The sequence below is a fragment of the Paenibacillus sp. BSR1-1 genome (assembly GCF_030403775.1).
In the GTDB taxonomy this organism is placed as follows: Bacteria; Bacillota; Bacilli; order Bacillales; family Cytobacillaceae; genus Neobacillus.
Map to the genome: position 1 here is coordinate 1 of NZ_JAQMWQ010000003.1, position 57671 is coordinate 57671.

The 57671-nt window shown below is 36.2% G+C and carries 57 protein-coding genes and 4 pseudogenes; 39 read left to right on the top strand and 22 right to left on the bottom strand.

All coding sequences use genetic code 11. The features are described from left to right. Positions 1-185: 185 nt before the first annotated feature. Positions 186-734, bottom strand: coding sequence for a DUF3231 family protein (locus tag PH210_RS05745; protein WP_289983806.1), 549 nt, complete (start codon positions 732-734; stop codon positions 186-188). 855 nt (positions 735-1589) lie between these two features. On the opposite strand from PH210_RS05745, the gene PH210_RS05750 reads away from it, so the two are divergent. The 11 genes from PH210_RS05750 (at position 1590) to PH210_RS05795 (ending at position 10874) form a co-directional block, all read left to right on the top strand. Further along, complete coding sequence (locus PH210_RS05750; protein WP_289983808.1) at positions 1590-2000, top strand: hypothetical protein; 411 nt, start codon at positions 1590-1592, stop codon at positions 1998-2000. 472 nt (positions 2001-2472) lie between these two features. Continuing rightward, positions 2473-2802, top strand: a complete 330-nt coding sequence (locus tag PH210_RS05755) for a hypothetical protein (RefSeq protein WP_289983811.1) — start codon at positions 2473-2475, stop codon at positions 2800-2802. A 550-nt stretch (positions 2803-3352) separates the two neighbouring features. Beyond that, positions 3353-3904, top strand: a complete 552-nt coding sequence (locus PH210_RS05760) for a carboxymuconolactone decarboxylase family protein (protein ID WP_289983813.1) — start codon at positions 3353-3355, stop codon at positions 3902-3904. 733 nt (positions 3905-4637) lie between these two features. Next, the gene (locus PH210_RS05765; protein ID WP_289983815.1) at positions 4638-5105 is read left to right on the top strand and encodes a CBO0543 family protein; all 468 of its coding nucleotides are present in this window, start codon (positions 4638-4640) and stop codon (positions 5103-5105) included. Between the two features lie 710 nt (positions 5106-5815). After that, entirely contained in the window at positions 5816-6106 is a 291-nt protein-coding gene (locus PH210_RS05770; RefSeq protein WP_289983818.1) for a hypothetical protein, read from the top strand. A gap of 106 nt (positions 6107-6212) precedes the next feature. Next, positions 6213-6383: a DUF6980 family protein gene (locus PH210_RS29910; RefSeq protein WP_483312089.1), complete on the top strand. Its 171-nt coding sequence runs from the start codon at positions 6213-6215 to the stop codon at positions 6381-6383. Next, positions 6322-6507 (top strand): hypothetical protein, encoded by a 186-nt coding sequence (locus PH210_RS05775; protein ID WP_289983819.1) that lies wholly within the window; start codon positions 6322-6324, stop codon positions 6505-6507. The genes PH210_RS29910 and PH210_RS05775 overlap by 62 nt, the downstream gene beginning before the upstream one ends. A 40-nt stretch (positions 6508-6547) precedes the next feature. After that, a complete protein-coding gene (locus PH210_RS05780; protein ID WP_289983820.1) occupies positions 6548-6733 on the top strand; it encodes a DUF4926 domain-containing protein in 186 nt (61 codons plus the stop codon). Positions 6734-7051: 318 nt separating this feature from the next. Next, positions 7052-8308: an Nramp family divalent metal transporter gene (locus PH210_RS05785; protein ID WP_289983821.1), complete on the top strand. Its 1257-nt coding sequence runs from the start codon at positions 7052-7054 to the stop codon at positions 8306-8308. A gap of 894 nt (positions 8309-9202) precedes the next feature. Beyond that, the gene (locus PH210_RS05790) at positions 9203-9541 is read left to right on the top strand and encodes a DUF5655 domain-containing protein (protein ID WP_289983822.1); all 339 of its coding nucleotides are present in this window, start codon (positions 9203-9205) and stop codon (positions 9539-9541) included. 235 nt (positions 9542-9776) lie between these two features. Then, positions 9777-10874 (top strand): L-dopachrome tautomerase-related protein, encoded by a 1098-nt coding sequence (locus tag PH210_RS05795; protein WP_289983824.1) that lies wholly within the window; start codon positions 9777-9779, stop codon positions 10872-10874. Positions 10875-11024: 150 nt separating this feature from the next. Here PH210_RS05795 and PH210_RS05800 read toward each other — a convergent pair whose 3' ends face one another. From PH210_RS05800 to PH210_RS05825, 6 genes are all read right to left on the bottom strand, one after another. Next, positions 11025-11324: a spore coat protein gene (locus PH210_RS05800; RefSeq protein ID WP_289984423.1), complete on the bottom strand. Its 300-nt coding sequence runs from the start codon at positions 11322-11324 to the stop codon at positions 11025-11027. 18 nt (positions 11325-11342) lie between these two features. Further along, positions 11343-11537, bottom strand: coding sequence for a hypothetical protein (locus PH210_RS05805; protein WP_289983826.1), 195 nt, complete (start codon positions 11535-11537; stop codon positions 11343-11345). 17 nt (positions 11538-11554) lie between these two features. Continuing rightward, positions 11555-12691 carry a zinc-dependent alcohol dehydrogenase gene (locus tag PH210_RS05810; RefSeq protein WP_289983827.1) on the bottom strand — a complete coding sequence of 379 codons (1137 nt, stop codon included), beginning with the start codon at positions 12689-12691 and terminating at the stop codon, positions 11555-11557. Between the two features lie 18 nt (positions 12692-12709). Next, entirely contained in the window at positions 12710-13078 is a 369-nt protein-coding gene (locus PH210_RS05815) for a spore coat protein (protein ID WP_289983828.1), read from the bottom strand. Positions 13079-13094: 16 nt separating this feature from the next. Continuing rightward, positions 13095-13340, bottom strand: coding sequence for a spore gernimation protein GerQ (locus PH210_RS05820; protein WP_213118511.1), 246 nt, complete (start codon positions 13338-13340; stop codon positions 13095-13097). 284 nt (positions 13341-13624) lie between these two features. Further along, positions 13625-14113, bottom strand: coding sequence for a CBO0543 family protein (locus PH210_RS05825; protein WP_289983830.1), 489 nt, complete (start codon positions 14111-14113; stop codon positions 13625-13627). A 76-nt stretch (positions 14114-14189) separates the two neighbouring features. On the opposite strand from PH210_RS05825, the pseudogene PH210_RS05830 reads away from it, so the two are divergent. After that, positions 14190-14492, top strand: a pseudogene (locus PH210_RS05830) (IS3 family transposase); the annotation flags it as partial. Between the two features lie 61 nt (positions 14493-14553). Here PH210_RS05830 and PH210_RS05835 read toward each other — a convergent pair. Further along, complete coding sequence (locus PH210_RS05835) at positions 14554-15561, bottom strand: DUF3231 family protein (RefSeq protein ID WP_289983832.1); 1008 nt, start codon at positions 15559-15561, stop codon at positions 14554-14556. A 321-nt stretch (positions 15562-15882) separates the two neighbouring features. Between PH210_RS05835 and PH210_RS05840 the strand changes: the two genes are divergently transcribed. After that, on the top strand, positions 15883-16341 hold the full coding sequence (locus tag PH210_RS05840; protein ID WP_289983834.1) for a DinB family protein: 459 nt from the start codon (positions 15883-15885) through the stop codon (positions 16339-16341). A gap of 286 nt (positions 16342-16627) precedes the next feature. On the opposite strand, the gene PH210_RS05845 is transcribed toward PH210_RS05840, so the two are convergent. From PH210_RS05845 to PH210_RS05855, 3 genes are all read right to left on the bottom strand, one after another. After that, complete coding sequence (locus tag PH210_RS05845) at positions 16628-17428, bottom strand: COG4705 family protein (protein WP_289983835.1); 801 nt, start codon at positions 17426-17428, stop codon at positions 16628-16630. A gap of 149 nt (positions 17429-17577) precedes the next feature. Beyond that, positions 17578-19116, bottom strand: a complete 1539-nt coding sequence (locus PH210_RS05850; RefSeq protein ID WP_289983837.1) for a COG4705 family protein — start codon at positions 19114-19116, stop codon at positions 17578-17580. Between the two features lie 225 nt (positions 19117-19341). Next, positions 19342-19671, bottom strand: a complete 330-nt coding sequence (locus PH210_RS05855) for a hypothetical protein (protein ID WP_289983838.1) — start codon at positions 19669-19671, stop codon at positions 19342-19344. Between the two features lie 279 nt (positions 19672-19950). Between PH210_RS05855 and PH210_RS05860 the strand changes: the two genes are divergently transcribed. Together PH210_RS05860 and PH210_RS05865 are read left to right on the top strand one after the other, a co-directional pair. Then, positions 19951-20532, top strand: coding sequence for an undecaprenyl-diphosphatase (locus tag PH210_RS05860; protein WP_289983840.1), 582 nt, complete (start codon positions 19951-19953; stop codon positions 20530-20532). A gap of 323 nt (positions 20533-20855) precedes the next feature. Continuing rightward, positions 20856-21716: an EamA family transporter gene (locus tag PH210_RS05865; protein ID WP_289983842.1), complete on the top strand. Its 861-nt coding sequence runs from the start codon at positions 20856-20858 to the stop codon at positions 21714-21716. Positions 21717-22046: 330 nt separating this feature from the next. Here the strand turns inward: PH210_RS05865 and PH210_RS05870 are convergent, their stop codons facing one another. From PH210_RS05870 to PH210_RS05880, 3 genes are read right to left on the bottom strand one after another with little or no spacing between them, the layout of a single operon-like run. Continuing rightward, complete coding sequence (locus PH210_RS05870; protein ID WP_289983843.1) at positions 22047-22574, bottom strand: permease; 528 nt, start codon at positions 22572-22574, stop codon at positions 22047-22049. After that, positions 22571-23053: a hypothetical protein gene (locus PH210_RS05875; RefSeq protein ID WP_289983844.1), complete on the bottom strand. Its 483-nt coding sequence runs from the start codon at positions 23051-23053 to the stop codon at positions 22571-22573. The genes PH210_RS05870 and PH210_RS05875 overlap by 4 nt, the downstream gene beginning before the upstream one ends. Beyond that, entirely contained in the window at positions 23046-23387 is a 342-nt protein-coding gene (locus PH210_RS05880; RefSeq protein ID WP_289983846.1) for a PadR family transcriptional regulator, read from the bottom strand. Before PH210_RS05880 ends, PH210_RS05875 begins: the two co-directional genes overlap by 8 nt. A gap of 342 nt (positions 23388-23729) precedes the next feature. On the opposite strand from PH210_RS05880, the gene PH210_RS05885 reads away from it, so the two are divergent. Together PH210_RS05885 and PH210_RS05890 are read left to right on the top strand one after the other, a co-directional pair. Further along, positions 23730-25097 carry a dipeptidase gene (locus PH210_RS05885; RefSeq protein WP_289983848.1) on the top strand — a complete coding sequence of 456 codons (1368 nt, stop codon included), beginning with the start codon at positions 23730-23732 and terminating at the stop codon, positions 25095-25097. Between the two features lie 140 nt (positions 25098-25237). Then, complete coding sequence (locus tag PH210_RS05890; protein ID WP_289983850.1) at positions 25238-26347, top strand: phosphotransferase family protein; 1110 nt, start codon at positions 25238-25240, stop codon at positions 26345-26347. 97 nt (positions 26348-26444) lie between these two features. Here the strand turns inward: PH210_RS05890 and PH210_RS05895 are convergent, their stop codons facing one another. Further along, complete coding sequence (locus PH210_RS05895; protein ID WP_289983851.1) at positions 26445-27206, bottom strand: SDR family NAD(P)-dependent oxidoreductase; 762 nt, start codon at positions 27204-27206, stop codon at positions 26445-26447. 463 nt (positions 27207-27669) lie between these two features. Between PH210_RS05895 and tnpA the strand changes: the two are divergent. From tnpA to PH210_RS05965, 14 genes and pseudogenes are all read left to right on the top strand, one after another. Further along, positions 27670-28068, top strand: a pseudogene (gene tnpA, locus PH210_RS05900) (IS200/IS605 family transposase). A gap of 16 nt (positions 28069-28084) precedes the next feature. Next, positions 28085-29569 (top strand): transposase, encoded by a 1485-nt coding sequence (locus tag PH210_RS05905; RefSeq protein WP_289983854.1) that lies wholly within the window; start codon positions 28085-28087, stop codon positions 29567-29569. Between the two features lie 417 nt (positions 29570-29986). Continuing rightward, positions 29987-30196: a uracil-DNA glycosylase family protein gene (locus PH210_RS05910; protein WP_289983855.1), complete on the top strand. Its 210-nt coding sequence runs from the start codon at positions 29987-29989 to the stop codon at positions 30194-30196. Between the two features lie 93 nt (positions 30197-30289). Continuing rightward, positions 30290-30424, top strand: coding sequence for a hypothetical protein (locus PH210_RS05915; RefSeq protein WP_289983857.1), 135 nt, complete (start codon positions 30290-30292; stop codon positions 30422-30424). A gap of 555 nt (positions 30425-30979) precedes the next feature. Continuing rightward, positions 30980-31489 carry a CBO0543 family protein gene (locus PH210_RS05920; protein WP_289983858.1) on the top strand — a complete coding sequence of 170 codons (510 nt, stop codon included), beginning with the start codon at positions 30980-30982 and terminating at the stop codon, positions 31487-31489. A 987-nt stretch (positions 31490-32476) separates the two neighbouring features. Further along, positions 32477-33064: a helix-turn-helix domain-containing protein gene (locus tag PH210_RS05925; protein ID WP_289983860.1), complete on the top strand. Its 588-nt coding sequence runs from the start codon at positions 32477-32479 to the stop codon at positions 33062-33064. Positions 33065-33104: 40 nt separating this feature from the next. After that, positions 33105-34226 (top strand): ethanolamine utilization protein EutH, encoded by a 1122-nt coding sequence (gene eutH / locus PH210_RS05930; protein WP_289983861.1) that lies wholly within the window; start codon positions 33105-33107, stop codon positions 34224-34226. Next, complete coding sequence (locus PH210_RS05935; RefSeq protein ID WP_289983863.1) at positions 34210-35985, top strand: aminopeptidase P family protein; 1776 nt, start codon at positions 34210-34212, stop codon at positions 35983-35985. Before eutH ends, PH210_RS05935 begins: the two co-directional genes overlap by 17 nt. Positions 35986-36403: 418 nt before the next feature. Continuing rightward, positions 36404-38455, top strand: a complete 2052-nt coding sequence (locus tag PH210_RS05940) for a glycoside hydrolase family 3 protein (RefSeq protein WP_289983865.1) — start codon at positions 36404-36406, stop codon at positions 38453-38455. A 370-nt stretch (positions 38456-38825) separates the two neighbouring features. Beyond that, on the top strand, positions 38826-39323 hold the full coding sequence (locus PH210_RS05945; protein WP_289983866.1) for a TRAP transporter small permease: 498 nt from the start codon (positions 38826-38828) through the stop codon (positions 39321-39323). Then, positions 39324-40619, top strand: a complete 1296-nt coding sequence (locus tag PH210_RS05950; RefSeq protein WP_289983868.1) for a TRAP transporter large permease — start codon at positions 39324-39326, stop codon at positions 40617-40619. It begins immediately after the preceding gene. A 47-nt stretch (positions 40620-40666) separates the two neighbouring features. Further along, positions 40667-41692, top strand: a complete 1026-nt coding sequence (locus PH210_RS05955; protein WP_289983870.1) for a TRAP transporter substrate-binding protein — start codon at positions 40667-40669, stop codon at positions 41690-41692. Positions 41693-41754: 62 nt separating this feature from the next. Then, the gene (locus PH210_RS05960; RefSeq protein ID WP_289983871.1) at positions 41755-43623 is read left to right on the top strand and encodes a sensor histidine kinase; all 1869 of its coding nucleotides are present in this window, start codon (positions 41755-41757) and stop codon (positions 43621-43623) included. Continuing rightward, positions 43620-44372, top strand: coding sequence for a response regulator transcription factor (locus tag PH210_RS05965; RefSeq protein WP_289983873.1), 753 nt, complete (start codon positions 43620-43622; stop codon positions 44370-44372). The genes PH210_RS05960 and PH210_RS05965 overlap by 4 nt, the downstream gene beginning before the upstream one ends. Before the next feature lie 298 nt (positions 44373-44670). On the opposite strand, the gene PH210_RS05970 is transcribed toward PH210_RS05965, so the two are convergent. Further along, positions 44671-45966: a purine-cytosine permease family protein gene (locus tag PH210_RS05970; protein ID WP_289983875.1), complete on the bottom strand. Its 1296-nt coding sequence runs from the start codon at positions 45964-45966 to the stop codon at positions 44671-44673. A gap of 663 nt (positions 45967-46629) precedes the next feature. On the opposite strand from PH210_RS05970, the gene PH210_RS05975 reads away from it, so the two are divergent. After that, the gene (locus PH210_RS05975) at positions 46630-46842 is read left to right on the top strand and encodes a MarR family winged helix-turn-helix transcriptional regulator (protein WP_289983877.1); all 213 of its coding nucleotides are present in this window, start codon (positions 46630-46632) and stop codon (positions 46840-46842) included. 31 nt (positions 46843-46873) lie between these two features. Next, positions 46874-47417: pseudogene (locus PH210_RS05980) on the top strand (NADPH-dependent FMN reductase). Between the two features lie 252 nt (positions 47418-47669). On the opposite strand, the gene PH210_RS05985 reads toward PH210_RS05980, so the two are convergent. From PH210_RS05985 to PH210_RS05995, 3 genes are all read right to left on the bottom strand, one after another. Beyond that, positions 47670-48503 (bottom strand): carbohydrate ABC transporter permease, encoded by an 834-nt coding sequence (locus PH210_RS05985; protein WP_289983881.1) that lies wholly within the window; start codon positions 48501-48503, stop codon positions 47670-47672. Then, on the bottom strand, positions 48503-49447 hold the full coding sequence (locus PH210_RS05990) for a carbohydrate ABC transporter permease (RefSeq protein WP_289984425.1): 945 nt from the start codon (positions 49445-49447) through the stop codon (positions 48503-48505). The genes PH210_RS05985 and PH210_RS05990 overlap by 1 nt, the downstream gene beginning before the upstream one ends. Positions 49448-49521: 74 nt before the next feature. Then, positions 49522-50850 (bottom strand): ABC transporter substrate-binding protein, encoded by a 1329-nt coding sequence (locus PH210_RS05995; RefSeq protein ID WP_289983882.1) that lies wholly within the window; start codon positions 50848-50850, stop codon positions 49522-49524. Between the two features lie 895 nt (positions 50851-51745). Here PH210_RS05995 and PH210_RS06000 point away from each other — a divergent pair. From PH210_RS06000 to PH210_RS06015, 4 genes are all read left to right on the top strand, one after another. Further along, a complete protein-coding gene (locus PH210_RS06000; protein WP_289983886.1) occupies positions 51746-52084 on the top strand; it encodes a YolD-like family protein in 339 nt (112 codons plus the stop codon). A gap of 121 nt (positions 52085-52205) precedes the next feature. Next, positions 52206-52397, top strand: coding sequence for a hypothetical protein (locus PH210_RS06005; RefSeq protein ID WP_289983887.1), 192 nt, complete (start codon positions 52206-52208; stop codon positions 52395-52397). Between the two features lie 200 nt (positions 52398-52597). Further along, positions 52598-52909, top strand: coding sequence for a hypothetical protein (locus PH210_RS06010; protein WP_289983890.1), 312 nt, complete (start codon positions 52598-52600; stop codon positions 52907-52909). Between the two features lie 32 nt (positions 52910-52941). Further along, complete coding sequence (locus PH210_RS06015) at positions 52942-53064, top strand: hypothetical protein (protein ID WP_289983892.1); 123 nt, start codon at positions 52942-52944, stop codon at positions 53062-53064. Between the two features lie 267 nt (positions 53065-53331). Here the strand turns inward: PH210_RS06015 and PH210_RS06020 are convergent. After that, positions 53332-53475: pseudogene (locus PH210_RS06020) on the bottom strand (DNA replication protein DnaD); the annotation flags it as partial. A 524-nt stretch (positions 53476-53999) separates the two neighbouring features. On the opposite strand from PH210_RS06020, the gene PH210_RS06025 reads away from it, so the two are divergent. Together PH210_RS06025 and PH210_RS06030 are read left to right on the top strand one after the other, a co-directional pair. Beyond that, the gene (locus PH210_RS06025; RefSeq protein ID WP_289983893.1) at positions 54000-54464 is read left to right on the top strand and encodes a hypothetical protein; all 465 of its coding nucleotides are present in this window, start codon (positions 54000-54002) and stop codon (positions 54462-54464) included. Between the two features lie 819 nt (positions 54465-55283). Further along, on the top strand, positions 55284-55688 hold the full coding sequence (locus PH210_RS06030) for a hypothetical protein (protein ID WP_289983895.1): 405 nt from the start codon (positions 55284-55286) through the stop codon (positions 55686-55688). 262 nt (positions 55689-55950) lie between these two features. Here the strand turns inward: PH210_RS06030 and PH210_RS06035 are convergent, their stop codons facing one another. Together PH210_RS06035 and PH210_RS06040 are read right to left on the bottom strand one after the other, a co-directional pair. Continuing rightward, positions 55951-56346, bottom strand: coding sequence for a hypothetical protein (locus PH210_RS06035; RefSeq protein WP_289983897.1), 396 nt, complete (start codon positions 56344-56346; stop codon positions 55951-55953). Positions 56347-56469: 123 nt separating this feature from the next. Then, complete coding sequence (locus tag PH210_RS06040) at positions 56470-56961, bottom strand: hypothetical protein (protein WP_289983898.1); 492 nt, start codon at positions 56959-56961, stop codon at positions 56470-56472. Positions 56962-57671 lie beyond the last annotated feature (710 nt).

Consider the following 57671-nt stretch of genomic DNA (forward strand, 5'->3'; position numbering starts at 1 on the left):
TGTTCAATTGGACTTTAAAACAAACTACTACGAAATTTGGAGAAAACAAGAGAAATCGTGAGATTTTCCTTTCTATATAGAGGGAGGTTAGTTAAATAAGAAAAAAACACTTAATGCATATTTGAACCATATTGCGTACCAGTAAGATAGTTCTTTTTTAGATTAATACAGATATACCAGAAAAATTAGTTATCTGGTGAACCTGGTGGATAATATTTTGGAGGTATTCTTAACCATCCTTTTTCTTTCATTAAGTTTTTTAATGGAGCACCAAATTTCATAAGGTTAACTTGAATTAGAAAAAACATTAATCCAACGTCCGTTCGAATAGTTTTTGACATCGCTTGTGCGCAAAAAGTAATGGAAGTCGCTACTTTCACAGAAATTAAATTTGCAATCTCGTCATCATTTAATTTAACACCTTCAGGAACAGCATCTGGTTTTGAAATTGGTTTTTTAGGATTTATAAGAGGTAATGGAACACCTTCTTTAAGGAGAAAATTTCCAATCCTTAGTGTATCCTCCTTACTGCCAGCAAGTGCTTTTTTTAAGACATGTTTTAAATCTGGATCAGTAGTTGTATTTAAACCCACTTGATAAAGAGCATGAGCTTCATGGAAAGCTGTAAATGCTATCCATAAGTCCATAACTTCTCCAACATGTAAATGTGGTTTAGGTTCTTCATCAACAAAATTTTTAATTATTGCAGCTATTGATTCAAGAATATTAGTCATAATTCACCTTTGTCAGTTTTTAAAATATATTTTTCTCCAACTCATTTGTTTTTATTAGTAGGGTTTGTGTGGAGTTAAAAACGTAGTATTAGCAATTCGATAATATTGTGCAGAAATGTACTTAAGCTAACGAGTGCTTTTGTTAAGGATGAGGATCGCTGCGGCGGTCTTTTTTCTTGTTGTGCTAACGGGGCAGGTTTGTGGTAAAAGGTTTTTATTCAAATTAACTGATGAAAGATCACCGTACCCATAGGGTAAGTTATAAACGTATTCACTTCGTAATAACGGTGAATGAACAGATGTCCGAGAAAGTAAACAACTTGTCGAAGTCTTACGGAATGAAGAAAAACATATTAATTGGATATATTATCTCTAAACATTTTGAAGATTACACTTACTATATAGTGGAACGTGACACAGATCCAAAGAAAATCTGGTTCAAGTAATTAAATCGATAAAAAAAAAGATGGATGAATACAGCGAAAATCATTACATTCCACTGAGTACAATTGCTATATGAGGGCTTTCCCAGGTTCGACCAAGAGGAAACAGAGCAGTTTTTTACAAATATGCCAGCTTATGAAGGTGAAATTATAAAAGAAAAGGCTGAAGAACTGAATTTGAGGGAGCACTTTTTATACTTCATTATGTCTTTTATAAGCAGCTACTTTAGATGTAAGATTCTATGAATAGAATAAGGACCGGTAGAGGTCTTTTTTTGTTTAAGAAAGGTAACTAAAATAGAGCATTCTTTCTAAAGATGGTGGGATTTTAATAAATGTATATTAACTGCTGATACAACACGAGTTATTCCCGAATAAGTTGTATTGATTTTAAAATAAGGAGGAAATTAAAATGGCAAAGCATGCTTTTAGAGCATTTAATCTTGATAATCAAGTTATTTCTAGGTTTGACGACCCAACCAAAATCTTATTTCCAATGGTGGAATTTGATCTAGGACATGAATATGACCCAACAACATCTACGTTTGTTCCTTCTGCTAATGGTATATATTCAATTTGTGCCGGTTTATATATTGATCCACTTTCTGTAAGTCAACCTGTTGATATGGCTATTCGGGTTAATGGCACATTAAAAACGTTTCTTTTCGGAGAACCTTCTGTAGCGGGAGGAACTATAGTAATGGGGTGTAACATATTACAACTTTCCATTGGAGATAAAGTTGATATAATTATGGGTCACGGCTCTGACATCACCTTATTCGGCGGTAATGATAGATTCTATTTCACAGCTTCTTTGCTTTAAAATCCTTTAAGGGGGGATCGGGGATAATCCACTACCGATAATTTCTTAAATTGACGCGTTATACAATATAGAAATAGCAAGGCTTTGGAGAGCCTTGCCCGTTTTATTTCCCGTCTTTTTTTGTATAAAATCTTGTATAATATTAGAAGATTTCAACGTTAATATCGAGAAGTTATTACTATTTAGTTGTAAAATCGATGTTCATTCAGAAATTAGTTCGTTTTTAAAATCGGTTTGAATTTATAACCAACCAAATTCATTAGTACACATTTCGAAGAAAATGTGCAATAAAATAGAAGGTGTTTATTGAACTAACTGGGTGCAAGAGTTAAAGATGGAGATCGCTACCGCGATCATTTTGCTTGTTGGACTAACGAAGAGGTTTAGTTGAGTAACAAATTTTAAAGTAACATAGTTTCAGATGTGGTAAAATATGTTATTAGTACAAGCTCAAACCATTAGGAGTTTTTAAATGAAAGGGAAATTAGTTTTGACCATAGGGTTTGTTGGTGCTTTAGCATTATCAATCGGTTTTACGAAGAACCTACAAAGTACAAAGGTATTTGCACAAACTGGACAGTCAAAAGTAAAAGTTGAACAAACAGCCACTAATGACGGAGATCAATACAGAGTTATATCAGTAGAAGAGCAAAATCGTAGAGAAGGTAATGGAGCTGAAGGAAAAAATGTTACCACAATTATTTCAGTAGAAGAGCAAAATATGGTGGAAAATAGTTCAGCTCAACAAGGGTTTGTTCCACAAGAAAATGGGACAGGTTTCTTTTTTACTAAAGTAAAATGAAAATAAGAATATAACTCGCTACTTTTCACTAATGGGTGCTTGAGTTTAAAGATGGAGCTGTGATTGGCAGCTCCTTATTATTGTTGAACTAACGAAGAAGCAGGTTAATGAAAGTATGTGTAAATTTATGGTAAAGTAAAAGAGGGGTGGAGTGATGAAAATAAATTCTTATCTTTTACAGTTAGCTATTACTGTAATTGTGATTTTCGGAGGAACTTTTATTATTCGTTATATCAGAACTAGTGAACTTCTATTAGACCAGATAATTGGTGCTTCGGTTGGTGTATTACTTTTAATTACTTCATTAATTTGGAGGAGAATAAACAAATTGGTGTAGTTTTTAAATCAAGAATTGTTTAGATTGTGAAATTTTGTACTTAAACTAATGGGTAGCTATAGTGAAAAATCGTTTTCTAGCAATGATCGCTGCGGCGGTCATTTTTTCTTGTTAAGCTAACGTGCAGGCTAGTTCAAGAAGGAATTCTGTAAATAAGTGGAGAATATTCAATGATATAGCAACACAAATAATAAATATTATGGAGGTTACATTATGTCTACACCCCGTATCAAGCCTGTTAATCCACCTTACACGACTGAAGTGCAGGCGGAATTTGATAAGATTATGCGAGGACAGTCCCCGCTTCTCTTATTTCGTACCGTAGCCAAAAATCCGAGAGTGTTACAGCGGATGATGGCTGGCGGTCTTTTAGACCGAGGCAGTATCTCCATCCGTAACCGTGAACTAATGATTCTCCGAACATGTGCAAATTGCCGTGCAGAATATGAATGGGGTGTTCATGTGTCTGCATATGGGGACAAAGCGCAATGGACTAAAGAACAACTTCACTCTAGTGTCTATGGTGGCGCTGAAGACGAATGTTGGGATACGGAGGACAAGTTGATAATTCGCTTATCCGACCAGCTTCATAAAACCGCAACAGTAGATGATACGCTTTGGGCAGAGTTATCTGCGGATTTCACTGAGGAGCAATTGGTGGAGCTTATCATGCTGGCTGGACTTTATCATGGTGTGTCATTCATATTAAACGCACTAAGCATTCAACATGAGGAATTCGCCCCGAATTTTCCGAGCAATACCTAATCCGACGTAACAGGAAAGAAAACTGCTGAAACCAAGAAATCACATTTGTCCACAATAGTTTGTGAACTAATGTACTTAAACTATCGTGTGCAAGAGTTGAAGAACAGGGCTGTCATTGCGGCAACTTTTTCTTATTGTGCTAATGGGGCAGGTTAATGCAAGAAGGATAATTAATTTTGGCTTAGAGAATATTATGGGTGCTAACCCAAACTAAAATAAATCATTAGAATATATTATATTGGGCATTTGGGAAAAACAATTCACTCCTTTGGAAGGCACAATTATTTGTGCCTTTTATGTGTACTTTTTATTATACCGAAGGTGATAACCCTTTTTTTGTTCCGCTAATGGGGAAATAAAAGAAACCATCCCAAAAGGATGGTTCAGGAAAATGGACAAAGAATTTTTATGTAATAGCTTATTCAGATATAGAGGAAATGTAGTTAGGCTATATTAACATTATTATACTGAGGGAGATATTTTTACCGAGAAAGTTAATGTCACTTTGTTAAACAAAATGAAACAGGTACCCAAAAGGGCACCTAAGTCAAGGTGGAAAACTTTTATTAATAAACTATATTCATTTGTGACTTATTTTGTACGGGCTTTTGTGGGTAACGGGGCAGTATAGTTGAACATGGTCTAACACCTTTTTTCCATTTTTTATAAAATTTTTCTAAATGTATATCCTAGAAAAGAATTTAATTTTGTTCTTAAGATAGGGATGTACACTATGTGGTTTCTTTATGTATCCATTATTGTTTTTAACCTGACTTCCATACTGATGAAAAAAAAATTACGCCCTATTGAGTATTATGCAAGTATTTTTTGGGGATTATTTTTTGCCGAACTTGCTGATCGATTTACTGATAAATATAATATGTATGGATTTTTCGAGCCATATTTTATAGAAGCGAAGACTTTACTTATTTTATTCGGAATCTATCCAGCAGCGACTATGATTATAATTAACTTTTATCCCTACAATCGTTCATTAACGAATAAGGCAATGTACTTAATAGGTTTGTCTGTTTTTTCTACCTTTTACGAATGGTTATGTCTAAAAAGTGGATTCTTGTATCATAAGAATTGGAATATCTGGTTATCTGCTATTTCTTATCCATTTTTATATGGGGTGTTAATGGTCAATCTCAAATTTATTCGTTGGTTAGAACAAAAAATGTCCTATAAGGTAAATTAAAAATGATATTTTTTTATTGCTGTTTTCAACTTATGGAGTGATCTAGTTTCTCAACAAAAGGACTGTTTCTACAGTCCTTTCTTCATTATTGTTCAACTAACTGGCAGATTACTTCAATAAGAATTATCTCAAAATCTCGCAATACCCGTTATAATAAAAATAAAAAGCGGAGTGTACCCAATGTTGTTTTTACGTAGAATTACTCTTTTACGAGAGGAAGTTCCAGATTTTAATACGTATCCATTCACTGTTCCTGCTATAAAGGGAATGGATGCATTGGACTTAGATAATGATTTATAGTTTCATTTTCTTATTGAACAAACGAAAGCAGTTTAGTTCAATAAAGGGATTAATAACATAGGGTTAAATTCCCATTATAAATATCCTGAAAATCAATTATTATTCAGTGGTTATAAACTTAAATTTAAATGTGCGGTTGAAGCATCTAGGAGAAACAAATGAAAACATATTTTTTGGGAAGATTAAAAAAAATTTTACGGCGATTTTCAGGATTAATAGGCGTTATGATAATAATTACTTTGGTCAATTTTTTTAGAAATAGCAAGCTAGATACCAATTCATTTAGTATTATTTTCTTAAAGGACTTAATCGTTATAATCATATTCATTGAAATAATATTCTTAATCATTTTGTTATTTAAACGAACAAAACAACCAGAATAAATTTCCCCCTATTGGAGAGACAGAAATATGAAATTAAGTGACCGTTTTTTTAAGAACAGAGTAAAGCCTATTGTAATTACTCAGTTAATATTGACAATCCCAATGATAATTATCGTATTTTTAATCTTTACATCAAACACTGTGAATTTTTTCTATAATGAAGTTACAGGAATTATTCTAGCAATATCTATGTTTTTAAATGGAATAGAGCAATATATTTTAAAAAAGAATAGAGTTTCAATTGCTTTCTTTGTCCTAACATTATTCATCATTTTAGTTGTCATCCAAACTTTTTATGTTGCAAGTTTAAAGAGATAGTCCGTTTCTTTTTTCAATAAGGATTGTGAAACATTATACTTAAAGTAACGGGTGCTTGAATGAAATAAGGAGAAATGAAATTATGAAAAAACATTGTTGTGAGGATATGGCTTATCACGCTGATTTCGAGTGTGATATACATAAGAACCCCTTTAAATGTCCCGACAAGATAATCATTTTTGATGAAAAGAATAATGACTATGGTTTAATAATTCATGATGGTGGCACATCAAGTATCGGCATTTCTTTTTGTCCTTGGTGTGGTTCGAAAATTTGAAATAATAATCTTCCTTGTTGAAGTAACGGGTGCAAGAGTTGAAGATTGGGATGGCTGCGGCGATCCCTTTTTTATTGCATTAACGGGGAAGTGTAGTAAAAAGGAAATTCTGAAATTCTGGTAATATCGAGTTAAACGAATGGATGGTTGGGGTGTGTTTATAGATGAAACAGTTTGATAAAGTCAGGATTGTGCAAGACATACCTGAAAAGGGGATTACGAAAGGGCACCTTGGTTATATATTAGAAGTTTACGATGATAATCATTTTGAAGTGGAAATATCCGACAGAAATGGTATAACTCTATTTTTAGGTGCATTATCTAGAGATTTCCTAGAGGTTGTTATTTAACTAACGGTTGCTAGAGTTTAAGACCGGGATGGCTGCGGCGATCCTTTTTCTTGTTCGACTGAAAGGGGCAGGTTTATTGACGATGAATCTCAAATAGCATAGCATGTTAAAAAGAATGCAAACTAAAATAGTGGTGCCGATAACGAAAAAAAATTGAGAAAAATACTACTCCGATATCTTTAAATACTGTATTTATTATTATTGGTATCTAATCAATTAGAAAGTCCAATAACTTCATTATTTCGGGTTTGCAACCTGAGAAAGGTTACCGAAAATTAACTATAAGATCGGATAAAAGAAGGAGGTTGGACCCAAAAATTGTCTAACTCTTTGGATAGAACTTCTAATTCTCCTATAAAAGGAGATTCTAATGGAATTAAAAGATTGCTGCCTTTTTTAGGTCCTGCCTTTATTGCTGCTGTGGCATATATCGATCCAGGTAATTATGCAACAAACATTTCGGCAGGGTCTAAGTATGGATACACCTTATTATGGGTCATTTTAGTTTCTAATTTAATGGCTGTTTTGATTCAAACGATGTCTGCCAAGTTAGGGATTGCAACAGGTAAAAACCTCCCTGAAGTTTGCCGAGAAAAATTTTCAAAGAAGACTTCCATACTTTTATGGATACAAGCTGAACTTGTCGTTATGGCAACAGATCTGGCAGAATTTATTGGTGCATCGCTTGGAATCTATTTGCTCTTTGGTATCCCACTTGTTTTCGCTGCTATTATTGCAGCCATTGGTTCTTTCGTCATTTTGGAGATTCAAAGGCGAGGAATGCGTCCGTTAGAAGCTGTTATTACAGCTATGATTTTTATTGTTGTAATTGTTTTTGGGGTTCAAGTTTTCTATTCAGCACCAGATGCAGCGGCAATTCTCTCTGGTCTTTTCACGCTCAAATTTCAGGATGTTGATAGCGTTTTATTAGGGGCTGGGATGCTGGGTGCAACAGTGATGCCACATGCCATTTATCTGCATTCTGCCTTAACACAAAATAGAATTGTCGGAGAAACTGAAGAAGAACGGAAAAAGATTTTTAAATATGAGTTTGTAGATGTCATTATTGCGATGATTATTGCAGGTGGTATAAACGCAAGTATGTTAATCGTCTCAGCGGCATTATTTAATAAAAACGGACTTAATGTAAGTGATTTAGAAGTTGCTTTTAATGAATTTGGAAAAATACTTGGACCCTTTGCGGCAATATGTTTTGGAATTGGATTGTTATCCGCAGGATTATCAAGTTCTTCAGTTGGTACTATGTCAGGTGACATCATTATGCAAGGCTTTATTAAACGACACATACCTATTTATTTGAGACGATTTATAACAATGATACCGCCGTTAGGAATAATTCTAATGGGAATTAATCCTTCTAAAGCTCTTGTTATAAGCCAAGTCGTTCTCTCTTTTGGAATTGCTTTTGCTTTAATACCTTTAATAATGTTTACAAGTAACAAAAAACTAATGGGAAACCTTGTTAACCATTTAGTAACTTCGATCTGTGCGTGGATAATTGCCGTACTTATTATAAGCCTTAATTTATTTTTGTTATATCATACTTTTTATTAACTAATGAACGTTTTTAACGCCTATATATTCTTTTTAAGCTTACGGGTCAAGAGTTGACGATTCAGCTGCCAAAAATTCTTGGTGGCTGTTTCTTATTCAGCTAACGTAGCAGGTTAGCTCAAGAAGAAACAGCAGTTTTTGAAGCCTTAATGGGTTGGAGTAAAAAAATATAGAGAAACTAATTGGATAAATTAACATGTGTTACAAATAATATTTTGAGGAAAGGGGCATAAAAATGATTCCTTCATTAATTCAAATAGGATTGGTTTTAATATCAGGGGCTTCACTATTTTTTTTTACCTAATAAGTCAGTTTATAAATATTTATCTGTTACAACCTTTACATCCGTACTGTATTAAGTGTATGTGCTTTATCAATCCCATATAAATTTTGGGTAGTTAAGGGGAACAAGACAACAACAATACTTACTGATTTATGTTATGTATTCGGTTCCTTCTTGCAGGAACACTGTGGATTTTTCATTTAACCTTTGGAAAATTTCAGCGATATGTTGCAATAAATCTTTTAATGGATATGCTTTTTGCATTTCCTCTTAACTATCTATTTCAAAAATTAAAGGTATATAAGTTAGTTAATTGGAAAAATAAACATATTTTATAAAACATATTTCAGTTTTTCTTTCATAATTTTTGGATTCCAATTACTTTTAGAAAAGTGTGTTCCGTAATTATAAAAGATGATTTTTATTTTTAGGACGCAGGGCTAGGTTCTCTTCTTCTTCTGGTACGGGGCGATTGTTCAATAAGAACCGTCGCTTTTCTTGTTCCGCTAATGTGGTAGGTTAGTGAATAAAGAAATGGTAAAAGGATGTAAAAAGAGGCGGAATAAGGTAATAAAGTTTAATATGTTAAAGTGAAAGTAGGAGATGGTGATATGTCAGAAGATGAATTATTTTCAAATAAGGCATCTGATGTTTATGAAATATATTCAAAAATACTCGATTTATTGAAAACAATTGGACCTTTTGAAATTGAGTTTAAAAAGACTTCTATACATCTTTTAAGTAAATCTTCCTTTGGAGGAGTTCATCCAAAAAAGAAATGGTTAGATTTTAATTTAGTAACAAACCATCAAATTGAACACGAGAATATTACTAAAATTGAACAAGTTTCAAAAAACAGATTTCACAATAACTTTAGATTTCATAGTGAAGACGAACTAAATCAAGAGTTTTTAGTTCTTTTAAAAGAATCATATCAATTAATGAGTTAGTTAGAGAAAGGATATTTATTACCAATGAACAGCATTTTCTTAGGAATTATATCTGTATGGTTGGACAAGAGACCTTTAAATTAAAATGTTTCCTTTCTTCTGACAAACAATTAAATATCGAAAACAATCCGTTCAATCATCTTTTTGTATAGAAAAACTTATTAAGAAACATGCACTAGAAAAAATATAAATCATATATAGGTGATATCCCGTTTGAATGCTTGAGGAGGATATTATGAAACCTATGTTACCTAGTGAAAAATATTTCGGTAATTTAGAACTAGTTTATGCATTTTATGGGGCTATGCCTACAGGTGTTACTGTTTCAGAAACCGGTCGTATTTTCACTTGCTTTCCGAAATGGGGAGACGATGTTAAATTTACGGTGGCGGAAATTGTTGAGGATAAATTGCAGCCTTATCCTAATTTACAAACCAATTTGGTTAATCCCGAGAATATCAGAATGACTTTCATCAGTGTCCAAAGTGTAGTAGCTGATGGAAGGGGAACGCTTTGGATATTAGATACAGCCGCACCTAATTTTTCTAAACCTATTAAAGGAGGGGCAAAATTAGTCGCTGTTGATTTAGAAACCAATACAATAAGAAAAGTATATACCTTTACAGAAAATGTTGTCCTGCCTACAACTTATCTGAATGATGTCCGTTTTGATTTTCGTGTTGGAAAAGCAGGTTATGCCTATATAACAGATTCTTCTTCAAGAGGACCAGGAGCTATTATCGTCGTAGATTTATCAAATGGAAACGCGTTTAGACGGTTAAATGGGGCAAATTCTACTTCACCCGATCCCTATTTTTTACCGAAAGTAGAAGGTCAAATTTTAATGAATCGAAACAAAGATGGTTCAACTTCTCCATTTAGATTGGCGTCTGATAGTCTTGCAATTTCTCCCGATGGAAAGAAATTATATTTTGCTCCACTAACAAGTCGTCATTTGTTTTCGATCTCAACAGAAGCCCTTAGAGACAGAACGATACCAGACATGGATTTAGCTTATCATGTGGAGTATTGGGGAGAAAAAGGTGCGTCTGATGGAATGATCACCGATGCAAAGGGAACTGTTTATGCTGGAGATTATGAAAACAACAGTATCCGTAAGATATTGCCTAATGGCATAATGGAAACTATCGCACATGATTCGAGAATTTTGTGGCCGGATACTTTTTCAATTGGTCCGGATCAATATTTGTATGTCATAGTGAACCAATTACATCGACAGCCTAGATTTCATTATGGAAAAGACTTACGACAGAAACCTTATAGTTTGCTTCGTATCAAAATTGATGAATTTCCTGCTCCGACCTTTTCATAATAAAAATAGTAAATTAATTGTTTTCAATTATATAGTGTAAAACAAACTCGAGTAAGAAAGAAGTATTAACTTTATTTACTTCAGCCAAATAAACTCAAAATGGTTTAAAAGGAACAGTTTATTTGGTGTTAAACTGTTCCTAGAAATTTTCTATAATGTCGGTAAGTTTAATGCTGTATTGATATTATCTAAATCCAAACTGATCTGTTCGTTTGTATCCCAAGCATGGTACCATCCATTTTCTACCATATATGCGGATATTTGTTCATGCATATCAATAGCTTCCACTAAATGGCGAGTGAGCATTTCTTTAATTTCCGGTGTTCCTGCCTCCGTAGCTGCCATGGCATAATTTCTAACTCCACTTTTAGCTGAAATGAGTAGATCCATTGCAACGACTTGATCAGATAGTCCATCCATGCCCGTTAAAGTTTCAATGATTGGATTCATGTTCATTCATCTCCTAATTTACTGCTTAGCGTTGGAAAGGATAGAAGCATATTCTTGTAATTGTCTCGTAGATACATCAATGTCTTGCTGCATAATATCTCTTAATAGCTGATCTGTAACTAACGCTTTCATCGTTTTGGATTTAGTTAAACAAGTGGTCTTAAATGCAGCCATCTCATGGACCTCAAGAACTTCATGTAAGGCGTAGTTCATTTTTTATACCTCCTTCCTCAAGGTTTCAACACGACTTTTATACAATCATCCATTTTTGTGTCAAAAATTTCATAGCCACGCTTTGCTTCACTAAGTGGAAGTACATGACTTACGACATCTCCTGGATCAATTTTTCCGGTCGAAACCAATTCAAACATATATGGCATATAGTGGATGACAGGTGCTTGACCGGAGCGGATATTGACATTTCGCTGCATAATATCTCCAAGAGGGAAACCATTATATCTGCCGCCGTAAACGCCAGTAATTTGAATTGTCCCACTTTTACGCACTGCTTGTGAAGCTATAATAACCGCACTTAATGCTCCGCCATGAAGCTTCATTCCGCTTGCAAGGAACTCCATATCAGTCATTTTACCGTCCATACCAACTGCATCAATGACAACATCAGCGCCGCCTTTGGTGATTTCCTTCAGGTAACTTCCTACATTCTCATGGTCCTCAAAGTTAACAATTTCTACTTTGTTGGTGCGCTTTGCGTGCTGCAGGCGATAATTGACATAATCAACGGCAATGACTCGCTTTGCCCCTTTTAACCAACAGAATTTTTGAGCAAAAAGACCAACCGGACCACAGCCAAGAACAATAACGGTATCTCCATCTTTAACGCCTGCATTGTCAACACTCCAAAAACCAGTAGTCATCGCATCGGCAATAACTGCTAACTTTTCATCTGGTTCTTCACAAGTCTCTGGAATTTTGAAATGAGTAAAGTTGGCAAATGGGACTCTTAAATATTCAGCTTGCCCACCTGGATAGCCACCCGTCGTACCAGAATATCCGAAATAGGCACCCATATCACCATTATCATTAGAATTATCACATTGGCTTTCCAAATGGTTTTTACAGTATTGGCATTCACCGCATGCTATATTAAAGGGGATAATTACTCGATCTCCCTTTTTTAGCTTAGTCACACCTGGACCAACTTCTTCGACGATTCCCATTGGTTCATGGCCAATAACATAGTTTTCTTGCAGGTTAGGAATCATGCCATGAATTAAATGTAAATCAGAACCACATATAGCGGTACTGGTTATTTTAACAATCATGTCATCCGGTTTTTCAATCTTGGGATCTGGAACTTCTTTGACTACAACATTTTTAATACCTTGATACGTTACCGCCTTCATTGGTTACAGCCTCCAGTGTTAGTGTTCATCAGGTGTCCGGTCGAACATACCTTTTCTATTGGTCTCAACAGGAAATAGATTCATTTTGCCAATCATCAAAGTATTGTTGGCAGAGAGTTGGTCTAATTGATATTGTTCATTTAATTCGTATGGATGGAACCATTTTTTACTAATCATTAATTCTGTAATTTCTTGGTGCATGGCAATCCCTTGCATTAGCTGGTTTCGTAAGAGGGTTCTAACATCAGGTGATGCGGACTCCGTTAATGCAACCGCAATATTGCGCACACCTTCTTTGGCACGAAGAAGTAAATCCATCGCAAATGTGGTATCTGCTAGCTCTGGTACGTGTAGCGAGTTTATAGGGTCTAAATAGTCATTGTTCAATGAATTTGCCTTCCTTTCAATTTATTATTGGTGTTGGCCGGTTTTGAGGAACAGGCGCTTCAAAAGGTGCACGTTGATAAACTGCCTGTAATTCCCCAAGTGCTTGCATGGATTGTTCGACATCTTTTTGCATTAATGCTCTCAAATCATGGTCAAATACCAGTCCTTGCATTAGTTTTGATTTCGCTAAGCAAAGGGTTTTAAAATTAATAACTTCATGTAGATCCAATGACTCATGATCAGCTAATTTTTGAATATCCATTTCTAATTACCCTCCTTATTCGTTAGTACAATCCATTGTATTGTTCCAAAAATAGGAGGGAAGCATTCTTAAAATTTTTTTATAATTGGTTAATTATCTTTAATGGTTGGAATATTCATAAAGTGGGGGAAAATCATTTATTGTGATGGCTGAGGATGATTGCTGCAACGGTCTTTTTTCTTGTAGCTAAAAAAATGTTCAACCAGAAATATCTGGTTGAACTTATAATATGAAAGGAAGAAGTGCCTCATCCTTTTTACTTTTATTGTATTAAGAACATCCATCTAAGAAAAATCGTATTTATTATTGAAGAGACGTCTTATAACAGACATTGAAAATCTGACCAATAAAAAGGAAAAAGAAAGCGAATAAAAAGTGTTTTTCCAATTCCACCCCTTTTTATATTTAACAAGACGTGTATTTTTTTCTAGCCATAGCTCAGTAATAGTCATCGGTACACTGAAATACAGAACTTTTAAAAGGCACTGAAGGATGCGGGAATCCTTAGTCAGTTGATTATAAAAGACACAAGAAATTGGGAAAAGTATGTAATCAAACACCACACTTGTTTTAGCTTGTTTTGGAAATCGGGTGGGATATTTAACAAAACCTTTATTTACAACCAGTTTATCGACCAATGATGCATAATAACTTTTTATAAAGAAAACAAGGAGCCAGTCCTTTGCAAGTGGTTTTTTAATTAAGTAAATAAAGGAACTAATACCAAAGAAATAAAGCAATTTTATAAGGTTTTTTTCAAATTTTCGACCCATGTTTAGCGCCTCCATTAGATAGGTTATCTCTGATGCAGGTGGTTATACTTAGGACATTCGAAAATTAGATAAGTAAGATGCCTTAATCCATTCAGACCAAGGGGCTCACTATACCCACCCTGATTCCCAAAAACTCGTCAAGAAACTAGGGTTAAACCAGTCTATGTCTAGACGAGGGAATTGTTGGGACAATGTCCCGATAGAATCATTCTTTGGTCACCTAAAAGACGAGGCCAATATAAAGTCATGTAAAACTTTAGATGAACTAAGACGTGAAATAGACAAATATATTACTTACTTTAACCATCATAAATATCAATGGAACCTAAAAAAGATGAACCCTGTTCAATACAGAGACCATCTTCTTGAATCTGCCTAGGCTTTTTTAAAAATGTCCTTTACAAGGGGTACATTTTAACTTTTGGTAGTTTTATTTTTCTTTAGTCTTGAGCAAGCTTATCCCTATTTAGTGCAACAGGAGGTTTCTCCATCCACTCATTTTTTATCATAAAGGTTTTTATATTTTCTTCATATTGATACACATCTGCAATTATCTTTGCATATGTAGTTTTTAAATCTTTTCGAATACTTACTGCTGCACTATACCCATAACTGGCGATACCATCACGATTAAGTTGGTCTAATAGATAAGATATTAATTTTTCTGAAAAAGGAGATGTTTTACCATCCAAAACATTCGTATCCCAAGTCATTGAAATAGGCAAATCATTTTGAACTAAAATATCACCTAATTTGTCTATAATCTTTAAAGATAATTCTTTTCCTGTTTGCAATAAACTCATTAATTCCTGATTAGATGTAGATTGTATAAATCCTATTAATAAGTTTTTACCAATATAATTCATAAAAACATTTTTGTGTAGCTCATTTGCTTCTCTTGCCGTTAATTCTCTATTATCATTAAAGAAGTTACCCAAAAATCCTTTATCTGCAATTGGCTTTGTTTCATGAGTGGAGGTAATTGAAGGAGGTCTTACAAATACTCCCTTTTCCAATAGAATAGTTGTCGTACGTTCAAATAAACTTGAAAAGTTTTTTAATTGTTCGTGGAAAAAATTGCGAATATCCTCCCTTACTGAATCGGATAGTGCCATACTTGTTAAGGACATTCCAATTTTAGACATATTATTTAAATAAAATAATATAAAAACATCAGTATACATCTTAGGGGCATTTGGGTTTAAATCATCTTTAATGTTAAAGCCATTGGGGATTGGATAGTTTTCACTTCGTAGAACAGATTCAAAAAATTGTACAGCAGATTTAGAAATAGAACCCGCCACACTACAAAGGGATTTAACTTCTTCTAGTTCTGTTGTTAAGGTCAGATACTCCAAAACAACATTTGACATACTATTATTCATAAACTGTTCCCAACAGTGTGCTAACTCACCCGCAGTTAACTTTGCAGCCTTTTTATAATCCATATAATCAATCCCTTTTTAAGATTAATTTTATATTCTATAACAAGTATCTGGTATTTTTTTATCATTTATGTAATATTGCATGGAAAATTAATAATTTTTTGGTTTGACAAGGGAGATATCATAACTAAGTGGGCCTTTAAAAAAGTTTGAGAAATATTGTACTTAAACTATCGGGACTATCGGGTGCAAGAGTTAAAGAAGGTGATCGCTACGGCGGTCTTTTTGCTTTTTGTGCTAACGAGGCAGCTTAGTGTAAGAAGGGATATTAATGTTTTTAGACGAATATTGTATTTTAGATACATATTGAAAGGGTGAAGGCGTGTGGAGGATATAATTAATGGAATAAACCACTGGATACAAACATTACCGAAGGTATATAGCTCAATGTCAGAAACAGAAATATCAAATCGCTCATTACCAAATAAATGGTCCAAAAAAGAGATTTTAGGACATCTATGCGACTCTGCAATAAATAATATTAATAGGTTTATAAAGATTCAGTACGAAGAACAACCATTTGTTATCCAATCCTATAATCAAAACCAATGGGTAATACTTCAGAATTATCAAGAAAGACCACTTGATGAGATATTAAACCTTTTTATAGCATTAAATAAGCAAATCATAAATACTATATCGAATATTCCAAAAGAGAGATTATCAAATCTTTGTGATATAGGAAATAATCAACAAAAAACATTAGAGTGGCTCGTAAAAGATTATCTTAAACATATGGAACATCATATTAACAACCAAATCCTTATTAAAAATAATGCCTAATATTGATACTGCTTCTTTATCTAACGGGTGCAAGAGTTCAATATGAAATCGCTACGGCGGTCTTTTTCTTGTTCAGCTAACGGGGCAGCAGTTTAGTTTAAGTATATTTCTTCACAAAGTTAAAGAAAAGTCGATCTTCCAGCTGTGAAAATCGACTTTTTTTCCGTAATAGACAAGACAAACTAATTCATACAAAAGGCTCCCGTCGTACCACGTAGATTTAATGCACAATCAGTATTTTATCTTTTTCAAATTAGCAGTCTTCGTATAATAGGGGATCAATTTACTAAGATGCTTTTTCTTCTTCGTTCTTAAATTCCAAGCTTTTTGCAGGTGAACCTCCTCTAAAGACTACTAGGAGAATAATAAAAATCAGTAAAACTAGGCTAACCATACCTTTGTCTATTCCCAGCCCACCGTGGCTATGAGACGCTGCCAACCAATCCGAGAACGATGCACCTACTGGACGCGTCATGATATAGGCAAACCAGAAAGCAAAAATTTCATTAAGACCAAATAATCGGTAAGCCAAAGCTGGAATAAAAAGCAAAACAGTAAATAATAAACCTGAAGATAGGTAGCCCAAGTGCATGCTTGAGGCGGTCATATCCCCTGCGGCGGTACCAAGTGCGAATGTTACCAGTACAGTAAGCCAATAAAAGATCTCGCGGCGACGGGTGAAGATGCTGTGTACGGACAGAGTTTTTTCTTTAGAATACCAGGTTATGAGAATGGCAGTGAGTGCCACTATAAAGACGATAGTTGAAACGATGTAGGGAATACCTAGTCCGACCCGAACCACATCTGCTGCCATTGTGCCGAATATACTAACCATAATAACAACTAACCAGTAGACCGCAGGTATGTATCGGCGTACTTTGAACTGTAAGATCATGGCGGCTACAAAAATGAGAACACTTAGGGGTGCAGAAATGAGTGGATTTAGATTCTCAAATAAATAATCAGATGCCACCTCACCCATTCCAGTTGTAAGAAGCTTAGTAATCCAAAAGTAGAGTGTAATTTCAGGAACTTTAGCAAGCAATTCTCTAGACTGATTCATGGTGACCGATAATGACTTGTTCATATTACGACCTTCTTCCAATAATCTTTAATGACAATTAAGCAATTTTTAAGTAGCTTTTACCTCTTTGATTAGTACTTTACTTTCCTCTTAAAATTAAATAGTTTGCATTGAAATTTTAAAGGAACCGCTATTTGCGATTCCTAATATTTTTATTTATTCGCTCCATTTAGGACACTGATTGAATTTTTAAGTGCAGATTTGGACTTGCTGACATCAGGGCTTGATGAACGAACTGCAGCCAACACTACGTCAATGGTTCCATCAATTTTTGTCCAGGTGGTACCATCTATTTTCCTAAGTTTAGGCTCTGATGAGTCCCATTGATGTTCCAAATCGTCAGCACTTTTCTTCGCCAAAGAAAAGTTATTGGAGTTAACATCTTTTAGCATCGTATTTTCAATGGTAGCGAAAGCTGTTAATTGTCCAACTAATGTTGTTGAAGATGCATTTGCTGATAACTTATTTGCGGTGTTTAGGACGCTGAGCGAATTGTTTAGTGCAACTTTACATTTGCTGGCATCTGGATTGGCTGAACGAGCAGCTGCTAATACAACGTCAATCGTACCATCAATTTTTGTCCATGAGGTGCCATCAATCTTCCTAAGCTTAGCTTCTGATGTGTCCCATTGATGTTCTAAATCATCCGCACTTGTTTTAGCCGAATTAAAGTTTTTTGAATTTACATCTGTTAGCATGTTATTTTCAATTTTAATAAATCCTGTTAGTTGTCCACCTAATGAAGCTTGTGAAGAAACTGTTTGTGATGCGATAGTATTACTTCTCCATACATATCCCCCAATACCAACAATTAAGAAAATACAAAGTGTTGCAATGGTTTGTGTCAAAACATTTTTCTTGCTTCCGTTCGGGAGGTTCGTTTCTGCTACTTCTCTTTTTGGATTTATATCAATTTTTGTAACAGCAAGAAAAACTATGATCGCTAAGATAGCAACTAAAAAAATGACACTAGTCACGGTTGTACCCAATCCCAACCCGCCATTAACTTTCGGTTGAGAAAGGAAATCTCCTAATGACGCTCCTAGAGGACGAGTCAATATATACGCAGTCCAAAATGATAGTACACCATCAAGTTTCATTTTCCATGCTAAGAATATACAAGCGATAATAATTATAACTGTTATACCTGTGTTTAAATAACCAAGACCTAGTTGTTCAGAATATAAGTCACCTACTGCAGTTCCAAGTGCAAATGTAAATAGAATGGTAAGCCAATAGAATACTTCTCTTTTTGGTGTAAAAATAGAGTGTATCGAGAGTGTTTTTTCACTTAGGTACCATAATAGAAAAGTTAATCCTAGAAGTACGGAAAAAACGGCTGTGCTTATCTCAAGAGGTATACCTATACCGTCAGTCAAATTATCTGTTACCAACGTTCCAAATACGCTTATCAGCACAACCGTTGTCCAATAAATGCCTGGAACGTATTTCTTTGCTCTAAATTGAAGAAACAACACAATGAAAAACGCTATTCCCATGATGATGGTAGTCAGAGTTAAACCTAATCCAAGGTTGAAATTTATGAAATCAGCAAACGTTTCACCAACAGTTGTACATAAAATCTTTATGATCCAGAAGAAAATAGTAACCTGCGGTACCTTGCTTAACAATTGTTTAACAGCTGGTACTGCCAGCACCGTTTCTTCAGCGGCTGGTAATTTTTTTGGCAAAAAACTCATCTCCTTTTTGTAAGCATCATTATTAAATCTTTACTTCATAGGTGTAATGAACAAATTTAACTATAATATATGGGTTAAGAGTTTTTATTAAAAATCAATTAAACATATATTAAACCTCTATTAAATGTGTTTTCTTTTTTTATCCCCTCATCTTTATTTAAAGTGATATATTGGTACTTTCCCAAAACTAGCCGATAATAAAAAATTAAAGAATATCTAGATTCCTCCAAATACATATCCGCCAACAAAGTCACTTGGAAGTACATGAGTTATTTGAATATTTACAATGGCTAGACCCATTAATATGAGTAATCCGAGCACAGGAACCGCAATTGTTAAATAGTTATTTTTCGAATGGCGAAGAAGTAAAAATAGACAAGCTCCATAAATGACAATCAAAACAGGGGAGTTTATATCAGGAAAATTAGGAGAATGAAAACCTCGGACAAATCCATATTTTTGAAGAATAGAAAAAACCTCCAAGATTGTTTCATGGAAAGGGATTCCACCAAATATGGAAACGACCAGTAACAGACACTCTAACATCCTGTTCTTTTCCTTTACCCAAATACGAATAATTGTAACAGCTATGATACTGATAAGTGCAAATGGCTGTTGAAATACGATAAACCCTTCATTTTATAAGTAAATTTTCATCTTCAGAAATTCTTAATAGTTTCTTTAGAAAATAATAAGATTTAATTGATATAGTTACATTTGTTCATTTTTGATGGCAGAAACATTAATTAAATTGCTGGCAACAGCAAGAATGAGATTACAATTTGAAGAAAGTTATAAAAATATAGATAGAAGCGAGGGGCTAGAGTGAATTACGAAATATTTCAAGCAATTAATCAAAATGCAGGCCATCAGCCTTTATGGGATGGTTTAATGGTTTTCTTTACCCAATTTGCATTTCCGGTTTTTGCACTGGTTTTACTTTTAATGTGGTTTTTGGGCAAGGAAAAAGATAAATATACGGTTGTATATGCAGCGATAACCGCTGTGATCGGTTTGGTTATTAATTTTGTTTTAGGTCATATCTTTTATGAAAATCGTCCATTTGTAACACATCATGTGAATCTTCTGGTTCAGCATGCAAAAGATTCTTCATTCCCAAGTGATCATGCAACGGGTACATTTTCGATTGCATTAACGATATTATGGAGAAAGCATCGGAAGATTGGTATTGGTATGCTCTTGTTTGCAATTTGTACTGGAATTTCCCGTGTTTATGTAGGAAACCATTATCCTTTTGACGTACTAGCAAGCATCATCGTATCACTTGTAGTAAGCGGTCTGGTTTTTGCATTGCAATCAGTTTTTGAACCAATTGGTCGTGCTATTATCACCTTCTACAATCGAATTCCATTGGTGCCCAAAAACGAACATAGCATTTCAAAATAAAAATAAATTTATCAAAAAACACATCGGTTATTTTGCCGATGTGTTTTTACAATCAAAACTAGATAACGGAAGCGGGTTAACTAAAGAAGGAATTTAATCTATAAATAATGAATAATGAGTATTATAAATCCTTTAAGCAGTAGGATGTTAATAGTGAGGTCTTATTCAAATTAACTAGAGTTAGCGTTCTCATTTACAAATAAAGAAACAAATGAGCGCATTGAAGAAATAATGGCCTGAAAACAAGTATCAATTAAAGTAATTCTTTATCAATAAAAGTTAAACGAAGAAATGAACAAATAAATAGATAAAGAGATGATGGAATGAGTATTATATTGGCACTACTAGCAGCTATATTTGCTGCATTAACAGGGATCCTTGCGAAGATAGGGATTATAAATGTAAATTCTAATTTAGCAACAGCGATGAGAACTATTATTGTATTAATGATGGCATTTTTGATGGTTTTGCTAACTAATCAATTAGATAACATTTTTCTGATTAGTATGAAGTCTTTGATCTTTATTGTATTATCTGGAATAACAACAGGATTATCATGGCTCTGCTACTTTAAAGCTATTCAAATAGGAGATGTTTCAAAAGTAGTTCCCATAGATAAATCTAGTGTTGTTATGACAATTCTTTTATCATTTATTATTTTAGGTGAGCCTGTTACATCGATGGTTGTTATCGGAGGTACTCTAATTACAATAGGTACATTTGTATTAATAGGAAGAATCAAAAAGAATTCTGATTCATCATATTCCAATTCATACATAGTTTTAGCTTTTCTATCAGCAATCTTTGCAGCATTAACAGCTATTCTCGTGAAAATTGGTATAGAAGATGTAGATTCAAATGTGGCTACTTTTATTCGTACTATCGTCATTATGATTTTTGCTTGGGCAATTGTATACTTTCAACGTACACATCCTCAAATGAAAACAATATCTAGGAAAAGTTATATTTTCTTATTCTTATCTGGTATAGCAACAGGCTTGTCATGGTTATGCTTTTTTGCAGCTATTTCAATTGGGAAAGTATCCATAGTAGCACCAATTGATAAATTTAGCGTAGTAATTACGATGATTTTAAGTATTATTATATTAAAAGAAAAGCCAACAAAAAACACAATATTCGGATGTTTGATCATTACAATAGGAACCATATTACTTTTAGTTTAAAATTTAATATTTTAAAGTGGAATAAAAAGATCATCGGTATGATGATCTTTTTTCTAAAATGGAACAATAGTAACAAAAGTACTACAATTTGTTAATTGATTATATTAGCTATAATATTACCCCCGATTGTTTAAGGAAAAACTATAAATATACTGCTAAAAAGGTATAATTCTCTTAATAATTTGGAATTATTCCTTTTAGTCAAGTAGTGAGGAGGAAGAGGCACAGTTAAAAATTACAATAAAAGGGCGTCTTTTTAACCGCCCCTTTGGATGATAGTATTTAAGTGTAAAGGCAAGATCAGGGATTGAGTGGTTAAAGATTCTAAATCTAAACGTCTTTAGAAATATCATATATTAACAATTTTCTATGCTTATAAAATTTCTCAAAGATAATACCCATTAAATAGAAAAATAACAAACCAAAACAAATGTGAATGAGTGTAAATTTAACTCCAAATGAAGCAAATTCATAGACAATAACCGGTAATTTTGCAGTTGTCCAAACTCCTAAAAAAAATACAATATAGCGAATACTTGCTCCTTTTTTTAATAATAGGGCCGCAATTGGAAAAGCCACGTAGAGGGGACCAGCTGCAATAACGCCTAAGAATAGGGAGAACAAAATGCCATAAATGCCGGATTTTTCTCCCATATATCTTATAAGTGTTTCTTTCTCCACCCATTTGTCAAGCAAACCTACGAATATTAAGACAGGAGGGAGTAGAAACAGCATATCTAAAATGCTTTTTCCTGTTAATTGAAATGCGTTCCATCCAACGGATTGGTTTATAAAGGTAAGGATCATGAGCCCAAATAATAAAATGAAAAAGAAACGATACCTTTTTAATTCATTCATCCCATCACCACCCAAATAATATATGAAAATAGTAGAGACATTACCAAGGCAGATACGTTGCGGGAATAGGCAAAACTTCGCCCAAATATCTTTTGTTCCATAGGTAAAGTCGTGATTCCTACGGACATTAATGTAGACATTAGTACAGCTACTTGAGGGAGCCCTGCACCATTTTGGACTAATGTGTGTCCAAGGGGAAAGACAATGAAGCTTGGAACTAGGGCAATAGATCCGATAAATGCTGAATAAACAATACCTGTCAATCCAGATTTTTCTCCTATGATGGAAGAAATGAAGGATGGAGTTAAGATAGATAGCGATAGCCCAACGAAAAGCATAATGGATAACATGTCAGGTATAAGATTACGAAAGCTTTTCCATGACTTTGAAAGAGCATCTCTAGTTTTATTACGATCTTTTATAAAAGAAATACTCAGAAAAAGAATCGCCAAAGCATAAAGGATCGCACCACTAATCATGATTGTACCCCTTCCATTCTTTGTATTTATTTAAGAAAAAGGATAAATTTTTCATTTTTTCTTCAATATCTATTTGAAAATCATCTAGTTTTCTTTTTCCAACTGGTGTAATTTTGTACATCTTAATCGGCTTATCTTGATCTGATGTGTCCAAATAAGACTCAACAGCCCCTTCTTTTTCTAATGCTTTTAGGGTGCGATAAAGAATGGCACTATCAATGGGATTGATGGGAAGCTGTTCTTCACATTTCTGCAGAAGTTTCCCTCCATAACTATCTCCCTCTGTTAAAAACAGCAGAAGAAATGCTCCTGTATGTCTCCCTGTATGTTTCATGAATTGATAACCTCCTAAAATATATTACTGTTAATAACAGTATACTGTTATCGACAGTAATATGTCACTAACAGTATGTCCTTTTTTAAAAATTTTTTGTTTAATTTAAAAGAAGAAGGAAAAAAAACGTTGGAAGCCGGTCGATTCAGACTTTGTACATACAATAGTGGAGGGAATTCATGACTTTTCCAGCTATTGCGGGGTATTATAAGAGGTGAGGTGAAGAATTCAGGTCGCGTCCTGAATTTTTATTTGATGTGACAGGCCAAGTTGTATTACTTGAAGCCAATCATGTCTTTAGATATAAATTAAAATAGGAAATATATTAGAAAAGGTGAGAACATGAGTCAATTATCCGAGTTGTTATCCAAACAGCATAATCAAAATGTCGAGGAATTAAAAGAATTGCTCCGGATTCCAAGCATCAGTTCCTTATCGGAGCATAAAGAGGACATTCAAAAAGCAGCTTCATGGATTGCCAATGAATTAGAAAGCATTGGAATGGAACATGTTGAAATTGTCCAGACAAAAGGTCATCCGATTATCTATGCGGACTGGCTTCATCAGGAAAATGCCCCAACCGTCTTAGTGTACGGCCATTATGACGTACAGCCCGTGGACCCTGTTCATTTATGGGAAACGCCTCCGTTTGAACCAACGATCCGTGATGAAAAGATTTATGCCAGAGGGGCAACCGATGACAAAGGTCAGACATTCTTACATATCAAAGCAGTCGAATCCCTATTGAAATTAGAAGGTAAATTACCGGTAAACGTGAAATTTTGCATCGAAGGAGAAGAAGAAATCGGAAGTCCTCATCTTCCGCCGTATTTATCCGAAAATAAAGAGAAATTATCCTGTGACGTAGTCGTTATTTCTGACTCTGATATGTGGGACAGAGGCGTCCCTGCTATCACCTATTCTTTAAGAGGTCTATGTTCACTAGAGCTTTCCCTTCATACCGCTAATTCTGATTTGCACTCAGGCATGTTTGGCGGGGGAGTCCAGAATGCCAATCATTTATTGGTGCAGCTGCTTTCGACCCTTCATGATGCAAACGGAAAAGTAAATGTTGATCATTTTTATGATGATGTCGTGGAACTCTCTGAATTTGAAAAGGAACAGATTAAAGCATTAGGATTTGATGAAGAAAAATTGAAAAAATCTTTAGGATTAACCGATTTAACGGGAGGGGAAAACAATTTTCCATACCCTGAAAAAATCAGTTCCCGGCCAACATTAGAAATAAACGGATTATGGGGCGGTTTTCAGGGGGAAGGAACAAAAACCGTCATCCCGAACGAAGCTCATGCCAAAATCACCTGCCGTCTAGTCCATAATCAAAACCCTGAAAAAATTCAGCAATTGATTAAAGCGCATCTTGAGGAACATGCACCAAAGGGATGTACGGTGAAGGTGTCTCTTGGCGATACAGGGAATCCATTCTTAACGCCGATTGACAGTCCGATGATTCAAAAAGCGGCTGAAGCATATGAAACCGTTTATGGGAAATCGCCGGTTTACAAAAGAGAAGGTGGTTCGATTCCGATTGTATCGGATTTTAACCAATCACTAAAGGCACCTGTTGTCTTAATGGGATTCGGTTTGCCAGATGAAAATCTTCATGCTCCAAACGAACATTTTAATTTGGAAAACTTTGATAAAGGGATCTTAACTATTTGTACCTTTTTAGAACTTCTTAAAAAGTAAAATAGGGCTTGCAAAACTTAAAAAGAGGGATTTACCGAAGTATAACTCAGTTCAACCGTGAACTGAGTTTTTTTATTTAGGGTAAAGAAGTAGTATGTAGTATAATTTTATTGAATATTCTACCTTTTTGAAGTGGATTTATGGACAAGTACAAAAACATTCCTGCCGATGCGGTAAGTAAGAGGGGAGAATCAATAGCTATGAAAACTGTCAACCAATTGATGGATCATGAACATATAAATTGGGTTCAATTGGAAATGTTAGTACGTGAAACGTTTCAGGGGATCCCAAATGATACAATGAAGATCAAGAAATTTTCCGAAGGTTATTCCAATCATACCTACTTACTGACCATTGGGGACTGGGAAGCGGTGTTAAGGAGACCCCCATTCGGTGAAATTCCAGCGAAGGCACATGATATCAAGCGCGAGTATACGATTCTCTCCAGATTGCATGGAGTCTATCCGCTTGCCCCAAAACCCTATTTATACAAAGAGGACCCTGGCATTATTGGAAGGCATTTTTATCTGATGGAAAAAAAGCAAGGGGTAGTTATCAATCAAAGTATTCCTGACAACTATGGTTCCTCTGAGCTGATTGGACCTTCCATTTCAAAAAGTATTATTAATAGTCTAGTAGAGCTTCAACAGGTAGATTACAAAAAAGTGAATTTAATGGATATTGGGAAGCCGGAAGGATTTTTAGAAAGGCAGGTTCATAGCTGGATCAAACGCTACCGTCTGGTCAAGACGGATGAAATTGCAGGCGTAGAGGAACTGGAGGCCTGGCTGATCAAGAATATACCGACAACCACCGATACGACGATTGTTCATAACGACTTTAAACTCAACAACCTTGTCTTGGATCCGAATGACGCTGGTGTGATCAAAGGAGTTCTTGACTGGGAAATGGCAACTATTGGGGACCCGATGAGTGATATCGGAGCCCTGTTAACCTACTGGGGGGAAGCAAGCGATCCTGACATCGGAATTTCGGTGGTAACAAACCAACCCGGCTTTTTCTCAAGAAGGAAATTGGCGGAACGATATGCTCAGGTGAGCGGTCGTGATATAACAGATATTGACTATTATGTGGCATTTAGCTTTTACAAGCTGGCCATTATCCTGCAGCAGCTTTACTACCGCTGGAAAAAAGGAGAGACAGACGACGCTCGGTTTTCGGATTTGCATATTCCCATTGCCAATTTATTTGATTTGGCCGATTTAACGCGAAGGAAAAAAATATTGTAAAATAGTGGAGACAGAAGACCAAAACGAAAATCGGAATAGTCTTCTGTCTATTGTATGTTCAACGCATTTCCTGGTAAAAAACCAAGGGAAAGCCGAATTAAAAATTCATCTTCGATTGTCCGCCATCGACGTTAATGCTGGCCCCGACAATCCAGAAAGCTTTTTCTGAGGCAAGGAAGGCTGCGACATTCGCAATTTCTTCGGGGGTGCCGAAGCGGCCTGCAGGAATATCCCTTTTCACGAATTCTTTGATTTCCTCCGGATTCTCATTCATCCGCCTTATCCAATTGCCAGTCTCGTGCAAAATGCTTCCAGGAGCAACGCTGTTGACTCTAATTCCATAAGGAATGACTTCGTCTGCCAAAGACTTCGTAAAGCTGATGAGCGCAGATTTGGCATTATTATAGGTAACTTTGCCTCCACTTTCCCTACCATAAACAGACGTAATATTAATGATGGAACCCGAACTCTGATTTTTCATGTGTTCTACGGCTAATTTACTTAAATGAACCGCGGAAAAATAATTCAGCTCCATTGCCTGATAGAAGAGATCCATACCGGTTTCCATCACTTTGCCCCCATTGCTGCCACCAGCATTATTGATGAGGACATCGATCGACCGGTTCTGCTCGATAAACGTGTGAATCATTAGTTCGCGTTCCTCTGCATTGGTAAGATCGGCTTGATAAATGGAGACCTTTCCTCCAAGTTCTGATTTGGCCTGTTCCAAAAAATCAAGGTCACGGGCTGTAATCGTGACATTGGCACATTCATCAACGAACACTTTGGCAATGGCTTTCCCGATTCCTTTCGACCCTCCGGTAATGAGTACATTTTTATCTCTTAATTGCAAATCCATTTAAAAGAACTCCTTTATGTAGAAATAAGATTATCACCTGGAATTATGACTGGGTTTATTATCCCAAAAAATCTCAAATAATACGAGCAAAAGGGAATTAGCTTTGCTGTTAATATTAAAGCCGGGGGTGTAATTTTGTTTGCTTTTGTTCCTAATCTATGTCTAGAAGAAGAAGTTCCAATATATGCGAAAGAGTGCAAAGATTGCGGCCTTTATAAACATGGAACAAGAATGGTTTGGGGAGAAGGAAACCCAAAAGCCCCAATTTTGATTACATATTTTCCGAACGAGAAAGCCCATGCGAGGCGTTAGCCGTCTTTAGACATGGGATTATAGTGAGGTCAAATGCGGAGTGCCACGTAAAGCCTAAAAGTTTGTGGTACTTCAAGCATTTGAAAGTATCACTGTGCTTTATTTTTATCCACTTGTTGAAGTAATTATAGTAAACTGATAAAATATATATATGGAAGAATATAGAAGAACTAGCACTACCGTATCATTAATCAACTATCATTTTGTGTTTTGTCCTCCATACAGAAGGAAGATTTTTCTTAATTCTAAAGTTGAACAAAGGTTTAAAGAAAGGGTGTATAAAATATGTGAATCTCTCAAAATTAAAGTTGTCGCTTTAGAATGCGACAAAGATCATGCACATATGTTTCTCAACGAACCGCCAACATTAAGCCCTGCAAACATGATGGCAAGAATTACAGGAGTGACATCTAAACAATTGCTTGAAGAATTTCCGCATCTACAACACTTGCCGAGTTTGTGAACACGTTCCTATTTTGTTTCGACTGCTGGACATGTATCGAGTGAAACGATCAAACGATACAGTGAAAATCAGAAAAAGCATAACTAGAAAGGAGCTGGCACCTATGGCAAGAAAAACTCCCCCGACTTATACACTCGAAATCCCACTAAATATTCCTAGTTGGCAACAACATCGTTTAGAAAAGAAATTCAAGATTGCTCGAAACGTCTACAATTCTTGTCTGGGTGAAGCTCTCAAACGCCATAAACGTGTGAAAGCTGATATAAAGTATCGTGCTTTGCTTTGTGATCCAAAGTCTAAAGAACGTGACAAACAGCTTTCGGAGATCCGTTTAGCCTACGACTTTACTGAATATGGTTTGCACAATTTCGTGAAACCTGTTCAGCACAAATTCAAAGAAAATATCGGCAGCTTTGAAGCACAAAAACTTGCTACAAGAGCCTTTCAAGCAGTAGAGAAACTACATTTTGGAAAAGCAAAAAAAGTGCACTTCAAAGTGTTTGATGATGATATTTCGGTTGATAACAAGTCAAATGCTACTGGCTTGCGGTATGCAGAGGGCAATATTCTTTGGGGAGATAAGCCAACAAAGAAACATCCCAGGCCTAAGAACTGGCTTTGTATCCCTGTTATACCAAAAGCAAAGGATGAATATGCACACCTATCCTTAATGGATAAGACAAAATACGTGCGTATCTTAAAGCGGGAAGTGCGTGGCAAGGTGCGCTATTTTGTCCAACTCATTCAAGAAGGCTATCCGCCAACAAAACGAAATCATAAGGTGGCTGATGATGAAACCAAACGTGTAGGGATCGACATTGGTTCATCCACAATCGCAATTAGTAATGAAGAAACCGTTCAACTTCGAGAACTAGCTCCAGAATGCAATACTAACGAGAAAAAGCTTCGTGGTATTCAGCGAGCTATGGACAGATCAAAGCGTGCCACTAACCATCAAAACTATAATGAGAACGGCACTATTAAAAAAGGTAGAAAGACGTGGACGTATTCCAAGCGTTATATCCAACTTCGCCGAGATCGAAAAGAACTGTATCGTAAAATCGCTGTCCAACGAAAACAGTCGCATGAGAAGTTAGCGAACGAAATCTTAGAACTTGGTTCTGATGTACGAGTGGAAACCATGCGATTTCAATCGCTGCAAAAACGAGTGAAGAAAACGACTCGCAATAGGAAGAACGGCAAGATTAACCCAAAGAAACGGTTTGGTAAATCAATTGCTAATCATGCTCCTGCTATGCTGCTAACGATTATTGACCGAAAACTTAGTTACCAGGGACGGTCAATCAAGAAAATAGATACCTATGCTACAAAGGCTAGTCAATTCAATCATTTGACTGGTGAATATACGAAAAAGCTACTTTCAGATCGTTGGAATGACTTTGGGGAAATTCGTATCCAACGTGATTTATATAGTGCTTTCTTAATAGGAAACACGACTGAAACGCTCAATTCCGTTGACGTGGACTTATGCAACGTAAAATGGGACAACTTTGTTGAACTGCATAATCGTGAAATTGCACGTCTAAAACAACTATCTAGTAAAACTTTGCGTTGGTTTGTCGCATAAACACAAACCTGATTGGTCGTGACAACGCCCAAGAGAAGTCGGAATGGTAAGCACACAAGGGGTCTACTAACGCCTGCTTGGAGACGTGCATTGCTATACGCAATACTTCCGTTAATGTTCTAGGAGAATGTATACCAGTTCTTCGGTAGAAATCCTTCCGCATGGAAAGATAAGAGTATCGTTGAGAAGTGTACTAGGTAACATTTTGCCACTATACCCTAGAACCCCACTGCTTTAGTTGTGGGAGTTGTCAGAGCAGGCAGCATATGAGGTTGGTTTAACAAGTAATGACCTTCATATCACCTATATTTATAAAGAAAACCAACTCGGGCTTATGAAAAGGAAAAAGTATGAACGATTTGCATGAACCATTTAGAGGGCCAGCTTCAAGCAAAGAAACCTAAAGTAGTTTTTTGCATGGGAAACATCGCGGTTCAATCGTTCTTTCAAAACCAAGAGGTTGATGTGAAATCATTGCGCGGCACAATCCAACAGGTGAGGGGGATCCCAACCTTAGTGGCCTATCATCCATTAGCGGTTCGTCGTCGTCCCAATTTATGGTCCTATTTTGCAAAAGACTGGCATGATCTTGCCAAATTATACAATCAAACAAAGGATCCTATTTAATTAAAAGTAAGCTATTTGGTTTGTATATTTCTTATATCTCGACTAAATAATATGAAAGCTAGTGCGATGTATTATGATTTAGGAGATGATGGAATGAAAACAAAGGATAATTTTTTAGAGGGTGCCAAAGTAACCAAAGATAATGCAGTATATGGAACATCTGATAAGAAGGCTAATTTTGGGCCAGGGGATTCAGTGAATGGTCAATCTGGTAAGAAAAAGAAATGAAAACGAATTGACAGCCAAGATGTTCTTGGCTGTTATTTTTTTACAGAGATAAGGATTATGCAGCAATAAAGTGGTGATTATGAAGGATAAATCGAATCGATGGAAAAGAACATAAAATAAGCTGAAAATCGGACCAAATTGCTAAAAATATCTTCAAAAATGAAAATTGTTACATTCCATACGAAATATGAAAGAGATAAGAGAAATAATAAAAGATTTGTGACTTTAGTACAGGACCAGATGGTTTCCCAGTTTTATTGAAAACATATTGGTTGGAGATAAAAAGAAACTAAATGAATAAATTAACAAGTATTACAAATAATATTTTGAGTAAAAGACACTGAGCTGAAAAGTAAAGGTCCTATTCAAGTAACAGGTTAAAGAGTTGATTGAGTTGTCATATCCGGCAGCTTTTTCTTTTTGTGCTACCGGGACGGGTTATTTTCTATGTAAAATATTAAATTAATTTTCAGGGTAGCGATGCTTCATGAAGAGATTTCTTTTCTTTACTTACAAATATAGTTGGTCAAACGTATAGGAAAAGCGGTGTTATAATTGCGTTTACTATTATCAGCAATCTTTATTCTAGCATGTTGGCGTTGGGCAAATATTAAAAACTGGAAACAATACTACCCGACCATTTTATATGCTGTTGTTTTGCAATTGTTATATAGATTTTTTGTTGACGGGGATTATTTTCTTTGGAAAATTGAAGATGATATTTTTTTATTAAACGAAACCTTTTCTTTTTTAATTATTACATTTGTGATTTTTCCATGTTCTGTCTTTCTATTTTTGTCCCGTTATCCCAAACATTGGATGAAACAAATTTTATATCTGGCTGGATGGGGAGCACTGTCAGTAATGATCGAAACTGGTATGTTTTTATTTGAGAGAGTTACTTATCATAATGGTTGGAATTACTGGTGGTCAATGGCATTCGACCTTACTATGTATCCAATGATTCGCTTTCATGATGTGAAGCCAATTCCCGCATGGATTGTTTCATTTTTAATGACGGCATTTTATGTAATTTACTTTAATGTTCCCTTACCAGAACATTGACAACCTTCATTTATTCAATTGGGTAAAAGGGAAAGGTTAAATGTATTCGACAAACGTTGTTAATGAACATTTAGGTGAAGGTGTATTTTTGAGGAATATGAGGCAAAGTTCATGACTTATGAAAATTTAAAAAACATTTATCGCAAGTTACCTTACGTATATCAACAAATTTAATTTTTCTTAGAGTTTTTCTTTTTACTCTAATTTCAGAATTGAATTTATAGCCACACTCACACTTGTTAATGTCTTTTACAATATGAATTTTATGTGCATCATTAATTAGCGGATATAACATGTTTTCACCTCTTTATTTCTAGTTGTTCTTTTCTAAGAACGATTTGATTGTTTTTAGTGCGTAAAGGTGCAGAATGACACTTAATGACAGTTTATGGTGATTTTTGGACGAGTAGAACTAATTTTGGCTCTTTTTCCATTCATAAAACAAACTGCGATTTTTAATTGCCTAATACACTATATATTTGAAAAAGAACAATAGAATAAGATCGCAGTAGTACGGCTTTGAGAAAATTTCCAAAAAAACTAAATAAAGGTAAAATTCCAATTAATCATGGAATTTTATTTAAATTTAGTAATGCATCTGAATTAGATACATTTATTAATAGATTCATTGATATAATCTGTTTATCAAAGTGATTAAACTAATTAATCATTAAAATCCTAAATATTCTTAATCATTTAAAAGGGTGAACTGTTTATGGTACACCTTTTTTGTTTATACTTGTCATAGGTATTTTAACCTGGGAAATAGCTCTTTTAGGTATTTTATTATTTTACAATCTAGGCGCCTAGATCTAATAGATCAAGCGTCTTTTTTTGTGCCAGATTGTGTAATTCTAACGGACTGTTCTGGAGAGAATATATGATAACGTTAATTAAATGAATTTCATATTTATGAAATTATTTCATAATATATTGCGTGACTCAATGATATAAATTATAATATTCACGATTATGAAATTTGGGGGTATGTTTTTGAATATAGGAATGGAAATAAAGAAACTGAGGACTGAAAAAGGAATTACTTTGAAAGAGTTAAGTGAAAAAAGCGAACTATCTGTTGGATTTTTGTCTCAATTAGAAAGGGGGCTTACTACCATAGCTGTTGATTCACTTGAAATACTAGCTGATATTTTGGAAGTACATTTAACACATTTTTTCGATTATCCACGTAAAAGAAAAGATATGGTTTTAAGAAGTTATGAACAAGAAATAATAGATTCAGTAGAAGGTGGATTTATTAAGTATGCTTTAAGTACAAATTTGGAAAATAAACAACTTGTTCCAAGGCTTATAGAAATTCTTCCTCAAAAGAAAGATGAAGAAATATTATCCTATAAGCATGGGGGAGAAGAGTTCATTTATGTTTTAGAGGGTATATTAACAGTTTACATAAATGGCGAGAGGCACGAAGTGTATCCTGGTGACAGTGTTCATTTGGACTCAAATATTGCCCACAATTGGGCTAATTACACTAACAAAAAGGTCAAGCTCATAGCTGTTAATACTCCTAATTATATCTACAATAGTAAGTTTCATGCGACAGATGCTGATTAGTAAAGACATTATATAAAGTTAAAAGAAAGTGATAAGAACAATGGACAAATTTGTGTTATATCTAATCGGTTCTTTTTTTGTAATCGGAGCTATTGATTATATTACCGGAAATCATTTGAAACTGGGTGAAAAATTTGAGGAAGGCATAAAGACCATGGGGGCTTTAGGGCTTGGCATGATAGGAATACTTTCTTTAGCCCCTATATTTACAAATTTTTTATCCTCTGAGATTATTCCAATCTGTAGAGTTTTTAATTTAGATCCTTCTATCGTTCCTGCAGTATTTTTAGCGGTAGATATGGGGGGATATCAAATCGCAGATAAGCTAGCATTAACAAAGGAAATGGGGGCATTCTCAGGAATTATCATTGCTTCTACTTTAGGAGCCACAATTAGTTTTTCAATACCCGTCGCATTAGGGATGCTTTCTAAAGAGGATGAAAAATATTTTTCTAAGGGTGTGCTGGTTGGAATTATTACTATACCTATAGGATGTCTTGCAGCAGGCTTATGGCAAAAAATAAATATCGGCATATTAGTATGGAATCTGGTACCTATATTTGTTTTTGCCATTATTTTAGGGGCAGGATTATTAAAAGCTCCTCATGTTTTTATTAAAGTTTTTAATGTATTTGGAAAGCTGATAATCAGTTTGAGTACTGTTGGATTACTTTTACAAGGTATAGATGTGATATTTGGTGTAAGGCTTGTCTCAGGATTAGCACCATTATCTGAATCTACTGTTATAGTAGGGAAGATCGCATTTGTATTAGGTGGAGCCTATCCTATGCTAGCACTTATTAATCGAATTTTTAAAAATAGTTTTAAAGAAATAGGGGAGAAATTTGGAATTAATTCAGTGTCATTAGCAGGCATTCTAGGAAATTTGGCTAGTAATCTGTTGATATTTGGAACATATAAGGAAATGAATCCTAAAGGAAAAGTGGTATGTACTGCTTTTGGAGTAAGTGGAGCATTTGTATTTGGTGGTCAATTTGGATTTGTATCAGGAGTAGCTCCAGAAATGTTAGGAGCGTTTATAATATCAAAGCTTACAGCCGGAATAATTAGTATAGTACTAGCCGTATGGCTGTATGATCGTGAAAGTAAACAATTTAGTCATAAGGAAAATGGAGGTAATTGTAATGAATATCAGGGATAGGGTAGAAAAGTTAAGGCAGCTAATGAAAGAAAATCAAATGGATGCTTATATAATTCCCAGTTTTGATGCACATCAGAGTGAATATGTATCAGACCATTGGAAAGGTAGACAATGGATATCGGGATTTACAGGGTCTGCAGGTACTGTAGTTATTACATTAGAGGATGCAGGGTTATGGACAGATGGCAGATACTATATTCAAGCTGATAAGCAGCTTGAGAACTCAGGAATCAGATTATTTAGAATGGTGGATCCAGGGGTACCATTTTATACAGAATGGCTCGCAGATGTTCTTAAAGAAGGAAGCATTGTGGGCTTTGATGGAAATGTTTTTTCCATTAATATGGTTAAAAAGATGGAAAAAGATCTAAAAGCAAAGAGAATCGCATTAAAAATGAATCAAGATTTAATTAGTGATCTGTGGGAAGATAGACCGGAGATTCCTAAAGGCCCCATTTTTACTCATGACGTAAAATATGCAGGCAAATCACGAGTAGAAAAATTAAATGAAGTAAGAGAAGAAATGAAAAAAAATGGAGCAAATTATTATATTTTAACTTCCCTTGATGACATTGCATGGCTTTTGAATATAAGAGGGTCTGATGTGCCTAACAATCCAGTTGTAATAGCTAATGTTATCGTAGATGAACATATATGTTATTTATTTATTGATTCTAGCAAGGTTCCCTCTTTGGCTAAATTAGAACTGGAGGCTGACGGAATCGAGTTAAAAGCGAATCATGAAATACAAACATTCTTGGAAAATCTTTCAATCGAAGATGCCATTATTTTCGATGCGGATAAAACAAATATCAGATTATATAATGCCATTAACAGTAATACAAAGAAAATTGAAAGTCCAAACATCACGACTCATTTAAAAGCTATTAAAAATGAAGTTGAGATAAAAAATTTTAAATGGTGTGAAATAAAAGATGGTTTAGCCATGGTGAAATTTATAAAATGGCTAAAAAACTTTGTAGACAAAGAAGAAATTACAGAGATTGCTGCAGAAGAAAGATTAGAAGATTTCAGAAGAGAGCAGGAAGGATTTGTTGGACCTAGCTTTGATACGATAGCAGGTTATAAAGAACATGCTGCGATGATGCATTATAAAGCCAATCAAGAAACGCAATATACTCTTAAGAATGAAGATCTCTTTTTAATTGATTCAGGCGGACAGTATTATGATGGAACAACAGATATTACACGAACGATTGTTTTAGGAAAAATTACCGATGAACAAAAAAGAGATTTTACATTGGTGTTAAAAGGATTTATTGCATTAAGCTCCGTAAAATATTTATACGGAGCAACAGGCTCTAACTTAGATGTTTTAGCAAGACAACCAATTTGGCAGTATGGTTTAGACTATAAATGCGGGACAGGACATGGGGTAGGTTTTTTCTTGAATGTTCATGAAGGACCACAAAGCATAAGGAATAATAATCATGTTGTATTAGAAAAAGGCATGATTATTACGAATGAACCAGGAATATACCTTGAAGGTAAATATGGAATTAGAATTGAAAATATGTTGGTAGTAGTTGAAGACGAGAAAACAGAGTTTGGTCAATTTATGAAGTTTGAAGCAATCACGTATTGCCCTATTGATTTAGCCGGTATTAATATAGATATGTTAACAGAGAGTGAAAAGCAATGGTTAAACAGTTATCATCAAGAGGTATACACAAAGCTAGCTCCTTATTTAAATGAAGAAGAGAAAGCGTGGCTAAGGGAAGAGACTCGGGAAATATAAATAGGTTTGCAGAATACAAGTAATATTTATCGCCTTAAAAAAACAGTGAAATTCACCAACCCTTATGCAGATCTAATCATTGATTTCAGAGAAAAAGAAGCGATTCGAAAATAGAAAAAATTCTAGGCACGCATATAAAAAGGCGTGTCTCTTTTTATCGGGCCATTTAATCATCAAAAACACTGGATATAAATTATTAAAACTGGGATATGAAAATAAACCTCCTCCTTCTAAAAATATCACAAAAAAACATAAATTTTACACAATCAAGATTTGTCCAAATTTTCCTATAATTTAATTATCCTCTTGTGTAACCGTTTGCATGGTATGGATAATTTTTTTGATAGAGGAGGGCTTAAAAATCTAGATAGTTTTGGTTTAGTGAAAAAACATCAAAAATTTCAAGGAGGGAACAAGGTTGTCAAAGAGACCAAAATATTTTAGAAAGATTGTTATGTCTTCTCTTGTTTCAAGTGTTGCAGCTGCAGCCATCGCCGGAGGTGCTTTTGCTGCGTCTCCTAGTAACTCTAGTTCGGGAGGCAATCCACCGGCCCATTCAAATGCGGGCGGTAAAAAGGCACCATCCGTTGAGGCCCATGTTAAGCCTATTATTAAAATTGGTCAGCGCCTGTTTAAGGATCTCAATGCCAACGGCAAACTCGATCCTTACGAGGACTGGCGTTTAACAACAGACAAGCGGGTTGCAGACCTCCTCCCCCGTATGAGCATGGAAGAGAAGGCTGGAATCATGCAAATTACATCACTAAGTACGACTAACATCAACGATTACATTAATAACCGCCACATTCGTTACCTAATCATCCGAGATAACCCTACAGCAGCAAATCTTGCTGCACGGGCGAATCAATACCAGGAAATCGCTGAAAAAACGCCTCTTGGGATCCCGCTCGTATTCACCTCCAACCCAAGAAATCACATTAATGAACAGAATGAGTTCGGAATCAGTGAGGCTTCCGGTCAATTCTCAACCTGGCCTGGCACCCTCGGCCTTTCGGCTACACGGGACCTTGACTTGATTCGCGATTTTGCCGAGATTGCTCGTGATGAGTGGCGCTCTGCTGGCATTCAAAAGGACTATGGATACCAAATTGAAACGGCAACTGAACCGAGGTGGCGCCGTATCTCAGGCACCTTCGGAGAAGATCCGTCATGGAATGCGAAAATTGCCAAAGAACTAGTGCTTGGTTTCCAGGGAGAGGAGCTTAGCAGCCAATCTGTCGCACAAACCGTTAAGCATTTCCCTGGAGACGGTGCTGTGGTCAAAGGCCTCGATCCGCACAATGAACCAGGACAGTACGCTATTTACCCAACACCAGGCAGCCTTTACAAATACCAGCTGCCTCCGTTCCAAGCAGCCATAGATGCGGGTGTAAGCTCAGTCATGTCCTACTATAATGTACCGAAAAATGAGGGCAGTGCCGAACAGCTTCCGCGTGAGCTTTGGCAATCTGAGACCCAGCAATTTGAAGAGGTGGCTGGTGCCTACAACAAGACCATCCTCACTGACCTTCTCCGTGAACGGATGGGCTTCAAAGGCTATGTCAACAGTGATAGCGGCGTACTGACCAACCGTGACTGGGGCGTTCATGACCTGACCATTGAGGAGAAATTTGCGAAGGCAATCGATGCAGGGACAAACATTTTCTCTGACAACAATGACCCAAGCGGACTAATCTCTGCTGTAAATAAAGGCTTAATAAAGGAGAAGGACCTTAATCCTTCCGTGTCCCAGCTGCTTACTGAAATGTTCAACCTTGGCCTTTTCGAGGACCCATATACGGACCCGGAAGATGCTCAGAAGATCGCCAGCTCAGAAAAATCACAGGCCAGAGCGGACGAAGCACACCTTAAGTCCATTACACTATTGCGCAACAACAAAGGTATGCTGCCGCTGACGGATGAAAAAATCGCACATACAAAGCTATACGTTGAAGTTTTTAGCGGTAATAATAGTGCAGTTCGAACAGAAGCACTGAAGAAACAAATCGTGAAGGAAGATCCTACAGTGACCATTGTAAATACGCTTAGTGAAGCAAATGCCGCTCTTGTTTGGCTGCGTCCAAGCCCATTCGAGTTCCCTGATAACTCTACAGTTGACATTAAACTAGGAACAAACACCGGAATTGACGTTGCGAAGGTGAAACAAATCGAAGCAGCCGTCCCAACAACCCTTGTGATCAATATGACCAATTCATGGGTCATAGATGAGGTGGAGCCTGCTGCTGCTGCAGTCGTAGCTACTTACAGCGTCAAATCTGAAGCACTGCTGGACGTTCTGCGCGGACGCTTCAATCCAACAGGCAAGCTTCCAATCACAATCCCAGCCAATCAGGAAGCTGTCGAAAAGAACGCGTCAGATGTCCCTGGATACGCGGAAAAATTCGACTACACCTATACAAATGCTGCTGGCGACGATTACAGCTTTGGATTTGGTCTAAGCTATAAATAATAGGGAAGAAAGAAGATAAATAGCAAGGAAAAATAAATACAGAGAATGGCTCAGTTCATATCGGACTGGGCATTTTCTTTGGAAGGGAGAATGATATTTCGAAGCAAGTTAGGCTGAAAAGTAGAATTAGGTGATTATGGTAGTTGGTTTGATATCACATCAGATTTTTTATTGAAAGAAAATAATAAAAATGCTAATTTTAAAATATATTATATTAGTTTATTAAACTAACAAAATAAGTTAAATACTTTTAAATACAGATCCCACCTAAAAAAATCACAAATTATCCTAAAAAAAGAACATTCAAAAACATTCATCAGATTCTTAAAATGAAAGAAAGGTAAACGTTTTCAATATGGGGGGGAATCAAATGAATGTCATCAAAAAAATAGGGTTAGTCATCGATAATATTTTTGAAAAATTCACTCTATTTTCGTTAGTTGCATTAATTTTGGTCGTAACCACACAAGTTATGACCCGGAAATTATTTAATTTTGTATTTTTTTGGTCAGAGGAAATTACGCTTTTATTACTTGCTTGGTTTGCCTTTATGGCAATAGCGGTGGGATTTCGGGAGTATATCCATTTAGGGATTGATTCTTTCACGAATTTATTTCCTAAAAGCTTTAATAAGGTCTTAGATAAAATCATCAGTGCCTCCATTTTTGCTTTCGGTGTATACCTGGTGGTTCAGGGCTGGGACTTTACAGTATTGATGATGGAATCAACACTACCGGCTACTAAACTTCCAAGCAGTATCACTTATGCGGTTATGCCCGTTACAGGAGTAATGATTTGCGTTTATTCACTTTTACAATTCTTTAACTTTAACACCACTCGTCACAAAGAGATAGAGGAGGGTATGTAATTGGACAGCAATACAATTGGAATTATTATCTTACTTTCAAGCTTTGTCATATTAATCTTACTTCGGTTTCCAATTGCCCTTACGCTTGTTGCATCGTCATTATTAACGGTTATCTATTTAGGGATACCACTTCCGGTAGTTGGCCAGCAAATGATCCAAGGAATGAATTCCTTTTCTTTACTTGCAATTCCGTTCTTTATTTTAACGGGACAAATTATGAGTGAAGGGGGACTTGCTACTCGGATTGTGAATCTTGCCAGCTTAATGGTGGGCAGAATCCGCGGTGGACTCGCCATGGTTAACAGTGTTGCTGCACTTTTCTTTGGCAATATATCCGGCTCTGCAGTAGCAGACGTTTCCTCCGTTGGCTCCGTTATGATTCCAATGATGAAAAAGAAGGGCTACGAAGCAGATTACGCTGTTGGTGTAACGATTGCCTCAGCGATACAAGGTGTAATCGTCCCGCCAAGTCATAATCTTGTTTTATTTTCGTTAGCAGCGGGTGGAGTTTCCATCGCCAGTTTGTTTATGGCTGGCATCGTACCAGGCTTTATTATGTTAATTTCCTTAATGATTACGGGTTACATTATTGCCAGAAAACGCGGCTATCAAAAAGCCGACCCTGTTCCAAAATCAGAAATTGCCGGCATTCTAATACACGGACTTTTATCGTTAAGCCCTGCGGTCATTATTTTGGGCGGGATCATGAGTGGATGGTTTACGGCAACTGAATCAGGAGCCTTAGCATGTTTGTATTCTTTTATTCTAGCGTTTGTTGTCTATCGGGAAGCAAAATTCGCAAATATTTGGAAAATATTAACCCGAACGATGCGAACGGTTTCGATGGTATTTTTCCTAATCGCAGCTTCCGCTTCCTTTGGCTGGATTTTAGCCTTCTTAAAAATACCATCCATGGTAACCGACCTATTTCTAAGTATTTCAGATAATCCGCTTATTATTCTATTGATTATTAATATATTATTGCTTCTTCTTGGAGCGCCAATGGACATGGCACCCATGATTTTAATTATGACACCCATTCTCCTGCCGGTGGTAACGAGCTTTGGAATGGATCCGGTGCACTTTGGGATCGTTCTTATCTTAAATGCAGGGATTGGTCTACTGACACCGCCAGTTGGAACCGTATTGTTTGTCGGATGTGCGATAGGAAAGGTTTCGATACAGCAAGGAACGAAAGCGATGATGCCATTTTTCTACGCATTACTCATTGTTCTCCTAGTTATTACCTATATTCCTGAGGTAGTCATGTGGCTTCCACATCTGTTAGCTCAGTAACCGAAGGATAGGTGAAAATAAAAAAAATTTTAAGGAGGGTTAAAGAAATGAAGAGAAAAAAGATTACAGGGATTCTTGCAGCAACGCTTTTAATGGGAACGATCCTGGCTGCCTGCGGAAAAGAGGAAACGACTAGTTCAAAAGAAGGTGGTTCAAAAGCAGAAGAACCAAAGTATACCTTCCGCTTGGCGGATAATCAGCCGCCAGATTATCCGACGGTTGTGGGAGACAAAAAGTTTGCGGAATTGGTGGAAGAAAGAACAGATGGCCGAATTAAAATTGAAGTATTTCCATCCGCGCAACTAGGGGATGAAAAATCCGTTCTAGAACAGGTTCAGCTTGGAGCCATTGAGTTTACGAGGATTAATTCCAGTCCACTTGCGGAGTTCAATAGTCAGTTTACGGCTCTTGGGCTGCCATATGTATTCGAAAGTGAAGAGCATTTATGGAATTTCCTTAATGGGGATATGGGAACAAAATTGTTAGATGGTTTAGAACAGTCCAAAATGAAAGGGCTTGCTTATTACGATTCAGGTTCAAGAAGCTTTTATTCTACTAAACCGTTAAAAAGCGTAAAGGATTTAAAGGGTCAGAAGATCCGTGTTCAGCAGAGTAAGATTAATATTGATTTCATGGAGGCACTTGGTGCAAGTGCAACGCCAATGCCATATGGTGAAGTATTTAGTGCCCTGCAAACGGGCATTATTGACGGTGCCGAAAATAACATCCCAAGCTTAGATTCTTCTAACCATTATCAAGAAGCTAAAAACTTTATCTTAGATCATCACCAACGAATCCCTGAAGTCTTGTTAATTAGTAAAGCTGCATGGGATAAGCTTTCAGAAAAGGATCAAAAACTTATTAAGCAAGCTGCATTGGATTCAGTAAAGACACAAAGAGAAGAATGGGATAAGTGGGAAGAACGCTCCACCAAGAAACTGAAAGAAGCTGGAGTGACATTTACGGAGGTTGATGATATTACTCCTTGGAAAGATGCTGTTAAATCAATGGTTGATAAATACTCAAAAGATTATCAAGAGGTAATGGATGCAATTGAAAAAGCTCGTCCGTAATCGATAAACAGGCATTCGCCTAGTTGGTAAAGATTTCTATTTACTAACTAGGTCTTTTCAGTTTGAAAAATACAAATGGTAAGGAATGGATCATGATGAAGAAAAAGTGGAGAAAAATAGCGGCGTTTATTGAAACATACATTCTCTTAAAAAATCAGTCACTAATGATTAAGCTATGCGTTTTCTCCAGTTTTCTGGTTATCTTTCCTGTGCTTTCCGTTGGTATCATTTCATACAAACGTTCATCCTTAGAGCTTGAAAATGAACTACGACAATCAAGCAGGCAGGTAATTGATCAAGTAGAGACTCATATTGAATACTATCTGCAGGATTTTGAGATTACCAGCCTAAAAATGATCAATTCTCCTGAACTATCAAGTCTATTGAAAATGAAGTCATCAGAAAGTAAGGAGCCTTTGATCGAACCGACAAGAAACACCCTAAAAACAGCAGAGTATTCAAGAGCAGATATCTCAAATATCACCATCCTTCTCGATGACGGTCCGGTCATTGATACTCTGGGTAAGAGAAATTTCTATCCTGCCATGAAAATGAGGGATGAATATTGGTATTCCTCCGTCCCGTTAAATGGGATGAGTATGCTGGTCACACGGAAGCTGAAATTAGAAAATAATGAGCTGCCCGTTATATCACTAGTGCGGAGACTTTATAACCCAAGAACCCTCCTGCCAGTAGGCATGCTTATTATCGATATCAATTTTAGAAGAATTGAAGAAATCTCTAATAAAGTAACAATTAGTAAAAATGGCTATTTTTTTATATTAGATGCGAATGGACATTATGTCTATCATCCCGATTATTCGAAACTGGGGAAAAAGGTTGAATTCAAGCAGCTTTCTAACCTAAAAACAGAAGAGAGCAGCACGGAAATATTAGAGAATGAGCGGAAAGATTTTGTGACCTATACCTTTTCACGGAACCTTGGCTGGAGGTTTTTAACAGCTGTTCCCTACCGAGATTTAACAGGTGGGATGATTCAAATTGAAAAAACCATATCCCTTACCATTATTATTTCTTTAATCGCAGCCTATTTGATCGGCTTTGGATTTGCCACCAGCATCATACGGCCCATACGCCGTCTCAAGCATTTTATGAAGGAAGTGGAAATTGGAAATCTAAACGGAAGAGTAAGAGTGGATTCAAAGGATGAAATTGGACAATTGACTGCAGGGTTTAATAAGACGGTTGAAAAACTTTCGAATCTCCTGGAGGTAGTATATATTTCGAAGTTAAAAGAAGCTGAAATGTCACTTAAACAAAAAGAAGTAGAACTAAAAATGCTTCAGTCACAGATGAATCCCCATTTTTTATACAATTCACTTGAAACCATTAGGGGAATGGCTTTAGAAGAAGATCAGGAAAATATTGCAATTATGTCTTTCTCGCTAGGAAAACTACTCCGGTATAATCTGAATAATTCATCCTCCACTGTTAGTCTTAGAGAAGAAATCAATTTTTGCGAAATGTACCTTCGGATTCAAAAGTTTCGTTTTGAAGATCGTTTTGAGTATAAGTTTGATATCCCTGATTGGGCAATGGAACTTAAGGTAGTAAAGTTTTCACTTCAGCCATTAGTGGAGAATTGCTTTGTTCATGGTTATGGTCCGGATAATAGAAAAATAGAAATCGTGATTTCTGCCATTCGTCAATCGGAGTCTACCTTCGTGATTCGCATTTTTGACTCAGGTAATGGTATAGACGAATACCTTTTAGAAGAAATAAGGAATCGCATTCAACAAAAAAGGACTTCAATGGACGGGAAAAATATAGGAATCTTAAATGTTCACCAAAGGATTCATTATTTATTTGGGTCTAAGTATGGAATCACGATGAAAAGTGAGCAGGGTATTGGGACAGAAGTAGTAATCCATTTACCTTTACCAGATGATTCGGAGGAGGCGAGAGAATGAAAAAGAGGACGATCCTGCTAGTTGATGATGAGAGATGGGTTCGAACGGCTCTTAAATGGACAACCAAGCAGTTGAATCTTCCCTTGCAGGTAGCCAATGAATGTGGGAACGGATTAGAAGCACTGGATTGGATCAAGCAAAATGAGGTAGACCTTGTCATTACAGATATTCGAATGCCAATAATGGACGGACTTTCGTTTGTAAAGGAAGTGAATCTTTTAAAAAAGAAGCCAGATGTCATCGTCATCAGTGTACATGACGATTTCCAATTTGTTCAAAAAGCACTTCGAAACGGTGTAAGGGATTACCTGCTAAAACCAGTGGAGGAGCTCGATTTAAAAGTATGCCTAGAAAAATGGCTAGACCAACTAAATCTAGCAGAGGCAAAAATGAACGCACCCAATATAGTGGTTGAGAATCTGCCTTCATCCACGATTGAAAGAGTTTTGCATTATATAGAAAAGACCCCATTAGACCAAATTACCCTGAAAGATGCAGCAGAGAGCGTCCATATGAATCCTAGTTATCTCAGTCAATTATTCAAACAACAACTAAATAAAAAATTTGTTGATTATATTACCGAGCTTCGAATTGAGGAAAGTAAACGTTTATTACTAAATACATCGTTAAGAATGTCCGAGATTGCGGAAAGAGTCGGATATTCCGATTTAGCTTATTTTAGTAATAACTTTAAAAGGATAATCGGTTACTCACCATCTGAGTTTCGGAAATCAGTCATCACTCCATAAAATGAAAGAAGTCTAGAGACAAAAAAATAAAGGGTTCCGTTTTCGGGTGCTTTCTTAATAAATGACAAAAGAATTGACGTATGAATTGGCATACTGAATAGTTGTGAGGGTAGATGGTTGGTGATCTTCTTTTCCTATTAAGGAAAGGGTGTGATCGGCCTGGAAAATGTTCTTGATATTTTAAGAAAAATTCTAAAAGGAATTATATTTCCTCCAGTGTAATCGTTAGCAATATAAAAGCCGAACCCCTTTACAAAAAAAGGAGACGGCTTTTTCTTATTTGTTTATTTCATGCAACCTATTTCATTTCAGGGATAGAGTCGGGACCTTTGACTAACTTGCTGCCAATCCCATAAAAAATAGCTGCAGATACAAGGCCAACAAAAGCTACTGAAAGATGTGGTGCGTAGAAGTTACAATATAATGCGATGGCGGAAGACAAAATCCAGACAACGAATGCCATTGGTCTCCAGTTTACTAAATTTGCCGAACCATTCTTTCGTAAAACCAAGCGGTCCATAATCATAATTGCTCCGATAGGCGGAATGATTACCCCAAGAAGAACGAGCCAGTTGAAAAAGTGATTATAAATTCCAGAAACTGCAACGATTAAACCGACTATACCAATAATAAGTGTGATAGGTCTCATTTTTTTACCGGTCATATGTGACCAGCCAACAGCGCCATTATATAAGCAATGTGTACCGACAGAACCCAAATTGATAAAGACAAAAAGGATAGACAAGATGGTAAGCAATGGACCATGTCCTGCTAATACTGACATGAAGTCCCCACCAGTTGAAGTTGGATTTGAGATAACTCCAGTTGCTACAATAATTCCTCCAACAAGCTCGGCAATAAAGTTCCCGATTGGAAAGGCGAAAATGGTTGATAAAATCCCTTCACGGCCATTTTTTGCCCAACGGGTAAAGTCCGCTGTCATTGTACCTGAATCAGCAAATCCGGCGAATACTAACGTTACTGCAGCTCCAAATGACATTGCATTTGAAACATGAGGATGATAGTCTAAAATATCAGAGTTACCGGTTTTCATTGCCATAACAATCGCAATAATGGCAATTAGAATATAAAATGGTGCTGCGATCCACCCTAAGATAGATAAAGCCTTAATACCGATATAAGTTACTGCAACATAGAGAATCCCACCGATGACGGTCATTATTAACAGACTAGCACCAAATGACCCATGCATCGTAGCACCAGTAAGTCCGACTTGAAGAGCAAACCAGCCGATTACAACTGTAGAAAGTAATCCGGAAATAATATAATAACCCGAACGTCCGAATGTCCTTTGTGCAGTCAGGGAAAAGTTCAATCCCGAACGTCCGGCATCATAGCTTAGTAAGCCTACCATGACGAAAAGGAGCAGATTACCAAGCAGCATCGCTAAGGCGCCGGCTTTAAAACCAAGCTGTGCAGTGATTAGTCCGCCGATGACTGCACTGGTTAATACCATTGGGAAACCAAACCAAACAGCTGCAACGGATGATAATTTTTTGCGGTATTCTTTGGGAACAGGAGTGTGTTCGAATTCTGGATCCAATAACTTCTTTTCAACAACGCTGGTTGACATGAATGTTTCCTCCTAGTGAAACAATTTTTTGGTGAGTCTCCAATCCAATAACAAGGCCAAGAGAAAAGTCTGATTTGGACGAAAATCTTTTTTTGCACGCACCTTAAAGCTGAAAGACGGAACGTAAAATTGATTCATACTTTACAAATGACGCCTTTTTAAGGTCAAATAGCTGATATCTAGTTAATAGCTTACCATTTCGCAAAATACTGTTAACGAGTCACCTGGGCAATTAGGAAAATGAAACGTGGACAATAAAAAAGTCATCTCAAGAGGGCGTTTCCCATGGATTTAGACTAATTAGACCGATTTCATGCTTGACATCATTTGACACACTTATTTGTTCACTGGTGAGCAAATAAGCGAAACATGATGGATTAATGTATAATTTGTCGTTTGGGATCCTCCCTTTTTATTTTGCGAGGTGTATCTTTAATAGAGCGCTTTCATTTGACCTTGCAAGATTATTTTATGAGGTATTCCATTTAATGTAATTGTGTAAAAAAACCAAAAATGTGGGCTATCAATTAGGCAGTATGAATAAAAATAAAGGGTTGATTTACTAAAAGGAGTTTTTTTTTGCATGTAAATACTTTTTTTTGAAAATATGGAACCATTTTCTTGAAGAAGAGAGAATCGTTGACCAAGTGTAGAATATGTCCCTTGGATCTTGTAGAAAGACAACCAAACCCAAATGATAGAAGGGCTTTTAATGTAGTAATGACAGAAGAAGGAAGAGCATTATTTGACGAGATATTTCCCAAACACGTTGCAACCATTTCTCAAAATTTATCATTTATCTCGAATGATGAAAAAGAACAGCTAATTGTTTTATTAAAGAGAATTGGAATGGGTGCACAAGATTTGGAAAAATAAATTTTAAAAAGCTAAATAGGAGGAAAAAACAATGACAAATGAAATGTAGGTATTATTTTAGGTAGTACAAGACAGGAAGAGTTAGCCCACAAGTGGGAGAATGGATTAAAGGAATTGCTGACAAACGTGGAGATGCAAACTATGAAATTGTAGATATTGCTGATTATCAATTACCTTTTTTAGGAACAACTGATGGGACTGAACCAGGAATTGCAGCTTGGAACGAAAAACTTAACAGCTTGGATGGATTCGTATTTATCGTTCAGGAATATAATCACAGTATAACAGGAGCCTTAAAAAATGCACTTGATTTCGCTCGTGAAGCCTGGAATAACAAAGCAGCAGGTATCGTTAGTTATGGTTCAACTGGCGGTGCCCGTGCAGCTGAACATTTACGAGGAATAATGGGTGAACTAATGATTGCAGATGTTCGTGTTCATCCTACACTGTCCTTATTTACCGATTTTGAAAACTTTACTACTTTCAAGCCAGCTGAATTACACCTTGATAATGTAAATGCAATGCTTGACCAAGTTATTGCTTGGAGTGGTGCATTAAAAGCTTTAAGAAAATAATCAAATATATATTGAACTGAAATTCGAAAATTATACTACCTAAAAGGGTGATACATATTATACGTGACTAATATGTATCACCCCCTATTTTTTTATGACTTTTTACAATTTAAGTCTTGATAAAACAAGTCTTTCTGTCGTTCCGTGCGTGTTGCTTTGGCACTAAATGGTACGATAACCACTGCCTGTACGGCTGATGCCTACCTTCCGTAGACTACCTTCATATTATTTCCTCCAAAGAAATTGATAGATTTACCCTTTCACCGCACCTTGCGTCAGACCATTTACGAGGTACTTTTGACAGAAAGCAAACAAGATCATAGTAGGAATAACCGATAGTACCGTTCCAGCTGACATTGCTCCCCATTCAATATCATATTTTTTTATAAAAGAATTCATCGCCACCGGAATGGTTTTGACCGATTCCTCATCAATAAACATGACCGCCATAATAAGCTCGTTCCAGCACTGAACAAACGCAAATATTAAGGTGGCCATAATTCCTGGCAGCATTACAGGAACAATGACCTTAAATAATGCGCTTATTCTTGAGCATCCATCAATCATTGCAGCTTCTTCCAATGAGGCAGGAATTCTCTGGAAAAACCCAACCATAATGATCGTACAGAAAGGAATCAACATAACCGTATAGATCAGCATTAAGGAAAACAAATGATTAACAAGCTGCATTTTTGACATCATCATATATAACGGAGCCATACCAATGAAAATAGGGACAATTTGAGTAATGAGGAAGCCGCCCATCACCTGTCCTTTCCCTTTGAATTTGAATCTTGCAAGGACATATCCCCCAAGCATAGAAATAATCAATACAATAAAGGAAGCAACGATGGAAACCAAGAAACTATTAAAAATATAAGTTTGAAAATGAGAGATTTTAAATATTTGAATATAATTATCCAGTGTGAATTCTTTTGGCCAGTATTGAATCGGCAGAGAAAAAATGTCCTTCTGCATTTTAAAGGAAGTAATAATGATCCAATACAAAGGAAAAATGGTGATGGCCAAAAAAATGCTTAAAAAAACTACTTTCAGAGTACGAAGCCAAATTCCAGCATTAGTCATTAAAAATCACCTTTCTTTTCAAATTTTGAAGCTTTTGTGAAAAACACCATGAAAGAAAGAAGGATGACAACGATGATAAGACCTACTGCAGAGGCTTGTCCATAGTTCTGTTCAAACATAACCTTATCAATCAGGTATGTAGAGAGAATATGCGTTGCACCAGCCGGACCCCCATTTGTCATGGAATAGATAATATCCGGGAAGTTGAGAATCCAAATGACTCTCAAGAGAACGGTAATAAAGAGGGTAGGTAAAATATAAGGCAAGGTAATATAGAAAAGCTGATGAAGCTTGTTTGCCCCATCTATTTCAGCCGCTTCATACAACTCGTCAGGTATCGATTGAAGCGCTGCCAAAATCATGATGGCAAAGAACGCTACTCCATACCAAATATTCGCGATAATAACAGAAGCCATCGCCCACTTGGCTTCGGCTAAAAACGCAATAGGTGCATCAATCAACCCTGTTTTGAGAAGAAGATCATTAATGACTCCAAATTGCCCGTTAAACATCCATCGCCAAATGAGCCCAATCAAGAATCCCGACATCGCCCATGGAAAGAAGACTAGACCCTGATATATTCCTCTTCCTTTGAAGTGTTTCCTCATGCTTAGGGCAAGCGCAAAGCCAAGGACCAATTGAAAAAATAATGAGATAAAAACCCAATACACACTGTTCTTAACAACAGTGGCAAAGTTAGGACTTGAAATAACAGCTTTAAAATTATCCAATCCAATAAAATGAATATTCATTAAGTCGAAGAGGGTGTAATTCTGAAAAGCCATAACGGATCCTTTAATAATGGGATAATATACAAATACCGATACTAGAACAATCGCAGGCGCTAGACATAGAAGAATAAAAATCCCTTCTTTTGAGAAACGAAAGGGGGCTTTCTCAGGCTGAACACTTGGATTATTCGGATGTAAAATCTGCTTTTCCATTTTCAAAAGATTTCCTCCTTACTTTAGTAACAGGGAGAAATGGATAGCTTTCGCTATCCATTTCCATTGCCAAACTACTTTTTGTTTTCCGCTTTTTCTTTAGTCCAATATTGGTCCCATTTTTTCAAGAGATCTTTAGCCGATGTATTTCCGGATAAGAAGGCCTGGAGATCTTGGTCAGCGGCTGACTGCCATGCACCCCATCCCTTAAAATCGATTGGTCTTGTCACGTCGAGGAATATTTCCGGTTGTGCGTTCATATCTCCGTACGGTTTAAAATAACCTGTTTTATAAAATTCATCATCAAAAGCATTCTGATGAACTGGAATGACAGAACTCCTTTTTGTATACTCATTGCTCTGTTCCGGATCACTTAGAAACTCAATCAGCTTCCATGCTTCTTTTTTATGCTTAGAATAGGCGGTCATCCCCCAGCCAGGCCCGCTGACTACTTGCTGGGCTACACCAGATGGTCCAATCGGCAGAGGTGCCGTTGCCCATGTTCCATCCTTCAGCTTTTCCTTCGCGGCATCGATGACTTCCGCATCCTGGATCAACATCGCGGTGCTCCCTGAAACAAAGCCTTGCACCATTTCTGGGTAGCCCCAGTTGATCGAATCTGGAGGAGAAACTTCCTTATAAACCTTTTTATAAAAATTTAACGCTTCCAACGATTTAGCTGAGGAGAATAAAGTCTTACCATTCTCTAAGTAAAAGGCATTATCTGGATTAACCTCTTTACCATTGTAAGCCCACATCGTAATTAAAGCGTAATCCCAACCGGTCGGGCCTCCACGAAAACTATATCCATAGCGATTCTTTGATGGGTTTGTTAATTTCTTTGCTGCTTCATAGAATTCGTCCCATGTTTTGGGTACTTCTAGTCCTGCTTCCTTAAACCAATCGGTACGGTAAAATAAGACACGCTCATACAATCCGTTGGGTATGTAGTATGGAGTATTATCTACCCAATTGGCCCGCTTTTTGGCAATATCGTTCAAGGAATCGTAGTTTTTCCATTTCTCTGTGTAAGGCTTCAAATTCTCGATGAAACCATTCATAGCAAATTGTTTGGCATTGAATTCGCGGACTTCCACAACATCAAGCGCCTCTTTAGCCATAAGCATTTGGGTGATTTTTTGGTCCGCACCATTAAAAGGTGGGGAGATCAATTCGACTTTGATCTTCGGATTCGCAGCTTCAAACTTGTCTATTAGCTCGTTGAGCAATGCCGTTCTTGAAGGGCTTGAAAGGCTTTCGATCATTTTTAAGGTAACCTTTCCATCCGAATCTTTCCCATTACCATTCGACTTCGTACTTGATTCCTTGCTGCAACCTACAACAATAGATAGTAATAGGCAAATGGAGAAAAATAATGCAAAATACTTTTTCCTACTTCTCATCTAAATCCCCCCTAAAAGCGCAAAATATAGTTGTTACCATGTCCCACGAAATTGCATGAGAAGTTATAACCTACTTAAAATTGATAGTTTCTAATCACCTCAATCCATGGAACAAAATTAATCAGGATATCATTGATGTCTGAATACCCATAAAGATTACACAACAATGACAACCCTTACATAAATTATTTCAATAATATTAAATACAATTTTATAAATCAACAAATTATTCTAAATATTCATAATAATGTAAAAATATTATAAAAATAGGTAAAGATATTATAAAAATTGCTAAATCTGAGGTAACAAATTGCGCTTTTCATAAGACATCCAAATTTGGACGTCCTTTTTTTGTGTGAACACTTTTTAACAATTTGAATATATTGACCACTTGACCGAACTTTCATCCGAATTGAATCTACCGATAAAAAGTGATTAATTAAACAAAATGCACATAATAAAGGGCAGTCATTTCGTAAACTGCGAGCATTTCCGAAAAGATTAATGGCTACGCTGTGAAGGCAGGAATAACAAGAATTTTCATCCTCATTTATTCCGTCATACTGCAGCGACAATTTTCCTGGAAGCTGAATAATCCGCGCAAGATAATGCGATAAACTATTACGTCACCTTAACGGGTGGCGTATTTATGTACTAAAAAAGAAAAAGCGTCATAAGACGCTCTTGTAAATGCTTACTTTAATCAAGGGATATTAATATATTATGAGGGTTGTCTTATATAGACATGGACAGAGATGGAGCTTATATAAAAAAACCACCCTTGAATTAAAAGGATGGTTTCATATGGAGGATTCCTAATATTGTCTCTTATATACATTTATGTATACATACGGAACATAAGTTCGCATATAATATTAAGAAAGGAGGCGATTATATGGCGATACGTGATCGCGGTATGGTTAAATGGCAGGCAGCATTTCAATTGCCAGAATTAGCGAAGACTCAGAAGGATTTTTGGCTTGATACTAAGCGGGAAAGGAAGCCAATCATTGACGAGCATGAAGCAGAAGAGTTCGACTTACGCATTATTTACGCAATGGAATATAACCATTCGATAAAGCTGATGATATGGGCCGATGGCTTTACGAAGGAAATGACAGGACGAATACAATTCGTTGATCCGGTAACGCATGAGCTGCGGATTGAAGTTAAAGACGGAGAGTTTGAGCGGGTGGCATTCGATAGTGTAGTCGGAGTGAAGGTCGTTGAATAAGGCCGCCTTTTCCAGAAGGGGTTTTGACGTTTCTAACTTGCGTATAATTTTTCTAACTCAGGTGCCTGAAATATCTTTACATTCCCGAAAATTCTGATATTATAGTGCGGAGGTGATAAGCTTGAACATTTCGGAATTACTCAAAGAGAGTTACCGATACGATAAGTTAATCGAAGCCCAGGTCGATAAGAGCCCGGATGAGTTAGTCGTAAGTGATGACGGCAGCAAAACGTTCTTTATTGTTTCACGGGAATTATTTGAAAGTAAACTTCAGCCACTCGGATACGAAATCGTAGTAGCAGACGGAGAGTAATTTGCTCTTCGTTTTTTTTATTTCGCCAGCAACACCGTACGTACATATAAAAAAGCGCCCGACTCAACGCAAGCCGAACGCTCCACCGCTACCTACTTCTGAATGTTAACCTTTTCGAAAGCATTATCGATCGTGCATCTTCGTTTTCTCCGCATCCCGAATTAATGGATAGGCAGGAAAGATTATTTGATGCTTTGGAAATGAGAGGGTTTTTAGTTGAGAAAAAGGGATCATTCCTAACATTATCTCGTGGAAGTGCAGCATTAGACTACCCAGCACTAAAAGCACTTTTAAAAAGTTACAATTTTCCTGTGTTTTGGCAGGGCAATCACTTTCAACTACTTTTAAATCAATTCCCAGTAGCCATGATGAAGAAGATTACAACGAAACCAGGACACGAGTTCCCGGTAAGCATGAATGACTACCATTTTAAATGGAATGCCTTTGGAAATCGAAGAAATGGGTTAAAGGTCAATACGCTTGAATTAGACCCTATATCGCCTGAAAACTAGTATATGAAAAAAAGCTATGAGGATAAATTAACATGGCTTATAAATTAAATGTAAACGCAGAAGAAATTAAAGACAGAAAGATTTCCGCTTTTAAAAGAAATAAAGAAATGAAGCAAATAGTAGAATCCTATAGAGAAAGTGGTGATTATTCATGATTAGTCAAATGGTTTGAAGAGGTAAGTGCAGAATAAAATGGTCAACCCATTTTATTCATGAATTTCTATTTCAAGTATGAAGGGATTTTATTAGCAGAAAGGCAGTGGTTGAAGATGGCAAAGTTTAGACTGGTACGTACTGATTTTTGGAAGAATCCAATTGTTTCTGAGGAGATGACTCCGGAGGATAAGTATTTCTACCATTATTTTCTTACGGATCCACATACGACTAAAACTGGAATCTATAAAATCACCAAGAAACAAATTCCCGCCTTTATCCAGGTTATATTTCCCCCAGTTTTTCATCGCCAATTCTCTCGTTTCAGGATTGTAACGGATCAGCTTGTGGTGCACGATAAAACGTTCCATTAACGAATTTACACTCTCATTCGAATAGCCCAATTCAAAAGCAAAACCTTGATGAATTGTATTTTTTCCGAGTTAATAGATGTGGAGGATCTCTCACTAATTCCATATGTTTCGGAATCCATTCAAAAACAGGATGTGAACAAGAAGAGATGGTTTTCGGCAAGGAAGTTAACGACCAAAATGAAAATAATACTTATCAAGATACTGAATGTGGAGAGCATGACGCTGCGTTGATGCCTGGTTATAAGATACGGGTACAAAAAGAAAATAAAAACAACATCAAGAAGCTAGTAGTCCTAATATAGAGGAAAATCCAGACATCGAGAATCCACTACAGAATAATCAAATAGATGTGAAAGAAATTGTTGAGTTTTGAGACAACAATGGATTTGGTTTTTCGAATGTGAATGCGTAACAGCAGCTTGTACCGGTTAATTTCTACTCGTTGTAAAAAACTTTGGCTGAGAGTTATTAATAAAATCATTTTTTTGAAATAGGACAATCGTATAAGCAAAACTATCAAATTACTAATAGGATGTAATATTAATATAAAGGAGTGTGATAAATTGACATACGAAAATTACATGCGGAATCGAGAAAATAGATTAAGAATCCATAACCAAGGGAATTGTGGCTGCAATCCCCAAGATCGTAACTCTGATGGATTGGGTAATTTTCCTCCCAGAGAATGCCCTGCTCAGGTAAGGGCAACTGGAGAGGTAAATGCAAATTTATGTCCAGGATGTTCAAACGGAGGCAGTACTTTGTTATTTGAATCAGCTGCTGCGGGCTCATTTCTAGCAACAACTATTAATCGTCGTATGGCGTTTGACTCTATTCAAAATAAATTAACTGTAACAGGTATAGGGTTCTATTTTGATGCTGTTACTAGATTCGTTCCAAACTTCGTTGCTACCTTTTCACCCGGAGAAAATAAAATCTCGTTTATACTTTATTTCCAAACTGGAGAAGCTCGGTTAGAATTTAATCAATCAAGTACCATAACTCCGTGTCCTTTACCATCCTCTTAACCACCAGCTGATTCATTTGCAGATGAAAACTAATAACAGCTTTAAAAATATTAAAATACTATTAAAACTATGAGCTATACGTCCGAAATTTGGAAAAACATTGAATGAAAAGATTGTGATATTTAATTTATTTGAAATAGCACAAGCGTATAGCAATATTATCAAATTATTAATAGGTTCAAATATCTTACTAGAAAGGAGTGTGATAAATTGACATTCGAAAATTACATGCTGAATCGTGAAAATCGATTAAGAAACCACAACCAAGGGAATTGTGGTTGCAATCCCCAAGTTGGTAACTCTACAGACGTAAACAGAGGTACAGAGGGCATTTTTTGTGGTTGTCGTGCTTCTAATATTAGAGATATCAGACAAATATTCGTAGACAGAAATAGAGGTGTAAGTAGATATTTAGCAGATGCAGACTTAAGATGTAATGGTATAGGTTGTAGTGGACGAGATAGTGATATTCGATATACATGGAACTTTGATCCTATATTTGGAAATTTTAGGGTTGAAATCGGACCTGGAGGGAGTACCATAACAGTATATGGTAAAGGAGTATTCGAACTCTCTGTCCAAGTAGTCTTTACATGTTCCAGCTCTATTGAAACGGACCGATGTACAAGAGACCATTCTAGGATATTTAATATATAAAACAACCTCAGAAATGGGGTTGTTTCTTTATCCTATTACCACTGGGCTTACGAATGATCTAGGATATCGTTATAATTAAACCAATTTTTTTAATTTGTACAAGCACTTTATTCTATTATGAATATTTTGATAGTGTACTAGTTTAAAAGTGAGGTGATATTTTTGTTTAATGAAAGATATGAACGAGTTAGGGCAAACCAAAGGGATTGTAACTGCGATTTGCCACTCCAAACTGCGGCATGTTGTTCTGGCTCTAACCTAAGAACCCCAGGTATTAAAAGAACAAGCACTCCTGGCGTATACTTTGCGGATGCTGATCTACAATGCTCTACCATTTTTTGTACTGGCAGTGACTCAGATATTATTTATGATTGGAGTATCATACCAAGTTTAGGAAATGCAAGAATCGTAGGAGATCGACGGAAAGTAGGTGACAACAGAGTAGAAATCGAAGGATCTGGTACCTTTTGGTTAACGGTACAAGTTACCTTTCGATGCCAGGTTAATGTTCCACCATTTCCATTTGCAAGCTGTCTTGTAGAAACTACCGTAAAATTCAATCAGTAGTATTATTTGGGGGTGGCTGTAAAGGGGGAATTTGTTAATCCAATTATCTAAGGTGCCATGTAGTCCAACTTCAATACCACCCCTTTTGTTCCATTTTTAAACCAGGTTGTCCACTTCTTTGTTTTTCTAAAAATCCGCATCTACTATTCATACATAAATTACATAAAAAAGAGACGATATTCGTCGAATAATACGTCTCAACAGTTATACGAATTCTTTATTGGCAAAAAGAAAGCCAACATGAATGGTTTCACTTCCTATATTATTGACTGAAACGTACTGCAGCTTCTCTGCGACAAGTGGCATATCCTCTAGTAAGTCTGACGATCGGTACACGGAAAAGCGGAAGTTGACAATGAAAAAAAACCACGACGGTTAGTACAAATTCACCATGTCCTGCTACAAGAACAGTATTGTCTCCAGTCTTAAACGTAGGTCCTTCGATTCTAACGTCTCCACTTATTCGCTGTAAAGTCCATACATAACCAATTAGCGAATCAATTCCAGTACAATCCCCAGCACAAACTAAATCTGCATCTGCAAAATATCGTCCCGGAGTGCTTGTCGGCTTAATACCTGGGGTTCTAAGTCGAGATGAACTGCAACAACCTTCACGAGGATTTGGATTTACTTGGAATCTATTTCTTGATGATGACATGTTTTCTCACCTCCATTTACAAGTAATTATTCTATTCCTGAAGAAGTCTTTCTTAAGGGAGTGGACGATTATTTAAATTATGTGACAGAATACCTCATACTGATTTCCTGAAAAATGTTCTGTTTATTGTTGGGTGAATCTTCTGGTTAAGGATTGCTTACACTCAATAGGAACCCAAACAGCTACTGGACCCGGTATAAACTGCCTGCAAACGAAAGTAACCTCGACAGTCAAATCAAACGTGCCACTTCCACCTACTACGACAGTGGGCTCGGTAGCCTTCACAATAGGTCCTACAAGTCCTACATTTCCTGAAATAGCTCTCAGAGTCCATCGGTATTCAATGTTAACGTCACTTCCAACACAACCAACAACGCTCCCTAATCCCTTACATTGAAGATTTACTGAGGCATAGTATTGATAACGTTGTATTGGAAATATATCGAGAATTCTGGAATCAGAGCATGTACAGATATCAATGGATTCAGCTTCGCTGAAACTCCTATTTTGTCTGCAAGGACACTCTGAATCCAAATCATTTGGATTGCTATATAACCCAGGAATATCTGCGATATAAGGTCTACTATTTGAATGATTTTTTTTATTAGACGCCATTTCTTCACCTCCTTAATGCTTGTACTATTAAAAATATTCAATATTGAACAAATTGTTTGGACTTCTATCAAGATTGGATTAAATATACTAGAAAAAGATTGATAAACGCTTTGAAATCTATAGGGAAGGTTCTTGTGATTCAAATGATAATTTAATTAGGACCACATTAATGAGAATATTCTTGATAAACTGGCAGTGTCCATATCAAGCGGGAACAAAAATAAGAAAGAATATAGTAACTTAATTAGAATTATTTTTAACAAAAGTCTTTCAAAAGGTTTTACTGTAAGAGAGGTTGTTCGGATGTTCTTCATTAGTAAGTATGACAATGGAGGTGAAAGAAATGATTTTGAACTACGATATAATGTAAAGCGTCTTTTCGTAAAAGCAACGCTCGAAAATGTTTTTGAAACATAAATGGAGCGACTAGGAGAATTAAATATCATTAAAAAAGAGCTTTGCCAGTCTAAACAGCAAAGAAAAATTAGCTTTAACTACAACTTTCAAATTTATGACAAATATTAAAACTGGTCTAAAAAAATAGGACTTCCAAATTTGGATGTCCTATTTTTTTTGTGAACATTTTTTAACAATTTGAGTGTATGAACCACTTTTGAATTTGTTAAAGAATGGAATAATGATTATCATTTGATAAAATATGTGCCAGTCTTTGAAAAGAAGATCATAAAAGTTGAAGAATGCCATGTATA

What these genes read in the sequence shown, in the direction of transcription:
- PH210_RS05810 (WP_289983827.1), bottom strand. Translation starts at nt 12,691, where the DNA reads ATGAAGGCGGTAACGTATCAAGGTATTAAAAATGTTGTAGTCAAAGAA.
- PH210_RS05880 (WP_289983846.1), bottom strand. Translation starts at nt 23,387, where the DNA reads ATGAAACATACAGGGAGACATACAGGAGCATTTCTTCTGCTGTTTTTA.
- PH210_RS05885 (WP_289983848.1), top strand. Translation starts at nt 23,730, where the DNA reads ATGAGTCAATTATCCGAGTTGTTATCCAAACAGCATAATCAAAATGTC.
- PH210_RS06040 (WP_289983898.1), bottom strand. Translation starts at nt 56,961, where the DNA reads ATGGCGTCTAATAAAAAAAATCATTCAAATAGTAGACCTTATATCGCA.
- PH210_RS05825 (WP_289983830.1), bottom strand. Translation starts at nt 14,113, where the DNA reads ATGGGTCGAAAATTTGAAAAAAACCTTATAAAATTGCTTTATTTCTTT.
- PH210_RS05990 (WP_289984425.1), bottom strand. Translation starts at nt 49,447, where the DNA reads ATGGAAAAGCAGATTTTACATCCGAATAATCCAAGTGTTCAGCCTGAG.
- PH210_RS05995 (WP_289983882.1), bottom strand. Translation starts at nt 50,850, where the DNA reads ATGAGAAGTAGGAAAAAGTATTTTGCATTATTTTTCTCCATTTGCCTA.
- PH210_RS05750 (WP_289983808.1), top strand. Translation starts at nt 1,590, where the DNA reads ATGGCAAAGCATGCTTTTAGAGCATTTAATCTTGATAATCAAGTTATT.
- PH210_RS05910 (WP_289983855.1), top strand. Translation starts at nt 29,987, where the DNA reads ATGGGAAACATCGCGGTTCAATCGTTCTTTCAAAACCAAGAGGTTGAT.
- PH210_RS05765 (WP_289983815.1), top strand. Translation starts at nt 4,638, where the DNA reads ATGTGGTTTCTTTATGTATCCATTATTGTTTTTAACCTGACTTCCATA.
- PH210_RS05745 (WP_289983806.1), bottom strand. Translation starts at nt 734, where the DNA reads ATGACTAATATTCTTGAATCAATAGCTGCAATAATTAAAAATTTTGTT.
- PH210_RS05790 (WP_289983822.1), top strand. Translation starts at nt 9,203, where the DNA reads ATGTCAGAAGATGAATTATTTTCAAATAAGGCATCTGATGTTTATGAA.
- PH210_RS05775 (WP_289983819.1), top strand. Translation starts at nt 6,322, where the DNA reads ATGATGGTGGCACATCAAGTATCGGCATTTCTTTTTGTCCTTGGTGTG.
- PH210_RS06015 (WP_289983892.1), top strand. Translation starts at nt 52,942, where the DNA reads ATGGCTTATAAATTAAATGTAAACGCAGAAGAAATTAAAGACAGAAAG.
- PH210_RS05945 (WP_289983866.1), top strand. Translation starts at nt 38,826, where the DNA reads ATGAATGTCATCAAAAAAATAGGGTTAGTCATCGATAATATTTTTGAA.
- PH210_RS29910 (WP_483312089.1), top strand. Translation starts at nt 6,213, where the DNA reads ATGGCTTATCACGCTGATTTCGAGTGTGATATACATAAGAACCCCTTT.
- PH210_RS05985 (WP_289983881.1), bottom strand. Translation starts at nt 48,503, where the DNA reads ATGACTAATGCTGGAATTTGGCTTCGTACTCTGAAAGTAGTTTTTTTA.
- PH210_RS05805 (WP_289983826.1), bottom strand. Translation starts at nt 11,537, where the DNA reads ATGAACTACGCCTTACATGAAGTTCTTGAGGTCCATGAGATGGCTGCA.
- PH210_RS05890 (WP_289983850.1), top strand. Translation starts at nt 25,238, where the DNA reads ATGGACAAGTACAAAAACATTCCTGCCGATGCGGTAAGTAAGAGGGGA.
- PH210_RS05755 (WP_289983811.1), top strand. Translation starts at nt 2,473, where the DNA reads ATGAAAGGGAAATTAGTTTTGACCATAGGGTTTGTTGGTGCTTTAGCA.
- PH210_RS05875 (WP_289983844.1), bottom strand. Translation starts at nt 23,053, where the DNA reads ATGATTAGTGGTGCGATCCTTTATGCTTTGGCGATTCTTTTTCTGAGT.
- PH210_RS05800 (WP_289984423.1), bottom strand. Translation starts at nt 11,324, where the DNA reads ATGAATCCAATCATTGAAACTTTAACGGGCATGGATGGACTATCTGAT.
- eutH (WP_289983861.1), top strand. Translation starts at nt 33,105, where the DNA reads ATGGACAAATTTGTGTTATATCTAATCGGTTCTTTTTTTGTAATCGGA.
- PH210_RS05955 (WP_289983870.1), top strand. Translation starts at nt 40,667, where the DNA reads ATGAAGAGAAAAAAGATTACAGGGATTCTTGCAGCAACGCTTTTAATG.
- PH210_RS05760 (WP_289983813.1), top strand. Translation starts at nt 3,353, where the DNA reads ATGTCTACACCCCGTATCAAGCCTGTTAATCCACCTTACACGACTGAA.
- PH210_RS05915 (WP_289983857.1), top strand. Translation starts at nt 30,290, where the DNA reads ATGAAAACAAAGGATAATTTTTTAGAGGGTGCCAAAGTAACCAAAGAT.
- PH210_RS05820 (WP_213118511.1), bottom strand. Translation starts at nt 13,340, where the DNA reads ATGGATATTCAAAAATTAGCTGATCATGAGTCATTGGATCTACATGAA.
- PH210_RS05905 (WP_289983854.1), top strand. Translation starts at nt 28,085, where the DNA reads ATGGCAAGAAAAACTCCCCCGACTTATACACTCGAAATCCCACTAAAT.
- PH210_RS05835 (WP_289983832.1), bottom strand. Translation starts at nt 15,561, where the DNA reads ATGGATTATAAAAAGGCTGCAAAGTTAACTGCGGGTGAGTTAGCACAC.
- PH210_RS05845 (WP_289983835.1), bottom strand. Translation starts at nt 17,428, where the DNA reads ATGAACAAGTCATTATCGGTCACCATGAATCAGTCTAGAGAATTGCTT.
- PH210_RS05780 (WP_289983820.1), top strand. Translation starts at nt 6,548, where the DNA reads ATGAAACAGTTTGATAAAGTCAGGATTGTGCAAGACATACCTGAAAAG.
- PH210_RS05795 (WP_289983824.1), top strand. Translation starts at nt 9,777, where the DNA reads ATGAAACCTATGTTACCTAGTGAAAAATATTTCGGTAATTTAGAACTA.
- PH210_RS05770 (WP_289983818.1), top strand. Translation starts at nt 5,816, where the DNA reads ATGAAATTAAGTGACCGTTTTTTTAAGAACAGAGTAAAGCCTATTGTA.
- PH210_RS06010 (WP_289983890.1), top strand. Translation starts at nt 52,598, where the DNA reads ATGAGAGGGTTTTTAGTTGAGAAAAAGGGATCATTCCTAACATTATCT.
- PH210_RS06035 (WP_289983897.1), bottom strand. Translation starts at nt 56,346, where the DNA reads ATGTCATCATCAAGAAATAGATTCCAAGTAAATCCAAATCCTCGTGAA.
- PH210_RS05865 (WP_289983842.1), top strand. Translation starts at nt 20,856, where the DNA reads ATGAGTATTATATTGGCACTACTAGCAGCTATATTTGCTGCATTAACA.
- PH210_RS05970 (WP_289983875.1), bottom strand. Translation starts at nt 45,966, where the DNA reads ATGTCAACCAGCGTTGTTGAAAAGAAGTTATTGGATCCAGAATTCGAA.
- PH210_RS05965 (WP_289983873.1), top strand. Translation starts at nt 43,620, where the DNA reads ATGAAAAAGAGGACGATCCTGCTAGTTGATGATGAGAGATGGGTTCGA.
- PH210_RS05925 (WP_289983860.1), top strand. Translation starts at nt 32,477, where the DNA reads ATGTTTTTGAATATAGGAATGGAAATAAAGAAACTGAGGACTGAAAAA.
- PH210_RS05935 (WP_289983863.1), top strand. Translation starts at nt 34,210, where the DNA reads ATGAATATCAGGGATAGGGTAGAAAAGTTAAGGCAGCTAATGAAAGAA.
- PH210_RS05855 (WP_289983838.1), bottom strand. Translation starts at nt 19,671, where the DNA reads ATGTTAGAGTGTCTGTTACTGGTCGTTTCCATATTTGGTGGAATCCCT.
- PH210_RS05870 (WP_289983843.1), bottom strand. Translation starts at nt 22,574, where the DNA reads ATGAATGAATTAAAAAGGTATCGTTTCTTTTTCATTTTATTATTTGGG.
- PH210_RS05895 (WP_289983851.1), bottom strand. Translation starts at nt 27,206, where the DNA reads ATGGATTTGCAATTAAGAGATAAAAATGTACTCATTACCGGAGGGTCG.
- PH210_RS06000 (WP_289983886.1), top strand. Translation starts at nt 51,746, where the DNA reads ATGGCGATACGTGATCGCGGTATGGTTAAATGGCAGGCAGCATTTCAA.